This window comes from Mycolicibacterium arenosum (genome assembly GCF_024320865.1).
Lineage (GTDB): Bacteria > Actinomycetota > Actinomycetes > Mycobacteriales > Mycobacteriaceae > Mycobacterium > Mycobacterium arenosum.
Genome location: NZ_JANDBD010000021.1, coordinates 1 through 53,468 on the forward strand (window position 1 = coordinate 1; position 53,468 = coordinate 53,468).

Annotated in this window: 54 protein-coding genes; 26 read left to right on the top strand and 28 right to left on the bottom strand. The window is 68.3% G+C overall.

Annotated elements, in window-relative coordinates:
- Positions 1-156 precede the first annotated feature (156 nt).
- On the bottom strand, positions 157-906 hold the full coding sequence (locus NM203_RS32235; protein ID WP_255065105.1) for an enoyl-CoA hydratase-related protein: 750 nt from the start codon (positions 904-906) through the stop codon (positions 157-159).
- 44 nt (positions 907-950) lie between these two features.
- Here NM203_RS32235 and NM203_RS32240 point away from each other — a divergent pair, with 44 nt between their 5' ends.
- Complete coding sequence (locus tag NM203_RS32240; RefSeq protein WP_255065106.1) at positions 951-1,931, top strand: DUF2889 domain-containing protein; 981 nt, start codon at positions 951-953, stop codon at positions 1,929-1,931.
- Here NM203_RS32240 and NM203_RS32245 read toward each other — a convergent pair.
- Positions 1,888-3,324, bottom strand: coding sequence for a WS/DGAT/MGAT family O-acyltransferase (locus NM203_RS32245; RefSeq protein WP_255065107.1), 1,437 nt, complete (start codon positions 3,322-3,324; stop codon positions 1,888-1,890). The two genes, NM203_RS32240 and NM203_RS32245, sit on opposite strands and share 44 nt — an antisense overlap.
- Positions 3,325-3,532: 208 nt before the next feature.
- Here NM203_RS32245 and NM203_RS32250 point away from each other — a divergent pair, with 208 nt between their 5' ends.
- Complete coding sequence (locus NM203_RS32250; RefSeq protein ID WP_255065168.1) at positions 3,533-4,246, top strand: acyl-CoA thioesterase domain-containing protein; 714 nt, start codon at positions 3,533-3,535, stop codon at positions 4,244-4,246.
- Here NM203_RS32250 and NM203_RS32255 read toward each other — a convergent pair.
- From NM203_RS32255 to NM203_RS32295, 9 genes are read right to left on the bottom strand one after another with little or no spacing between them, the layout of a single operon-like run.
- The gene (locus tag NM203_RS32255) at positions 4,243-5,403 is read right to left on the bottom strand and encodes an NDMA-dependent alcohol dehydrogenase (RefSeq protein ID WP_255065108.1); all 1,161 of its coding nucleotides are present in this window, start codon (positions 5,401-5,403) and stop codon (positions 4,243-4,245) included. The genes NM203_RS32250 and NM203_RS32255 overlap by 4 nt on opposite strands.
- On the bottom strand, positions 5,400-6,002 hold the full coding sequence (locus NM203_RS32260; protein ID WP_255065110.1) for a TetR/AcrR family transcriptional regulator: 603 nt from the start codon (positions 6,000-6,002) through the stop codon (positions 5,400-5,402). Before NM203_RS32260 ends, NM203_RS32255 begins: the two co-directional genes overlap by 4 nt.
- A 1-nt stretch (position 6,003) precedes the next feature.
- Positions 6,004-7,173, bottom strand: a complete 1,170-nt coding sequence (locus NM203_RS32265) for a lipid-transfer protein (protein ID WP_255065112.1) — start codon at positions 7,171-7,173, stop codon at positions 6,004-6,006.
- Positions 7,170-7,616, bottom strand: coding sequence for a MaoC/PaaZ C-terminal domain-containing protein (locus NM203_RS32270; RefSeq protein ID WP_255065113.1), 447 nt, complete (start codon positions 7,614-7,616; stop codon positions 7,170-7,172). The genes NM203_RS32265 and NM203_RS32270 overlap by 4 nt, the downstream gene beginning before the upstream one ends.
- Positions 7,613-8,731: an acyl-CoA dehydrogenase family protein gene (locus NM203_RS32275; RefSeq protein WP_255065115.1), complete on the bottom strand. Its 1,119-nt coding sequence runs from the start codon at positions 8,729-8,731 to the stop codon at positions 7,613-7,615. The genes NM203_RS32270 and NM203_RS32275 overlap by 4 nt, the downstream gene beginning before the upstream one ends.
- Before the next feature lie 10 nt (positions 8,732-8,741).
- Positions 8,742-9,173 (bottom strand): Zn-ribbon domain-containing OB-fold protein, encoded by a 432-nt coding sequence (locus tag NM203_RS32280; RefSeq protein ID WP_255065117.1) that lies wholly within the window; start codon positions 9,171-9,173, stop codon positions 8,742-8,744.
- Positions 9,173-9,712: an FAS1-like dehydratase domain-containing protein gene (locus tag NM203_RS32285; RefSeq protein WP_255065118.1), complete on the bottom strand. Its 540-nt coding sequence runs from the start codon at positions 9,710-9,712 to the stop codon at positions 9,173-9,175. Before NM203_RS32285 ends, NM203_RS32280 begins: the two co-directional genes overlap by 1 nt.
- Entirely contained in the window at positions 9,709-10,896 is a 1,188-nt protein-coding gene (locus NM203_RS32290) for an acyl-CoA dehydrogenase family protein (protein WP_255065120.1), read from the bottom strand. Before NM203_RS32290 ends, NM203_RS32285 begins: the two co-directional genes overlap by 4 nt.
- Before the next feature lie 2 nt (positions 10,897-10,898).
- Positions 10,899-12,059, bottom strand: a complete 1,161-nt coding sequence (locus tag NM203_RS32295) for a cytochrome P450 (RefSeq protein ID WP_255065173.1) — start codon at positions 12,057-12,059, stop codon at positions 10,899-10,901.
- A gap of 168 nt (positions 12,060-12,227) precedes the next feature.
- Between NM203_RS32295 and NM203_RS32300 the strand changes: the two genes are divergently transcribed.
- From NM203_RS32300 to NM203_RS32315, 4 genes are all read left to right on the top strand, one after another.
- The gene (locus tag NM203_RS32300) at positions 12,228-13,685 is read left to right on the top strand and encodes an aldehyde dehydrogenase family protein (protein ID WP_255065121.1); all 1,458 of its coding nucleotides are present in this window, start codon (positions 12,228-12,230) and stop codon (positions 13,683-13,685) included.
- Entirely contained in the window at positions 13,682-15,982 is a 2,301-nt protein-coding gene (locus NM203_RS32305; RefSeq protein WP_255065122.1) for a CaiB/BaiF CoA transferase family protein, read from the top strand. Before NM203_RS32300 ends, NM203_RS32305 begins: the two co-directional genes overlap by 4 nt.
- A 67-nt stretch (positions 15,983-16,049) precedes the next feature.
- Positions 16,050-17,006 carry an LLM class flavin-dependent oxidoreductase gene (locus tag NM203_RS32310; RefSeq protein WP_255065124.1) on the top strand — a complete coding sequence of 319 codons (957 nt, stop codon included), beginning with the start codon at positions 16,050-16,052 and terminating at the stop codon, positions 17,004-17,006.
- A gap of 12 nt (positions 17,007-17,018) precedes the next feature.
- The gene (locus NM203_RS32315; RefSeq protein WP_408633450.1) at positions 17,019-17,945 is read left to right on the top strand and encodes a TIGR03619 family F420-dependent LLM class oxidoreductase; all 927 of its coding nucleotides are present in this window, start codon (positions 17,019-17,021) and stop codon (positions 17,943-17,945) included.
- On the opposite strand, the gene NM203_RS32320 is transcribed toward NM203_RS32315, so the two are convergent.
- Both NM203_RS32320 and NM203_RS32325 read right to left on the bottom strand, forming a co-directional pair.
- On the bottom strand, positions 17,942-19,198 hold the full coding sequence (locus NM203_RS32320; RefSeq protein WP_255065126.1) for an HNH endonuclease signature motif containing protein: 1,257 nt from the start codon (positions 19,196-19,198) through the stop codon (positions 17,942-17,944). The two genes, NM203_RS32315 and NM203_RS32320, sit on opposite strands and share 4 nt — an antisense overlap.
- A 94-nt stretch (positions 19,199-19,292) precedes the next feature.
- Complete coding sequence (locus tag NM203_RS32325; protein WP_255065128.1) at positions 19,293-19,460, bottom strand: hypothetical protein; 168 nt, start codon at positions 19,458-19,460, stop codon at positions 19,293-19,295.
- A gap of 279 nt (positions 19,461-19,739) precedes the next feature.
- Here NM203_RS32325 and NM203_RS32330 point away from each other — a divergent pair, with 279 nt between their 5' ends.
- Genes NM203_RS32330 through NM203_RS32340 form a run of 3 tightly spaced genes read left to right on the top strand, consistent with a single transcriptional unit; the run spans position 19,740 to position 22,223 of the window.
- Positions 19,740-20,321 carry a TetR/AcrR family transcriptional regulator gene (locus NM203_RS32330; RefSeq protein WP_255065129.1) on the top strand — a complete coding sequence of 194 codons (582 nt, stop codon included), beginning with the start codon at positions 19,740-19,742 and terminating at the stop codon, positions 20,319-20,321.
- Positions 20,318-21,142 carry an enoyl-CoA hydratase/isomerase family protein gene (locus NM203_RS32335; RefSeq protein ID WP_255065132.1) on the top strand — a complete coding sequence of 275 codons (825 nt, stop codon included), beginning with the start codon at positions 20,318-20,320 and terminating at the stop codon, positions 21,140-21,142. The genes NM203_RS32330 and NM203_RS32335 overlap by 4 nt, the downstream gene beginning before the upstream one ends.
- A gap of 31 nt (positions 21,143-21,173) precedes the next feature.
- Positions 21,174-22,223, top strand: coding sequence for an NAD(P)H-dependent amine dehydrogenase family protein (locus NM203_RS32340; RefSeq protein ID WP_255065134.1), 1,050 nt, complete (start codon positions 21,174-21,176; stop codon positions 22,221-22,223).
- Between the two features lie 5 nt (positions 22,224-22,228).
- On the opposite strand, the gene NM203_RS32345 is transcribed toward NM203_RS32340, so the two are convergent.
- The 5 genes from NM203_RS32345 to NM203_RS32365 form a co-directional block, all read right to left on the bottom strand.
- A complete protein-coding gene (locus NM203_RS32345; RefSeq protein ID WP_255065136.1) occupies positions 22,229-22,531 on the bottom strand; it encodes a hypothetical protein in 303 nt (100 codons plus the stop codon).
- Between the two features lie 82 nt (positions 22,532-22,613).
- A complete protein-coding gene (locus NM203_RS32350; protein ID WP_408633451.1) occupies positions 22,614-22,850 on the bottom strand; it encodes an anti-sigma factor family protein in 237 nt (78 codons plus the stop codon).
- The gene (locus NM203_RS32355) at positions 22,847-23,485 is read right to left on the bottom strand and encodes an RNA polymerase sigma factor (RefSeq protein WP_255065137.1); all 639 of its coding nucleotides are present in this window, start codon (positions 23,483-23,485) and stop codon (positions 22,847-22,849) included. The genes NM203_RS32350 and NM203_RS32355 overlap by 4 nt, the downstream gene beginning before the upstream one ends.
- Before the next feature lie 63 nt (positions 23,486-23,548).
- The gene (locus NM203_RS32360) at positions 23,549-24,052 is read right to left on the bottom strand and encodes a YkgB family protein (RefSeq protein WP_255065138.1); all 504 of its coding nucleotides are present in this window, start codon (positions 24,050-24,052) and stop codon (positions 23,549-23,551) included.
- A 76-nt stretch (positions 24,053-24,128) separates the two neighbouring features.
- A complete protein-coding gene (locus NM203_RS32365; RefSeq protein ID WP_255065139.1) occupies positions 24,129-26,174 on the bottom strand; it encodes a prolyl oligopeptidase family serine peptidase in 2,046 nt (681 codons plus the stop codon).
- 125 nt (positions 26,175-26,299) lie between these two features.
- On the opposite strand from NM203_RS32365, the gene adh reads away from it, so the two are divergent.
- The 5 genes from adh (at position 26,300) to NM203_RS32390 (ending at position 33,270) form a co-directional block, all read left to right on the top strand.
- Positions 26,300-27,823 carry an aldehyde dehydrogenase gene (adh, locus tag NM203_RS32370; protein WP_255065140.1) on the top strand — a complete coding sequence of 508 codons (1,524 nt, stop codon included), beginning with the start codon at positions 26,300-26,302 and terminating at the stop codon, positions 27,821-27,823.
- Between the two features lie 93 nt (positions 27,824-27,916).
- The gene (locus tag NM203_RS32375) at positions 27,917-28,411 is read left to right on the top strand and encodes a DUF779 domain-containing protein (RefSeq protein ID WP_255065142.1); all 495 of its coding nucleotides are present in this window, start codon (positions 27,917-27,919) and stop codon (positions 28,409-28,411) included.
- Positions 28,412-28,602: 191 nt separating this feature from the next.
- The gene (locus NM203_RS32380) at positions 28,603-31,554 is read left to right on the top strand and encodes a protein kinase domain-containing protein (RefSeq protein ID WP_255065143.1); all 2,952 of its coding nucleotides are present in this window, start codon (positions 28,603-28,605) and stop codon (positions 31,552-31,554) included.
- Between the two features lie 37 nt (positions 31,555-31,591).
- Positions 31,592-32,986 (top strand): dihydrolipoyl dehydrogenase, encoded by a 1,395-nt coding sequence (lpdA, locus tag NM203_RS32385; RefSeq protein ID WP_255065144.1) that lies wholly within the window; start codon positions 31,592-31,594, stop codon positions 32,984-32,986.
- Between the two features lie 14 nt (positions 32,987-33,000).
- Entirely contained in the window at positions 33,001-33,270 is a 270-nt protein-coding gene (locus tag NM203_RS32390) for a hypothetical protein (protein WP_255065145.1), read from the top strand.
- Here NM203_RS32390 and NM203_RS32395 read toward each other — a convergent pair.
- On the bottom strand, positions 33,267-33,827 hold the full coding sequence (locus NM203_RS32395; protein WP_255065147.1) for a carboxymuconolactone decarboxylase family protein: 561 nt from the start codon (positions 33,825-33,827) through the stop codon (positions 33,267-33,269). The two genes, NM203_RS32390 and NM203_RS32395, sit on opposite strands and share 4 nt — an antisense overlap.
- A gap of 37 nt (positions 33,828-33,864) precedes the next feature.
- Positions 33,865-35,277: an acetate metabolism transcriptional regulator RamB gene (ramB, locus tag NM203_RS32400; RefSeq protein ID WP_255065149.1), complete on the bottom strand. Its 1,413-nt coding sequence runs from the start codon at positions 35,275-35,277 to the stop codon at positions 33,865-33,867.
- Between the two features lie 119 nt (positions 35,278-35,396).
- Here ramB and NM203_RS32405 point away from each other — a divergent pair, with 119 nt between their 5' ends.
- The 3 genes from NM203_RS32405 (at position 35,397) to NM203_RS32415 (ending at position 38,636) form a co-directional block, all read left to right on the top strand.
- The gene (locus NM203_RS32405) at positions 35,397-36,173 is read left to right on the top strand and encodes an acyl-[acyl-carrier-protein] thioesterase (protein ID WP_255065178.1); all 777 of its coding nucleotides are present in this window, start codon (positions 35,397-35,399) and stop codon (positions 36,171-36,173) included.
- Between the two features lie 256 nt (positions 36,174-36,429).
- Positions 36,430-37,716, top strand: coding sequence for an isocitrate lyase (aceA, locus tag NM203_RS32410; protein ID WP_255065150.1), 1,287 nt, complete (start codon positions 36,430-36,432; stop codon positions 37,714-37,716).
- Positions 37,717-37,781: 65 nt separating this feature from the next.
- Positions 37,782-38,636, top strand: coding sequence for a 3-hydroxybutyryl-CoA dehydrogenase (locus NM203_RS32415; RefSeq protein WP_255065151.1), 855 nt, complete (start codon positions 37,782-37,784; stop codon positions 38,634-38,636).
- Between the two features lie 26 nt (positions 38,637-38,662).
- On the opposite strand, the gene NM203_RS32420 is transcribed toward NM203_RS32415, so the two are convergent.
- Entirely contained in the window at positions 38,663-39,532 is an 870-nt protein-coding gene (locus tag NM203_RS32420; protein WP_255065152.1) for a polyphosphate kinase 2 family protein, read from the bottom strand.
- On the bottom strand, positions 39,525-40,241 hold the full coding sequence (locus NM203_RS32425; protein WP_255065153.1) for a TetR/AcrR family transcriptional regulator: 717 nt from the start codon (positions 40,239-40,241) through the stop codon (positions 39,525-39,527). Before NM203_RS32425 ends, NM203_RS32420 begins: the two co-directional genes overlap by 8 nt.
- 97 nt (positions 40,242-40,338) lie before the next feature.
- Here NM203_RS32425 and NM203_RS32430 point away from each other — a divergent pair, with 97 nt between their 5' ends.
- The 3 genes from NM203_RS32430 to NM203_RS32440 all read left to right on the top strand — a co-directional run bounded on the left by NM203_RS32430 (position 40,339) and on the right by NM203_RS32440 (position 42,874).
- Positions 40,339-41,661, top strand: coding sequence for a DUF445 domain-containing protein (locus tag NM203_RS32430; RefSeq protein ID WP_408633452.1), 1,323 nt, complete (start codon positions 40,339-40,341; stop codon positions 41,659-41,661).
- A gap of 93 nt (positions 41,662-41,754) precedes the next feature.
- A complete protein-coding gene (locus NM203_RS32435) occupies positions 41,755-42,201 on the top strand; it encodes a helix-turn-helix domain-containing protein (protein ID WP_255065156.1) in 447 nt (148 codons plus the stop codon).
- Positions 42,202-42,262: 61 nt separating this feature from the next.
- Complete coding sequence (locus NM203_RS32440) at positions 42,263-42,874, top strand: heparin-binding hemagglutinin (protein ID WP_255065157.1); 612 nt, start codon at positions 42,263-42,265, stop codon at positions 42,872-42,874.
- A 54-nt stretch (positions 42,875-42,928) separates the two neighbouring features.
- Here NM203_RS32440 and NM203_RS32445 read toward each other — a convergent pair whose 3' ends face one another.
- Positions 42,929-43,948: an LmeA family phospholipid-binding protein gene (locus NM203_RS32445; protein WP_255065158.1), complete on the bottom strand. Its 1,020-nt coding sequence runs from the start codon at positions 43,946-43,948 to the stop codon at positions 42,929-42,931.
- 27 nt (positions 43,949-43,975) lie between these two features.
- Here NM203_RS32445 and NM203_RS32450 point away from each other — a divergent pair, with 27 nt between their 5' ends.
- Genes NM203_RS32450 through deoC form a run of 3 tightly spaced genes read left to right on the top strand, consistent with a single transcriptional unit; the run spans position 43,976 to position 45,393 of the window.
- Positions 43,976-44,278 (top strand): DUF2516 family protein, encoded by a 303-nt coding sequence (locus tag NM203_RS32450; RefSeq protein WP_255065159.1) that lies wholly within the window; start codon positions 43,976-43,978, stop codon positions 44,276-44,278.
- 3 nt (positions 44,279-44,281) lie between these two features.
- Positions 44,282-44,686 (top strand): DUF2599 domain-containing protein, encoded by a 405-nt coding sequence (locus NM203_RS32455; protein WP_255065160.1) that lies wholly within the window; start codon positions 44,282-44,284, stop codon positions 44,684-44,686.
- On the top strand, positions 44,686-45,393 hold the full coding sequence (deoC, locus tag NM203_RS32460) for a deoxyribose-phosphate aldolase (RefSeq protein ID WP_255065161.1): 708 nt from the start codon (positions 44,686-44,688) through the stop codon (positions 45,391-45,393). Before NM203_RS32455 ends, deoC begins: the two co-directional genes overlap by 1 nt.
- Positions 45,394-45,397: 4 nt before the next feature.
- On the opposite strand, the gene NM203_RS32465 is transcribed toward deoC, so the two are convergent.
- The 4 genes from NM203_RS32465 to NM203_RS32480 all read right to left on the bottom strand — a co-directional run bounded on the left by NM203_RS32465 (position 45,398) and on the right by NM203_RS32480 (position 48,579).
- Positions 45,398-46,366 carry an LmeA family phospholipid-binding protein gene (locus tag NM203_RS32465; protein ID WP_255065162.1) on the bottom strand — a complete coding sequence of 323 codons (969 nt, stop codon included), beginning with the start codon at positions 46,364-46,366 and terminating at the stop codon, positions 45,398-45,400.
- A complete protein-coding gene (locus NM203_RS32470; RefSeq protein ID WP_255065163.1) occupies positions 46,363-47,199 on the bottom strand; it encodes a carbon-nitrogen hydrolase family protein in 837 nt (278 codons plus the stop codon). The genes NM203_RS32465 and NM203_RS32470 overlap by 4 nt, the downstream gene beginning before the upstream one ends.
- A gap of 10 nt (positions 47,200-47,209) precedes the next feature.
- The gene (locus NM203_RS32475) at positions 47,210-48,001 is read right to left on the bottom strand and encodes a class I SAM-dependent methyltransferase (protein ID WP_255065164.1); all 792 of its coding nucleotides are present in this window, start codon (positions 47,999-48,001) and stop codon (positions 47,210-47,212) included.
- Between the two features lie 68 nt (positions 48,002-48,069).
- Positions 48,070-48,579, bottom strand: coding sequence for a DUF2505 domain-containing protein (locus tag NM203_RS32480; RefSeq protein ID WP_255065165.1), 510 nt, complete (start codon positions 48,577-48,579; stop codon positions 48,070-48,072).
- 26 nt (positions 48,580-48,605) lie between these two features.
- Here NM203_RS32480 and NM203_RS32485 point away from each other — a divergent pair, with 26 nt between their 5' ends.
- Together NM203_RS32485 and NM203_RS32490 are read left to right on the top strand one after the other, a co-directional pair.
- Entirely contained in the window at positions 48,606-49,655 is a 1,050-nt protein-coding gene (locus tag NM203_RS32485; RefSeq protein WP_255065166.1) for a UDP-N-acetylmuramate dehydrogenase, read from the top strand.
- Positions 49,656-49,755: 100 nt separating this feature from the next.
- On the top strand, positions 49,756-51,069 hold the full coding sequence (locus NM203_RS32490; protein ID WP_408633453.1) for a L,D-transpeptidase: 1,314 nt from the start codon (positions 49,756-49,758) through the stop codon (positions 51,067-51,069).
- Here NM203_RS32490 and NM203_RS32495 read toward each other — a convergent pair.
- Positions 51,066-51,818, bottom strand: coding sequence for an SDR family NAD(P)-dependent oxidoreductase (locus tag NM203_RS32495; RefSeq protein WP_255065167.1), 753 nt, complete (start codon positions 51,816-51,818; stop codon positions 51,066-51,068). The two genes, NM203_RS32490 and NM203_RS32495, sit on opposite strands and share 4 nt — an antisense overlap.
- Positions 51,819-52,009: 191 nt before the next feature.
- On the opposite strand from NM203_RS32495, the gene NM203_RS32500 reads away from it, so the two are divergent.
- Positions 52,010-53,317 (top strand): ROK family protein, encoded by a 1,308-nt coding sequence (locus tag NM203_RS32500; protein WP_408633454.1) that lies wholly within the window; start codon positions 52,010-52,012, stop codon positions 53,315-53,317.
- Positions 53,318-53,468 lie beyond the last annotated feature (151 nt).

Below are 53,468 nucleotides of genomic sequence, written 5' to 3' on the forward strand. Positions count from 1 at the left end.
CGCACGCGTATCCATCGCCGTCACCTTCTGGGCCATGAACCACTCTGGATCCACCCAGCCCGATCAGGTGTACGCGATGTCCCGAGACATACCCCTGTACGCGATGTCCTGAGACTTCACAGTGCGCGAGCGCACGGTTATCACGCCGAAATCGCACTAGCGGCCGGTCCACTCCGGTGGTCGCCGCCCGAAGAACGCGTCGATGCCCTCCTGCAGATCGGCCGAACTCATCACTTTGTCGACGGCGTCAGACGTGGCGGCCCACCCCGCCGCGTCGGCCGGCTCGAGTTGGGCGGCGACGCCCGCGAGAATCGCCTGCACGGCGACGGGTGAGGACAGGCAGACGTCCTCGGCCAGCGCGATCGCCGCGTCGAGTGCGGCACCCGGCGGGGTGACCTCGTTGACGACGCCGAGGTCCTGCGCCCGCTCGGCCGTCAGCTCCGCGCCGGTGATCATCAACTGCTTGGCGACGTGCAGCGGCAGCGCTCGGATGGCCCGGAACAACGCGCCCGACGACGGGATCAGCCCGCGCCGGGATTCGGGCAGGGCGAACCGCGCGGTCGTCGACGCCACCACCATGTCGCAGGCCAGCGCGATCTCGAATCCGCCGCCGAACGCCGGTCCCTCGACCGCGGCGATCAGCGGCTTGCGGCGTTGCCGCCGGATCAGCCCGTACTCGCCGCCGCGCTCGGTCGTCGCGTCGGCGCCGCCGCTGAGGTCGGTGCCCGCGCTGAACACGTCGGGCGTGCCGGTCAGAACGCCGACCCAGAGCTCGTCGTCGTCATCGAGGGTGTCGAACGCCTCGCTCAGCGCGACGGCCAGTTCGCGGTTCACGGCGTTGCGTTTCTCGGGCCGCTGCATCGCGATCACCAGGATTCGGCCACGCCGCTGCACGTCGACGATCATCAGCTCTCCTTGCCATTGCCGTACCGGAGTGTAAAGGTCCAGGTATGCCGTTCGTTTCGGACATCGTCGGCCCGCAGCGCCCGGTGCAGCGATGGCCGATGCCCGCTCCCGGAACGATGCGTCGAACCAGCTCCATCGACACTCAGCCGGACGGCCCCGTGCACCAGGACACCGACCTGCGTGCTCGCGACGTGCACATCGGCCCGGCCGGGTCCGTCGAGGTGGTCGACGACGTCGTGGTGCGGGCCCGGCTGGCGGACCGGGTGATCGACGACATCGCCGGCGCCGACGCTCGGCTGGCGGAACTACGCGGCGTACGGGTGGGCCAGGGCTTCCGGGCGAAGGCCGGCGCGCTGCTGGGGTCCGATGTCGACCGCGCGACGCTGCTCAACCTGCTGCTCGACGACTGGGTGGGGGCCTCGCTGGTGACGGGCTACGGCGTGCAGCACGCCAACATCGTCGCCGGTGAGGAGGAGGAGATGGCCGACGTCGTCGCCGACCACCTCGCGGGGATCTGCTCCGGCTTCGCACCCGACGCGGCCGCGGTCGACTTCACCAGGCGCACCCTGCTGATGCCGTGCGCACAGGGGCCGGCCGCGCCGCGACTGGACGGGCTGCATCCCACGGAAGTGCTTCGCGCACACGGGATGCGACGGCTACGACGGATCGATCTCACTCCGGACGGGGCGTTCGACGCGCACTTCCGCGACTCCCACGTCGACGGCGACGGGCGGGAGACGATCGTGCACGAGTACACCGTCGTCGGCGAGGTCGACGGCGACACGCGGACCGTCGCGCGGATCGACGTCGAGGCCAGGGTGTTGCCGTGGCGGGAGTGCCCTGGCGCACTGGGCAGCGCGTCGCGCGTGGTCGGCATGCCGGTCGGGCAGTTACGCAACCGGATTCGGACGGAGTTCGTCGGAATCACCACGTGCACTCACCTCAACGACACGCTGCGCTGCCTGGGCGACATCGACGCCCTTATGGACGGCCGCGAGGCGCGGTCTTCCGTGCTGTCGCCTTAGCGGGCTTCGCCAGACCGCCGGCCACCTCGAGTTCGACGAGGGCGGGCTCGATCAGGTCGGCGAGTTGATAGATGTCCGAGGCGATCTCGGGCGTGGTGATGAACCCGAAATCGACCGAGTCGCAGTAGCTGAAGCACGTGACGTTGAGTGCGACGTCGAACAGCAGCGGGCCCACCGGCATCAAGCTGACCACCTTGGCGCCGCCGAGGTAGAGCGGGAAGTTCGGGCCGGGCACGTTGGAGATGACGACGTTCATCGGTGCGATCGAACTGCCGATCCCGCTGGCCGCGTAGGCGCGGGATGCCAGCGAGAGCAGCCCCGGCGGAGTGGTCTCGGTGTAGCCCATGATCTGGTGGGCGGTAAGCGCTTTGGCCATCTCCTTGGCGCCCTGGGTGTAGGCGTAGATCGCCTTGATGCGCTCGGCGGGATCGGCGACGTCGCTGGCGAGCACCACCGTCATGGCCGACACCTGGTTGCCGACGCCGTTGTCGGACTCGGACCGCGTGGACACCGGCACCTGCGACACGAGGGACTTCTCGGGGAGTTCCTTGCGCTCCCTCAGGTACTCGCGCAGGGCGCCGGACACCAGCGCCAGCACGACGTCGTTGAGCTTGACGCCGAAGGCCTCCTTGACCGCCTTGACGCGGTCCAGCGGCACGCGTGTCCCGGCAACGGCGCGATGCGGTGAGATCGGCGCGTTGAAGCGCACTTTCGGCGCATCGAAGTAGCGGGGCGGCTTGTTGGCGATCCCGCGGACCGCGATCTGCTGACGCACGGTCTGCTCGAGCAGTCGGGCGATGCGGTAGGGGGTCTTCACGCCGACGTTGATCAGGCCGTTGACGAACTGCACTTCGCGGCGTGGCACGCCCACGCCCACCAGTGATCGGTCCACGTCGACCGCGGGTGGGCGCGGCTCGGGCGTGACGTCGAACAGGATCTCGCTGAGCCCCGCACCCGATACCCCGTCCACGACCGAATGGTGCATCTTCGTGACGATCCCGACGTTCCTACCGCCGTCGAGGCCCTCGATGAACCAGAGCTCCCACAGCGGCTTGGACCTGTCGAGCTTGTACGACATCAGGCGCCCGACCAGTTCGGCGTACTCCTTGCGTCCGCCGGGTGACGGCACCGCGATGCGGCGGATGTGGAAGTCGATGTCGAGGTCCTCGTCCTCGACGAACCACGGCCGGTCCAACCCCATCGGCGAACCGGCGACGCGCCACCGAAGCTGGGGGAGTTCGGGCAGCCGGCTGGCGACGAGGTCGCGAACGAGGTCGAAGCTGAAGTTCGGGGCGTCGGACGGGTCGATGATGGCTGACGCCCCGATGTGCATGTGCCAGCTGTCGGTTTCAGCGAACCAGAACGCTGCGTCAACACTGGAGAGCCGGCTCATGAGGGGGAAGCGTACGGAAAACCTCCGTCATAAGGCACGTTATGCAGCAAGGCGTGCAGCGTCAGCGAATACCACCGCGATGACGTCCGGGCTGCGCTCGGATCCGTGGCGGGTGTCGGGTAGGAACATTGAGGTGACCAATGCTCTGTTCGCCCGCGACGGCGCAACCCTGACCCCGCGACGCTCGGCGAAGGGTGGCTGGGGCGAGATGGTCAGCGGCCACGCCGTCGGCGGCCTGCTGGGCTGGGCGGTCGAACGTGAAGTCGACGATGCCGACATGCAACCGGCGCGCTTCACCGTCGACCTGCCGAGGCCCACTGCGCTGGCGCCGATCGAGGTGCAGACGCGAGTGCTGCGCGACGGTAAGCGACTGAAGCTCGTCGAGGCGTCGCTCGAGCAGCAGGGCGTCGAGGTGGCCCGCGCGTCGGCGCTGTTCCTGCGGCGCTGCGAGCAGCCGCCGGGTGAGGTCTGGACGGAGCCCGTGGACATGCCGCCGGTGCCGCCGGACGACGAGATCGCGAACGCGTCGCTGTTCGTGCGCACCTACGGCTGGGGCGTGCCCGTCCAGCGGCCGGATCCCGACTGGGCGGCCACCGGCACCAAGTACACGTGGCTCAATCTGGAGCAACCCGTCGTCGACGGAGACCCGCTGACCCCCTTCACGCGCGCGGCGATGGCCGGCGATATCACTGCCTCCCTGGCGAATTGGGGTTCGGCGGGCCTGCAGTACATCAACGCCGACTACACCATCACGTTGGCTCGGCTACCCGAGGGTGCGGTGCTCGGGATGGCGTCGCACAGCCACCTAAGCCATGACGGGGTGGCAACGGGAACGGCCACGCTGGTGGACCTGCAGGGTGCCGTCGGGTCGTGTGTCGCCGTCGCGGTGGCGCACTCGGGGTTCAACCCGCCGCCGGCCTAGAATTCGAGCACACCGCGAATGTTCCTGCCGGCACGCAGATCCCGCATCGCCTCGTTGATGTCGTTCAACGGATACCTCCTCGTCACCAACTCGTCCAGTTTGAGGGTGCCCGCCTCGTACATCGACAGCAACCGCGGCATGGCCTCCCGCGGGTTCATCTCGCCGTAGAGCACGCCCTTCAGCGTCTTGCAGGAACTGACCATGTCGGTCAGCATCAGCGGGACCATCACGTCGGTGATCTTCGCCATGCCGGTGAGCACACAGACGCCGCCCTTGCGCAGCAGCATCATCGCGACCATCACCATGTCGGCGGGTACCACACCCGGCGTGATGACCACCCGGTCGGCCATCACACCCCAGGTGAGTTTCCTGACCAATCCCAGTGCGGCCTCCGCGTCCACCGCGGTGTGCGTGGCACCGAAGTTCGGTGCCGCTTCGCGCTTGAACTCGTTCGGGTCGACCGCGACGACGTGTTTAGCCCCGGCGGCCTTCGCGCCCTGGACGGCGTTCATGCCGATGCCGCCCACCCCGATGACGACGACAGTGTCGCCGATCTCGGTGCCCGCGGCGACGGATCCGGAGCCGAAACCCGTTGTCACACCGCAGGACACCAGCGACGCCGCCTCCAGCGGAATCCAGTCGTGCACCTTCACCAGCGAACGTTCGGAGGCGACGACGTACTCGGCGAACGTGCCGACCTGCATCATGGCCATCAGGTCCTCGTCACCGAGATGGCGGCGACACGTCCCGTCCGTGGTCATGGCCTTGCTGTAGATGTGAGCGCCGACGTCGCACAGGTACGTGTGCCCGGTGACGCAGAATCGACAACTGCCGCACGCCGGGAAGAACGAGACGGCCACGTGGTCACCGGGTTCGAGCGAGGTGACGCCGGGTCCCACCTCTTCGACGGCGCCGGCGCCCTCATGCCCCCCGAGAAGCGGAAACCACTCGGGCACCGGCACTCCGGACGCCCGCATCATCTCCTCCATGTCGGCGGTGGGCACACTGTCGCCGGTGTGGAAGTGCTCGTCGGAATGGCAGACGCCCGCGTACGCCATCTTGACCAGTACCTCGCCCGCCCGCGGCGGGTCCAGGTCGATCTCGGTGACCTCCCAGTCGATGCCGACTCCGCGCAACACCGCCGCTGAGCACTTCATCGGCGTCGCGGCTTGTCGCCGACGAAACCGCGAACCACGAAGGGCCGCACGAACTCCGCCACCGCCTGGTCGCTGTTCGCCTCCAGCCGCGGCGACGGGGTGGTGAACAGGGAGAAGAGCATTCGCGCGAACCACTCGCCGGCCGCGGCGACATCGAGGTCGCCGCGCACCTCACCGGTCAAGCGCGCGGCGGCCAGATACGGTGCGAAGAAGTCGGCGCACTCCTGCAGCAGCGTCGCGGCGTTCTTCGTCATCATGACGCTGACCTCGTCACTGTCGAAGTACGGTTCGGGTGCGACCACTTGGCGCGCCTGGGTGACGAAGACGGCGGCCCGCACCAACTTGTCCTCGAGCGTGCTGCCGCCTTCGCGGTCGATGGCCTTCACCATGTTGCGGTAGAAGCGCTGCGACGCCGACTCCGCGCACGCTTCGACGACGGACTCCTTATCGCGGAAGTACTCGTAGACCGTGCTGCGGGAAACCGAGGCGGCTCTGGCGATGTCGACCATGGTGGTCTTGCGCAAGCCCATGGTGCGGAAGCACGTGAAGGCGGCCGAGATGATGATCTCTCGGGTGTCTGTCTCGGCGATCTGTGTCATGTCAGTCGGGGGTGGACAGTATCAGGGCGCTGGTCGGGACGCCGGTCCCCGACGTCACCAGCACGTTGGTGACGTCCTCGACCTGGTTGTAGGAGGTCCCGCGCACCTGTCGAACGCCCTCCGTGATGCCGTTCATGCCGTGGATGTACGCCTCGCCCAGTAGGCCCCCGTTGGTGTTGATCGGCAGTCCGCCTCCGAGCGAGAGGTTCTCGACCGTGGCGTAGTCCTTCGCCTCACCCCGGCCGCAGAACCCGAGTTCCTCCAGCTGGGAGAAGACGAAGGGGGTGAAGTGGTCGTACAGGAACGCGGTCTGGATGTCCTCGGGCCCCAGACCCGAATCGCGCCAGAGCTTTCGGGCGACGACGCCCATTTCGGGAAGGCCGGTGATGTCGGCGCGGTAGTAGCTGGTCATCATCTCGCCGTCCGGTGCGGCGCCCTGTGCCGCCGCGGTGATGACGGCGGGGCGCTGGGCCAGATCGCGAGCCCGCTCGGTGCTGGTGACGACGAGGGCGACGCCGCCGTCGCTCTCCTGACAGCAGTCCAGCAGCCGCAGGACGGGTTCGACGATCCAGCGCGAGTTCTGGTGCTCCTCGAGCGTGATGGGACGCTCGTAGAACCAGGCGTCGGGATTGCGTGCGGCGTGGGCGCGATCCACCACCGAGATGCGGCCGAAGTCGGCGTTCGTCACGCCGTACGTCGACATGTACCGCTGGGCGTGCAGCGCCACCCAGCCCGCGGGTGTCAGCAGCCCGAACGGCGCGTAGGGAGCCAGCCACAGCGGCGTCGTGCTACCGGTGCGAGAGGCGCCGCCGAAGCGAAAGCCGGAGCGCTCGTTGAACGCGCGGTAGCAGACCACCGTCGAGGCCATCCCCGTCGCGACGGCCATCGCGGCCTGGACCACCGTGCCCGCCGCCGCACCGCCGCCATGCGGCACCCTGGAGAAGAACGTGAGCTCGCCGATCCCGACGTTTCGGGCGACCTCGATCTCCTCGTTGGCGTCGATGGTGAACGTGACCATGCCGTCCACTTCGGCGGGCGACACCCCGGCGTCGCGGAGTGCCGCCTTCACGGCCTCGCACGCCAGTTGCAGTTCGGTGCGCCCGGACTCCTTGGAGAACTCGGTCTGGCCGATCCCGACGATCGCGGCGGCGCCGGACAGCGTCCTGCTCATCCGCCCACTCGATCGTCGAGCAGGCTGATCACCGCGGTACCCGAGACATGCTCTCCGATCGAGGTTTTCGCGGAGAACGACACGCTGACCAGGCCCTCGCCGTCGACGCCTGCCGTGACGTCGGTGACCGCTCCGGTGAACACCAGCGGATCGTCGGGGAACGACGGGGTGCCGAGTCGGATCGCGAGGTTCGTCACCATCGCCTCCGGACCCGCCCAGTCGGTGAGGAACCGCACGCACAGTCCGTTGGTGGACAGGATGTTCATGAAGATGTTCGGTGACCCCTGGCGCTTCGCGAACGCCGGATCGTGGTGCACGGGCATGTAATCACGGGAGGCGATGGCACCGGCGACGATCACGGTCGCGGTCACCGGTACCTCGAGCGGCGTCACCTCGTCACCGACCCGGATGGTGCGCCAGTCGAGCGTGGTGAGTGTGGTCATGGTCGGTCCCCTTCGCCGGACGGGTAGGAGTGTGCGAGGGCGGCGAGATGTGCACTGGCCGAGCCGAATGCGAGCTCGTTGTGCTTGGCGGCGAGGAAGTACCGGAACAGCGGGTAGCTGACGTCGATGCCGATTCCGCCGTGTACTTGCTGGGCGGTGGCGACGACGCGCTGGCCGGCTTCGGCCGCCCAGAACTTCGCGATGTGGGCCGCGCGATCGGCGGACCGGCCCTCAGACAGCAGCCACGCAGCGTGCCAGGTGGTCCAGCGGATGGCCTCGACGTCGATGAAGGCGTCGGCCATCCGCTGCTGCACCGCCTGGAAGCTGCCGATCGGCCTGCCGAACTGCTCACGGCCCGTCGTGTAGGCCGCGGCGATCCGCAGCGCTCGCTCGGCGACGCCGAGTTGCAGCGCGCACACGCCGACAAGCGCGCGTTCGTGCAGTGCGGTGAGCATCCCCGCGCCGTCGCCCTCGATCCGATCCGCCGCCGTCGCCCCGTCGAACTCGATATCGGCGTGCGGCTCCCCGCCGGTCACGGGGGCCGGCCGAACCTCGACACCGCGGGCGTGGAGATCGACGAGGAACAGGCCGGGACCGTCATCGGTGCGCGCCGAAACCACTGCGGTGTCGGCGATCCGCGCAGCAGGCACCAGATCCTTGACGCCGTCGATCCGCCACCCGGAGCCGTCGCGGCGTGCGATGCTGACGGGGACCGTCGGATTCGACCGCCCCGGCTCCGAGAGCGCGGCGGTCAGCAGGCGATCACCGGTGGTGACGTCGGTCAGGTAGCGCACCTGCTGCTCGGTGGTGCCGTGCCGGGTGATGGCGTCGGCGCCGAGCAGGAGTGTGGCGTACACGGGCACGGGCGCGACGCTCCAGCCGACTTCGGCGAGGAGCAGTCCGAGCTCGAGGAATCCGCCGCCGCTGCCGCCGACGGATTCGGGCAGCGCGATGCCGAGCAGGTCCGCACTCGCCAGGTCCTTCCACAGGGCCGCGTCGTAGCGGACGTCGCCCGCTTCGAGCTCGGTCAGCCGCTCCGGGGTGGCGTGTCGCTCGAACAGTCCGCGTGCGACCTCGGCGAGGGTCTGCTGATCGTCGGTGAAGGTGAAGTCCATGGGGGAGTGCCTAACTCGCGGGGTGGAACTGGTGGAGAACGAGGCCTTCGCCCTGGGCGAGCGAAGCGACGGGGGATACAACACTGAACGTCACGTAGCAGACCTCGACGGGCATACCGACCTCGACGGCATCCGGCGCGATGTCGATGAGGTTCGACACCAGACGCACGCCCTCCTCGAGGTCCACCAGGGCGACGATGTAGGGGTACTCCATGAAGGGCATGGGCGGGTACTGCGGCATCACGTAGCTGTGCACGGTGCCGCGCCCGGATGCGGCAACGGTGTCCCACTGCAGCGACGTGCAGTGCGGGCACATGGGCCGCGGCGGCTGTCTGAGCTGCCCGCAGTCGACGCAGCGCTGGATGAGAAGCGTGTGGTTCCGCAAGCCGTTCCAGAAGAACTCGGTGTCGGGGCTGACCGTGGGTGGCAGTCGCATGACCATCAGCGCTCCGCCCTGAACCGCAGTACGCGGAAGCGCTGCTTGCCGAGCACCTCGCCGTCCTGGTCGACGTACGTGGTCACCCAGGTGACGAAATGCCCTGTGCCGATGGCGGTCTTCTTCTCCGCAGACACCTGCTCGATGACCGTCGTCGAGCTGATCTCGTCGCCGAGCCTGGGATAGCGGGCGATCTCGAACTCCGAGTTGGTGGCGATGGTGCCGGTGAACCCGGCCTCCTCGATGAACTTCATCGGGTTGTGCTTGATCTCGATGGGCACGCCGTCGCGTTCTGCGATTCCGGCGATCTTGGGCGGCGGGAACGTCCAGGTCTGCAGCATCACCGGGGAGGACACGATCGAGCCGAACCGCGACTTGGCGGCGAACTCGGGATCGAGGTAGGCGGGGTTCATGTCGTCGAGCGCGTAGCACCAGTGCCGGATCATCGGCTGGTTCACCGGATCCGGTGCCACCGAGGGCTTTCCGGTACCACCGGTCGGCTGACCGACCAGATCGTCGAGCCGCTGCTGAAAGTCGTCGGTCATGCCGCCCCCGTCTGAGTCGGCTTCGGCTCTCTGGGCATCCCGAGACCCGCCATGGCGATGATGGTGCGTTGAATCTCGTTGGCGCCGCCGCCGAAGGTGTTGATCACGGCGGTGCGGATCGCCGACTCGAGCACTCCACGCAACGGTGCCTCCCGTCCGGTCCGAGAGCCTGCGCGGTCCAGGATCTCGAGCAACTGCCGGGCGACGGTCTGAGTGAGTTCGGTGCCGAACACCTTCGCCGCCGAGGCCTCGCCCATGCCGAGCACACCCTGCGTCATCGCGGCGTTTACCCGCAGATTCATCAGCCGGTAGGCGGACACCTGGGCCTCGACCCTGGCCAGCGACTGCCGTACCCAGGGCTGGTCGATCACCCGACCGTCATCCCACTCCGTCTCCCTAGCCCACTTCAGGGTCTTCTCGAAGAGCGGCTCGACCGAACCGAGGGTGCCGAGTGCCGCGCGTTCGAAGTTGAGCTGCGTGGTGATCAGCTTCCAGCCCTCGTGCTCCTCGCCGACGAGCGCGCTGACCGGCACCCTGACGTCGTCGTAGAACGTGTAGGTGGTGGTGACGCCCGGCATGGTGTGCAGGGGCTTGCAGGAGAAGCCCGGACTCGACGTGGGCACGATCAGAAGCGACAAACCCTTGTGCCGCTTGGCGTTCGGATCGGTGCGGGCGGCCAGCCAGATGTAGTCGGCGTTCGCGGCGCCGCTGGTGAACATCTTCGCGCCGTTGATCACGTACTCGTCGCCGTCGCGCACCGCAGTGGTCCGCAACGCAGCGAGGTCGCTGCCCGCGTCGGGCTCGGAGTAGCCGATCGCGAACTCCACGGTGCCCGCCAGTATCGCGGGGAGGAACTGCTCCTTCTGCTCATCGGTGCCGAAGGCCATCAGAGTGGGGCCGACGGTGTTGAGCGTGACGATCGGAAGCGGGGCGCTCACCCGCTTGGCCTCTTCGAAGAAGATGTACTGCTCGATCGCCGAATAGCCCTGCCCACCGTACTGTTTCGGCCATCCGACCCCGAGCAGCCCGGCGTCGGCGAGCGCTCGGACGCACTCCTTGGCCTCGGCGCCGCCCTCCATCTTGCCCGCGACGGCTGTGGAGCGCTCCGGCGTCATCACCGCTTCGAGTTGCGCGCGGAGCTTGGCGCGCAATTCCTCTTGTTCGTCGGTGTACTCCAGGCGCATGGTCAGTTCCCTCCCAGCCGCAGCGGCATGGTCTTGACGCCGGGAACCATCGTGGCGTAGATCCGCTCGATGTCCCCGGTTAGTTCGAATCCGGTGTAGCGCTTGAGTAGTTCGTCGAACATGATCGTCGCTTCGATCCGCGCTAGCTGTGCGCCGATGCAGGCGTGTTCACCGCATCCGAAGGCGATGTGCGGGTTGGGATTACGGGTGATCCGGAAGTCTTCGGCGTCTGGTCCGAAAATCTCCTCGTCGCGATTGGCCGACCCGTAGAACATGACGACGACCTCGCCCTTTCGGATGAGTCGACCGCGGATTTCGACGTCCTCGGTGGCGGTCCGAGCCATGTGCGTGACGGGGCTGGTCCAGCGGAGCATCTCCTCGACCGCGCCGGGGATCAGCGTCGGGTCGGCGCGCAACTGGTCGCACTGTTCGGGGTGCGAGATCAGCGCAAGCGTGCCGAGTGCGATGAGGTTGCGCGTCGTCTCGTTGCCCGCGACGAGGAGCAGGAACGCGAACTGGAGCAGTTCGTCGTCGGTCAGCTTGGCACCGTCGACCTCGGCGCGCGCGAGGATCGACAACACATCGTCGAACTCGTCGGCGCGTCTGGCGGCGATGAGCTCCTGAAAGTACTGGAACAGTTCACCGATGGCGACCATCGCGTCCAGCTCGATCGACGGATCGGCATTGCCGACGCAGGCGTCCGACCATCGCCGGAACCGCTCCCAGTCGGAAGGGGGTGCGCCGAGAATCTCGGCGATCAACCGCGTCGGCAGCGGGGCCGCGACGCCCTCGGCGAACTCCAGAGTGGCACCGGGCTCGATGTCGTTCAGGATGCCGTCGACAAGGTCGCGGATCTTGACGGCGAGAAGGCTCACCTGACGTTTGGTGAAGCCCGCGCTGATGAGCTTGCGCAGCTGCCGGTGCCGCGGCGGATCGGTGAAGATGAGGTTCCCCGGCACCGCGGGCGACGGCAGGTTCGGGTCGGGCAGCGTGATGCCGGCCGCCGACGAGAACCTCGCCGGATTGCTCGACACCCAGCGGATGTCCTCGTATTTCAGCAGCGCCCAGAACTTCGTCACGTCGTTCCAGCACACCGGGTCCGTCGCGCGGAGTTCCCGGTAGGTGGGGTAGGGGTCGCCGACGAAGAACTCGGGTGAGTGCAGTTGGTCCTTCAGATGCACGTACGCACTCCAGTACTCCGAGTCGGACACTTGGTACCGATATGTTTGATAGACGTTGTCTACGCCCCACGCTGAATGCTGTCAAGGTCTGGTATTCGCCACAACATCGGAGTACAGATCAAGAGCAGTTGTCCGACAGTGGGGAGCCTGATGTCCGACCAGTGCGCGCTTGTTCGCGACTACGACCTGTACATCGACGGCCGCTGGGTGGCACCGGACGCCGGCCGCTACGTCGATGCGTCACCGGTCACCGGGAGGGTCATCGCGTCGGCGCCCGACGCGGGTACCGGTCAGGTGGATCAGGCGATCGCCGCGGCCCGGCGAGCATTCGACGCGGGGGAGTGGGCGGCGCAGCCGCAGGAACGGGCGCGCTGCCTGCGTCAGCTGTCCGACGCACTGATGACGCTGGGTGACGAGTTCTTCGCGCTATCGCAGACCGAGTGGGGGTGCATCGCCAACGAGCGGCTCTTCCAGATCGACGGACCGCCGTTCATGGTGATGCGCGCGGCGGACCTGGCCGACGAACCCGTCGAGCAACCGATGGACGCGTTCGGAGCCGTCGGCACCACCCTGCTGCGTCACGAACCCCTCGGCGTGGTTTCCGTGCTGACACCGTGGAACTTCCCGCACACCATCAACCTGATGAAGCTCGGCGCCGCCCTCGCTGCGGGGAACACGGTGGTGCTGAAGCCCAGCCCGCTGACCCCGCTGGCCGGCCTCGCGCTCGCCGCCCTCATCGACCGGCACACCGACATCCCGGCGGGCGTCGTCAACGTGGTGACGCCGAGCGGCCTCGAGGGCAGCCAACTGCTGACCAGTGACCCGCGCGTGGACATGGTCAGCTTCACCGGCAGCTCGGCGGTCGGCAGCCGGGTGATGGCCGCCGCGAGCGCCACGATGAAGCGGCTGCTGCTCGAATGCGGCGGCAAGTCCGCCAGCATCCTCGTCGACGACGTCGAGGTCACCGACGAACTGCTGCAACGGATTCTGTTCGAGTGCTGCACGCTGCACGCCGGCCAGGCCTGCATCCTGAACAGCAGACTGCTGCTGCCGGACGCGATCCACGACGACGTCGTCGCGCGGTTGGTCGAGTTGGCCCGCGCGGTCGTGGTCGGCGACCCGGCCGACCCGGCGACGGAGATGGGGCCGCTGATCACCGAGGCGCATCTCGCAACGGTGAGCGGCCACGTCGAGCGTGCGGTTGCCGCCGGCGCCACGATCGCGGCCGGGGGACGACGGCCCGAGCACCTCGACGCCGGGCACTACTTCGAGCCGACGGTGCTGGTGGACGTCACGCCGGACTCGGCGATCGCCCAGGAGGAGGTGTTCGGCCCCGTCCTGTCGGTGCTGCGCTACTCCACCGACGACGAGGCGGTGGCGATTGCGAACAACTCGCCGTACGGACTGTCCGGTGGGGTGTGGGGCACCGATGTCGACCGCGCACTCGCCGTGGCACGCCGAATGCGCACCGGGCAGGTGACGATCAACGGCTGTGGGCCCGGGGACGCGCCGTTCGGCGGTTTCAAGCTGAGCGGTTACGGCCGTGAGGGTGGGGTGATCGGACTGCACCACTACATGGAGCCGAAGGCGATCGGCCTGCCCACGTGAGCGAAGCTTGCGAGCGAACCATCGAAGTAGGTACGGGAGCCCTCGACGGGGCGCGCGTCGTCGAGCTGGCCGACGGCATCTCGGGACCGTACGCCGGCAAGCTGCTCGTCGATCTCGGCGCCACGGTGACGAAGGTCGAATCGCCGCAGGGTGATTCGCTCAGGGGGTGGGGTCCGTTCCCCGGTGCCGTCGCCGATCCCGAGCGCAGCGGCCTGTTCGAGTACCTCAACGCCGGCAAGCGTGGCGCCGCGTTGGACGACGCGCCGGAGCTGATCGCCGGTGCCGACGTCCTGATCGCCGACGGTGGCACGGAGCGGTGGCGCGACGTGAACCCGAACGTCGTCGCCGTGCACATCTCGGACTACGGCCGAACCGGGCCGCTGCGCGATCGGCCTGCGACACCGCTGACCGTGCAGGCGCTATCGGGCTGGGTCAACGTGCGGGAGCCGGGCAGGCCGCCGGTTCAGGCGGGAGCCCGCATCGCCGAGTACGTCGCGGGAGCCTATGCGGCGATGGGTGCGCTAACGGCATTGCGTTGCCGCACAGGAGGAGTGGATGTCGACGTCTCGCTGTTCGAGACGTTGGTCGCGACGCTGCCCTATCCCATGGTCGGCTACGAGAAGCTGCGCCGCCTCGGCATCACGCCGAAACCCGGTGGCGGTCTGATGCTGGGCATCGTGCGGGCCGCCGACGGGTGGCTCGGGATCAACTGCCTGACGGGTCAGCACTGGCTCGACGTGTGTGCCATGGTCGGCCTGCCCGAATACGGAGAGCTCCAGTTCGAGGTGATGGCGGGCGGGCCCGAGCGCACCGAGTTCTTCGAGAAGGCGGGGCGTTGGCTCGCCGATCAGTCCGTGGCCGACCTCGTCGAACTCTGCCAGGCGATGCGCATTCCGGCGGCGCCGGTCACCGACGGCGTGACGGTGCGGCGGTGTCCGCAGTACGCCGCCCGCGGATTCTTCGTCGAGGCGGGCGGTGAGGAGTGGACGTTCACCCGGCCCGGTGCGCCGTTCCGGCTGACTCGGACGCCGGTGCCACCGCCCCGCCCCGCGCCGCGGCTCGGGGCGCGGTGTCCCCCCGAGAGCCGTGCTGCGGCAGCGCAATCGAACGCGGTTGATCCGAGTGCGCCGTTCGCCGATCTGACCGTACTCGACCTCAGCACCTTCTGGGCCGGAGCGTACCTGACGTGCTACCTCGGGGCCTTCGGTGCCGACGTCGTCAAGGTGGAGTCCATCCAGCGCCCGGACGGCCACCGTTACTCCGGCGCCTTCCCCTTCGAGGGCGACGACTGGTACGAGCGCAGCGTCATCTGGCAGGGCACCAACTTCAACAAGCGCGATATCACCCTGAACCTGACCACCGAGGAGGGCCGCGAGATCGCGCGCACGCTGGTCGCGAAAGCCGATGTCGTGGTGGAGAACTTCTCCCCGCGAGTGGTCGAGCACTTCGGGCTGGACTACGCCTCCGTCGCCGCGATCAAGCCCGACGTCATCATGGTGCGGATGCCGGGCTTCGGGCTCGACGGGCCGTGGCGGGACTACGTCGGCTGGGCTCTCAACATCGAACAGCTGGCCGGAATGGCCGCGGTCACCGGGTATCCGGACGGGCCGCCGACGAACCTCCAGGGTCCAGCCGATCCCATCATCGGGGTGCACGCCACGGTCGCACTGCTTGCCGCACTGGAGCATCGGCGGCGGACCGGCGAGGGGCAGTTGATCGAGGTGGCGCAGATCGAGACCGGTGCAGCGGTGACGGCCGAGCCGGTGATCGCGGCGTCGATGACGGGCACGGCGCCCGAGCGGGAGGGCAACCGTCGCCGCGACATGCGGCAGGGGGTCTACCCGACCGCCGACGACTCCTGGGTAGCGCTGTCAGCGCGCGACGACGTGGACGCCGCGGCGCTGGCGGACGTGGTGCCGGGTCTGCCCGCTGCCTGGCACCGCGAGTTCGACCTCGCCGTGACCGAGTGGACCGCCCTGCGCACGGCAGCCGAGGTGGTGGACGAGTTGCAGCGCCGCGGAGTGCCCGCCGAACAGGTCATGACGGCCGACCGGATGTACGGTGTCGCCCAGCTCGCAGAGCGCGGGTTCTATCAGGACATGGATCATCCGGTGCTCGGCCGAATGCGCTTTCCCGGCTGGCCCTTTCGCATCGCTCCGGGCCCGGCGCAGCACCACCGGATGCCGGCGCCGACCCTCGGTCAGCACAACGACGAGGTGCTGCGCGAACTCGGGTTGACCACCGCGCGCATCGCTGACCTCCGCGAGCGGGGTGTCATCGGTGAGCGTCTGCCCTAGGCGGTGGCTGCGCTCTTGACTCCGCTCGACGGCGGCCCCTACGGTCGGTCGACAGGACGGGGAGCCGATGTTCACGCTGCGCTTCGACATGCGCTCACAATCGCCCGGCATTGCGACGAGCGATCTCTACGCTGCCGCGAGCGAGATGTCGGAGTGGGCCGAGACCCGTGGGTGCATCGCCGCGGTGCTCTGCGAACACCACTGCGCGGACGACGGGTACCTGCCGTCGCCGCTGCTGCTGGCATCGGCGATCGCTGCGCGCACGCGGACGTTGATGCTGAATCTGACGATCATCCTGCCGTTCTACGACCCCGCCCGGTTGGCGGAGGACATAGCCGTGCTGGACCACATCAGCCGTGGTCGGGCGACGTACATCTTCGGAATCGGTTATCGCCGAGAGGAGTACGACCACTTCGGGTTGTCGCTGTCGGCCCGCGGCAAGCTGGCCGACGAGAAGCTGGGCATCCTGCGTCGGCTACTCCGCGGTGAAACCGTCGAACACGACGGTCGGCGGATGGTGGTGACACCCCAGCCGCGCACTCCCGACGGTCCCATGATGGCGTGGGGTGGCGCGAGCCTGGCGGCAGCGAGGCGCGCGGGCCGCAATGGGCTCGGCCTGCTGGCCAACGGCGTCGTGCCGGGAATGCGGGAAGCGTATGAGACCGCGTGCCGTGAGTACGGCCATGAACCGGGGTTCGTGATGCTGCCTGACCGGGAGACCGTCACCAATTGCTTCGTCGCCGACGACGTCGACGCGGCCTGGGACGAGATCGGCGAGTTTCTGCTCCACGACGCGCTGTCCTACTCCGAGTGGAATCCCGACAACGAGGTGTCGGCGAACATCACCACCGCCAAGACGGTCGACGAGCTGCGCGCCACGTCGCGCACGCACGTGATCCTCTCGACCGACGAGGCGGCTCGCCGGTCGGCCGACGGTGAGGTCTTCAACCTGTCGCCGCTGTGTGGCGGCATCCCGCCGGACATCGCCTGGCCGTATCTGGAACGGGCCGCGGCACTCGGCTGACACAATCGCATCGTGCGCCGACCCGAGATTTCGCTGTATCTGACGACGTTCACCGACGGCCCCGAGCACGATTGGCCGGCAACGGTCGCGTTGGCGCGTGCCATGGATGCGGCCGGCGCCGACCGGCTGGTGGTGTCGGACCACGTGGTGTTCGGTGAGAACTTCGACGCCTACGCGGACCCGTCGGTGGGCGGCACCAGGGGCGGCAGGCAGCCGACCGGTCCGGACGGGGCGTGGTTGGAACCGCTGACGGCGCTGACGGCGATCGCAGCCAGCACGACCCGGATCCGGCTCGGCACCTCGATTCTGCTTGCGGCGCTGCGTCGTCCGGCGGTGCTGGCGAAGGTCCTGGCGACGCTCGACGTGATCTCCGCCGGGCGCGTGGACATCGGCGTCGGGGTGGGTTGGCAGCGCGAGGAGTACGAGGCGTGTGGGCTGCCCTTCGAGGGTCGCGGTCGACTGCTCGACCACACGCTCGAGGTGTGCCAGGCACTCTGGACGCAGCAGCGCGTCGCCTACTCCTCGTCCGAGCTGGAGTTCAACGCGATCCACCAGATGCCGAAACCCGTTCAGCAGGGCGGTGTTCCGCTGTGGATCAGTGGAACGGTCAACCGGGCGGTGGCGCGCCGGATCGCGCGATTCGGCACCGGCTGGATTCCGTGGGGGCCGGCGATCGTCGACCTTCCCGGCTCGATCGCGGCGATGCGGGAGGCGATCCGTGACGTCGGCGGCGACCCCACCGATCTGCAGGTCCAGGGCACGGCACGCATCGTGAAGGGGGACGACGGCGCGTCCGACTACGAAGCCTCGATGGCGGTCGTGCCGGACCTGGTAGCCGCGGGCGTGACCGATTTCCGCATCGCGGCGCCGCTGCCGAAGGTCGGGGTTGACGAGTCGCTGACCCGGCTGGTCGACGCGTTCCGCGCGGTGACGACCTAGTTGGTCGTCGGTGGTGGGTTCGGCTTGTACGGGTCGTACCACCACCAGTGGGCGCGTTCGCCGGTCGGCCCTTTGTAGGGGGCGACCGCGGGTGGGGGTGTCGTGGGTGGCCTGGCGAGGGAGGCGTTCGTCAGTGTTCGGCCGCGACGGTCGGTGACGGTGAGGTGGTAAGCGTCACCGCCGATCGTGATGACACCCCGGTGATGCAGGCGGTGGTGGTACGGGCAGACCAGGACCAGATTCCACAGTTCGGTGGGTCCGCCGTCCTCCCAGTGCACGATGTGGTGCGCGTGCAACCTGCGGGTGGCGTGGCAGCCCGGCACCACGCAGGTGCCGCGGTCGCGGTGCTCCAGCGCGCGGCGCAGGCGCCGGTTCACGGTGCGGGCGGCCCGCCCGGTGCCGATCACCCGGCCCGCGCGTTCGAACCACACCTCACAGGTCGCGTCGCAGAGCAGGTAGCGGCGCTCCTCGTCGGACAGCAGCGGCCCGAGATGCAGCGATGCGAGACGCTGGTCGAGGTCGAGGTGGACCGCGACGGTGGTGCGCTGGCCGTGCGGGCGACGCTCCACGTCGGCGTCCCAGCCGGCGTCGACCAGGCTCATGAACGCGTCCAACGTGGTCGGCATGGGCGGGGTCTGCGCGGTTTCGCGGTCGGCGTGATCGCGTTTCCAGTCGGCGATCAGCGCGTCGCGGTGCGAGCCCAGGGCGGCGTCGAACCGGGCGGCATCCAGCTTCGGCAGGGTGATCTTCCAGGTGGTGTGGTCCCCGTGCTCGGACTTGGTGATCGACCGCTTCGGTTCGGGCTTGGGTGCCGGGTCGGGTGTCGATTCCAGGCTGATGGCCGTGCGCAGTTGGGTGACGGTCGCACTCCGGGCGAGGTGGGCGTAGTGGGCGTCGGAACCGTCGCCGGCGTTCTCCGCGATCGCGCCGACCTGATCGAGTGACAACCGGCCCTCGCGCAGCCCGTCGGTGCACTGCGGGAACTCGGAGGCACGTTTGGCGATGGCGACGACGGTCTCGGCGTTGCGCGGCGAGCATCCGGTCTTCCAGGCGACCAGTGCGGCGATCGAGCGGCAGCCGGTGTTGCCCCAGAGGCCGTAGACGCCGTCGCCGTCGATCTCGGCGACGATGTCGACGATCCGGCCGTCCAGCGCGTTGCGCTGCCCGGTGATCTCGGCGAGTTCGGCGAACAACGCGTCGAGGCGCTCGCCGCGACTGAGGTCGGGCCCGTAAGACGCTGCCGCCGTGGACATGACCCCATATTGGCACGCGGGTACGACAATTTTTCGTCGCAGAAAACGAAGGAGGGGCACCCGATTCCGGGTGCCCCTCCTGTCGTGCTGTGGATCAGCGGCCGTTGCCCACGGTCGCCTGCGCGGAGCCGACGGTGGCCTGCTGCTGGATGTCCTGCACCCACTGGTGATGGCCCACATCCGCGCTGGCCGGGGCGGCCAGGCCGAACAGTGCTGCGGCGAATCCGGTGGCGATCGCGCTGGAGATTGCGAACTTCTTCATGATCTTCCCTCTTCCTTCTCGACTTGTCGTCGTGGTCTGATGGGTAGAACCAGCAGGTCAGGCCACATATTCCAGTGGCTGTATTTGAACGACGACTGGCAGTAATGCGTGCGTCTGGGGGCCGATCACGTGTGACCGATTGGGCCTGCGTTCGGGCGGAGCCGGTGGCGCCGCCGCCGACGCACCAGCCGTGCGTGGAATCAGGAGACTTTGCGTCTGCTCGGCGGGATGGGTACGCACCGGTTGGCTAGAACGATATTCTAGAATACTGTTCTAGACATGGCATCGGATGAGAGGACTCAGGCCATCCTCGACGCCGCGTTGGCGGTGTTCCTGGAAGCCGGGGTGCCCGCCGCGTCGATCGAGGAGATCCGCCGACGATCGGGCGCCAGCGTCGGCTCGCTCTACCACCGGTTCGGCAGCAAGGAGGGCATCGCCGCGGCGGTGTACCTCGCTGCGCTGCGCGATTATCAGCGCGATTTCGTCGCTGCGCTAGACCGCTCCCGAACCGCCGCGGACGGTGTGAGATCCGCGGTGCGCGCCCACCTCCGCTGGGTGGTGCGCAATCCGCAGCGGGCCCGATTCCTCCTGCTGATCGCCGGGACCGACGTCCGCCGCGCGGCACGGGACGACCTGCGCGCGCTCAACGAGGCGTTCTTCTCGGCGGTCACCGACTGGCTGCACCGGCACAGCGACGAGATCCGCACCGGGTCGACCGACGTGGTCTACGCGCTGTGGCTCGGACCGAGCCAGGAACTGGCCAGGCTGTGGCTGGCCCGCGGTCAGCACGGGTCGTTGCGCACCGAAACCACCCACCTGGCGGAGGCCGCCTGGCGGGCACTACGAAGGGACGACGAATGAGCGTGTACGCCGAACTGCTCCGTCAGGGTCGCGAGGCCGATGAGCGCTACGTCGAAGTGCAACGACGAGCGGACTCCGCCGTCGTGACCTTCAACGAACCCGACCGGCTCAACGTGCTCAGCGCGCCGCTAGTGGCCCAGGCCAAGGAGGCGATCGTCGACCTCGTTGGCGACCCGGCCATACGAACCGTCGTGCTGACCGGGGCCGGTCGCGGCTTCAGCGCGGGCGGGGATCTCGCGATGATGCGACTCGCCGAAGACCACCTCGCCGACGAGGCGGGCACCACGGACATCTGGCGCTGGATCCGATACGAATTCGGCGGCGTCGCAAGGCTCATCGCGCGCAGCGACACCGCTTTCGTCGCGGCGATCAACGGCCCGGCCGCGGGTGTCGGACTCGCGTGGGCGCTCACCTGCGACGTCATCATCGCGTCGGAGGACGCCCTGATCGTGCCCGCATTCGGAAAGCTGGGCCTGATCCCCGAGGTGGGCACCTCGTGGGCGCTGACGCGGCGGCTGGGTTACCAGGGCGCGTTCGCGTTCTTCGCGGGCGGCACGCCACTGGCCGCCCGTCGAGCGCTGGAACTCGGACTCGTACAGGAGGTCGTGACCGCCGCCGAGTTAAGTGTCGCCGCGGACGCTTGGTGCCGACGCATCGCACTGCTGCCGCCGCACGCGCTGGCGATGGCGAAACCCCTTCTGCGCCAGGCTGCCGACATCACCTGGGACGCCAGCATCACGATGGAGGAGTTCGCCGAGCCGAACTGCTTCACCACCGGGGTGTTCCAGCGGACGGTGCGTGGGCTGACCGAACCGGGCTGACAACAACGGGCCTTACCGTAAGCTTCACGGCATGTTGCGCGTCGTCCAGTGGGCGACGGGGACCGTGGGCAGGCACGCGGTCGCCGCCGTCGCCGAGCACCCCGACCTCGAACTCGTCGGCGCGTACGTCTACCACCCCGACAAGGTGGGCCGCGATATCGGGGACCTGTGCGGCGTCGGCCCTCTCGGCGTGACGGCGACGGCCGAGCGCACGGACATCGAGGCGCTCGACGCCGACTGCGTGCTCTACATGCCGCAGGGCGAGATGAATCCGATGGGAGCGCTCGACGACATCTGCGCGCTGCTGCAATCGGGCAAGAACGTGGTGTCGACGGCGGTCACCGCGCTGATCTACCCGGCCAGCATAGGGGCGCAGGTCGTCGAGCGACTGAACGCGGCATGTGCCAAGGGCAGCAGCTCGTTTCACGCAACGGGTATCGAGCCGGGTTGGGCAGCCGAGGTGCTGCCGCTTACCATGTCGGGGCTCTTCCGCCGGATCGACACGCTCGTCGTGCAGGAGCTGCTCGACTACAGCACCTACGACAGCGCCGACATGCTGTTCGACATCATGGGATTCGGCAGGGGACCGGACGAGCCGGTGCCGCTGGCGGATCCGGTGCTGGCCGGGTCGACGTTCAAGGCGTCGCTGATGCTCGTCGCCGACGGGCTGGGCGCCACCATCGACGACTTCTCCTACGACCGGCGCGTCGCGGTCGCCGCCGCGGCCTTCGACGTGAAGGCCGGCCGCATCGAGGCGGGAACCGTTTCAGCGCAACGGTTCAGCTGCACCGCGATCATCGGCGGACGGCCCGCGCTGACCATCGAGCACATCACCCGCTTGAGTGACGACGAGGCGCCGGACTGGCCGCGGGGTCGCGGCTGGAAGGTCACCGTTGAGGGGACTCCGTCGATGGTGCTGGAGAGCCGTATCGCCACCCACGGCGAGGACGAGACCGACCAGGGGTGCCTCGGGACGGCGATGCACGCCGTGCACGCGATCGCGCCGGTATGCGCTGCGGCGCCGGGTATCAGGACGTTCCTCGACCTGCCCACGATCGTCGGTCGCGGCGTACTGCGCTGAATGTCCTAGCAGCTGGCGTCGACGAACACGGTCATCGACGTCACCTGCGTCATCGGATCCATCTGCGCGCCCGGATACCCGGAGTCGTATCGGCTGTAGGACTGGCCGGCCCGCACGCTCGTCACCGTGCACTGCGAAAGCGGCTGCGAGCCCGTGCGGTTGACGATCACGGTGTTGCCCCTGGCCTGCAGCTGCATCACCAGGTCTTCGGCGTTGCCACCGCCGACGGGTGCGGCGTGGGCTGCGCCCGCGAAGGCGATCCCGCCGGCTGCGAGAGCGGCTAAGGCGACGTTGATGAGGAACTTCATTGTTCGATCCTTCTGTCGGAGCTACCGCGACACCTGCCGGTGCGCGCTGACAGATCGGTAGTGCTACGACAATCGGAAAGCGTTACACCCGCCAGTCCTTGAAGGCGTCCAGGAGCCGCGTGCGGAACTCGGGTGCGATCTCGTCGTCCGGGATCCTGCCCACCGTTCCGATGGTGGAACGGAACTGCTGCAGGTAGTTGTCGCACCCGTCGCAGTCGAGCAGGTGCTCGTCGAACCGCGCGCGGGTATCGAGGTCGAGCGACTCGTCGAGGTACGCGGTGACCAGTTCGACGATTTCGTTGCAGTCCAATGGCTTCACGACGCATCCCTCAGATAGTCCTCGAGCACCTGGCGGATCGCCGCCCGACCGCGGTGCAACAGCACCCGCTGATTCGCGATGCTGATGTCCAACAGTTCGCACACCTCGGCGGAGTCGAGGCCGAGCATGTCCCGAAGGGTCACGACGACCCGTTGCCGCTCGGGCAGTGTCGCGAGTCCGCGCTGTGCGACGGCTGTCAGTTCGTGGCTCAGCACCGAGCCCTCCGGGGTGTCGGGGAACGGGGCGGGCGCTTCGGCGTCCTTCCAGTGGCCGGCCCATTCGTCGCCCTCCGCCCGGAACCGCTCGGGATCCACCGTGCCGCCGGTGAACGCCTTGATCTGAGCGTCGACGTGCTTGCGCTCCTTGAGGCCCCTGGCTTTCGCGATGTTGATGAGCACGGTGAAAAGCCAAGTGCGCAGGGACGATCGGCCTTCGAATCCGTCGATCCCCTTGAGCAGCGCGATCCAGGTCTCCTGTACGACGTCTTCGGCGTGTTCCCGACTCGGCACGTATCCGCGCGCCACCCGGAGCATGGCCGGGGTGTGGCGATCGATCAGACGGGCGAAGGCGCCCTGGTCGCCGGCGCGAAGCGCGGCGACGAGGGCACCCTCGTCGTCCGACAGGGTGGTGGTCATCGCGGCATCGGGGTGATTCTCGCCCCGAGCCGGACGGTCCCGGAGCGAAATCGGCACGACGGATCAGGCACGACGTCCGGAGCGTGCGCTGCTGAGAGCGTCGCCCAGGGTCCAGACTGCGATTCCCAGCAGGGCGACGTCCTTGATCAGGAACTGCCCGGTCGTGCCGAGCCACGGGAAGCCGCCCTCGGCCGCCTCCACGACACCGGGTGTCGTGAACAGGAAGCTGATGGTCGCGAGGAACAGGCCGATCGAGATGACGCTGCCGACCGCGGACACCTTCGGCAGCCAGGGTTTGACGGCGAGCAGCACGGCTGCACTGACCTCGACGACGCCGAGCAGTGACGAGAACGTCGTCACCGAGAAGATCTCGTACAGCCAGCTCATGAAAGGGCTGTTGGCGACGAGCGGTTGGATGCCCTGTGCCTCGTACGCGGTGAACTTCAGCACGCCGATCCAGCCGATCACCAGGACCAGCCCGTAGCGGGCGATAGTGCCGCCGATGCGGGTGATTCGGGCGTCCAGCGCGGATGCGTCGACGTGCACGGTGTCGGTGATCGCGGTCATGATGCACTCCTGAAGGTCTCGGGCCGACGCTTCGTCGACCGGTTACCGAGTGCAGTGCCGCCGGGACGCCGAAGCGTTACACGCTGCCGATGGTCTGCCAGAGGAACTCGTAGGTCAGGGCGGACTTGAACGCCGCCTGGGCGTTGTCGGCGGCGCCGCCGTGCCCTCCCTCGATGTTCTCGTAGTAGCGCACCGGATAGCCGAGTTCCTCCAGTGCCGCGGCCATCTTCCTGGCGTGGCCGGGATGTACCCGGTCGTCACGCGTCGACGTGGTGAAGAGCACTGGGGGATAAGGCCTGTCGGCTGCCACGTTCTGATACGGCGAGAACGGCTCCATGAACGCCCAGTCGTCGGGATTGTCCGGATCGCCGTACTCGGCGACCCAGGACGCGCCCGCGAGCAGCAGGTGGAAGCGCTTCATGTCGAGCAGCGGCACACTGCACACCAGCGCGCCGAAGAGCTCCGGGTACCGCGTCAACATGACGCCCATGAGCAGGCCGCCGTTGCTGCCGCCCATGGCTGCGAGCCGATCGACCGTCGTGATGCCGCGGGTGACGAGATCGGCTGCGACAGCGGCGAAGTCCTCGTAGACCAGGTGCCTGCCCTCACGAAGTGTCTGGGTGTGCCAGGTCGGTCCGTACTCGCCGCCGCCACGGATGTTGGCCAGCACGTAGGTGCCGCCGCGCGTCAGCCACACCCGGCCTACCGCGCCCGCATAGCCGGGCATCATCGCATGCTCGAATCCGCCGTAGCCGTACAGAAGCGTCGGCCCCGGTTCCGCGTCCGGCGCGGGCGACTTTCCCACCACGAAGTAGGGGATGGCGGTGCCGTCGGCCGACGTCGCGAAGTACTGGTCGACGTCGATGCCCTCGGGGTCGAAGAACTCGGGTGCGGACTTGAGCACCTCCAGTGGACCGCCCGCGGTTCCGCGCAACAGTCGCGACGGGGTGATGAATCCGCTGGAGTCGTAGAACACCTCGTCGCCGTCGTCGTCGATGTCGACGATCACGGTGTTGGTGGCCGGCGGGATGTCAGCGGCTGGTTCGGCCGTCCACGTTCCCGGCGTCACGATGGACACCCTGGTGGCCACGTCGTGCAGCGTGACGAGCACCAGCTTGTCGAGCGTCCAGGCGAACTGGCTCAGCGACGTGCGCGCGTCCGGTTCGAAGACGACGTCGAATTCCCTTGCGCCCGCAAGGAACTCCTCGAACCCAGTGGCGATTAGGGCGCCGGCGGGATAGGTCGTGTCACCGATGGTCCACTCCGTGCGCAGCTCGATGAGCAGCCACTCGCGGTGCACGGTTATCGAGGCGTCCTCCGGAGCCTCCAGGAGGATCAGCTCGCCGTCGCGGACCTCGTAGCGCACCCGATGGTAGAAGTCCGTCGACCGGCCCAGGACGAGGTGTTCGAAACCGGGGGTTCGGTCGACCCTGGCGATGATGCTCACGTCGGTGGGCTCGGCTTCGTAGACCGTCTCGGCGGACTCGAGCGGCCGCCCTCGGTGCCAGCGCTTCGCGATGCGCGGGTAGCCCGACTCCGTCATCGACCCGTCGCCGAAGTCGGTGCACACCAGCAGGGTGTCCTCGCCCTCCCAGTCCACCGAGGACTTCGCCTCCGCCAGCTGGAATCCATCGGCGACGAACTCCTTTGTCGCCATGTCGAATTCGCGTACAACGGCGGCGTCCGCCCCGCCGCGGGACAGCGTGATGAGCGCCCTGGTGCGTTCCGGGTAGATGACGTCGGCACCGCCCCACACCCAGTTCTCCTCCTCGGCGGCCGCGAGCGCGTCGACGTCGATGACGACTTCCCAGTCCGGTGTGTCGGTGCGGTAGCTCTCCAGCGAGGTGCGCCGCCACAGCCCACGCGGGTTCTCGGCGTCACGCCAGAAGTCGTAGAGGTACTCGCCGCGGCGCCGCGGGTAGGGGATCCGGCTGTCGGTGTCGAGCACCTCCAGGATCGACGCGCGCATCTCGTCGAAACGAGGCCCGCTGAGCGCGGCCGTCGTCTCGTCGTTGTGGCGGCGGACCCAGGCCAGGGCGTCGTCGCCGGTGACGTCCTCGAGCCAGAGGTGGGGATCGTCGTTTGCCGTCGGCTCCGCGCGCGAGCGCTCGTCGGTGGTCATACGGGCCATGCTCTCACTCGGGCGGATTCGGGGCCGGAGTGGCGGTTCGGATCGCGGGCTTTGCCGGGATCGCCCGAGCGTAGTGTGAGCTGGGTAACACGACCACCGAATCAGGGAGTTGTCCCATGACCGTATTCGCGCGCCCGGGCTCCACCGACGCCTTGATGACCTTCGAATCCCGCTACGCCAACTTCATCGGCGGCGAGTGGGTCGCGCCTGCGGGCGGCGAGTACTTCGAGAACCCGACGCCGGTCACCGGTCAGGTGTTCTGCGAGATCCCGCGCTCCACCGAGGCCGACATCGAGAAGGCCCTCGACGCCGCGCACGCCGCCGCCCCCGCCTGGGGTAAGACGGCCGCCGCCGAACGCGCGGCGATCCTGAACAGGATCGCCGACCGGATCGAGGCCAACCTCGATTCGATCGCGCTCGCCGAGGCGTGGGACAACGGCAAGCCGATTCGCGAGACGCTGGCCGCGGACATCCCGCTGGCGGTCGACCACTTCCGTTACTTCGCGGGTGCCATTCGCGCACAAGAGGGTTCGCTGTCCCAGATCGACGAGGACACCGTCGCCTACCACTTCCACGAGCCGCTCGGCGTCGTCGGGCAGATCATCCCGTGGAACTTCCCGATCCTGATGGCGACGTGGAAGCTGGCCCCGGCGCTCGCCGCGGGCAACTGCGTCGTGCTCAAGCCCGCCGAGCAGACCCCGGCGTCGATCCTCTACCTGATGTCGCTGATCGCCGACCTGCTGCCCGCGGGGGTGGTGAACGTCGTCAACGGCTTCGGTGCCGAGGCGGGCAAGCCGCTGGCCTCCAGCAACCGCATCGCGAAGATCGCCTTCACCGGCGAGACGACGACCGGCCGGCTGATCATGCAGTACGCCTCGCAGAACCTGATCCCGGTGACGCTGGAACTCGGCGGCAAGAGCCCCAACATCTTCTTCTCCGACGTGCTCGCCGCCAACGACGACTACCAGGACAAGGCGCTCGAGGGCTTCACGATGTTCGCCCTCAACCAGGGCGAGGTCTGCACCTGCCCGTCACGCTCGCTGATCCAGGCCGACATCTACGACGAGTTCCTGGCGATGGCCGCGGTGCGCACCAAGGCCGTGCGGCAGGGCGACCCGCTGGACACCGAGACGATGATCGGGTCGCAGGCGTCCAACGATCAGCTCGAGAAGGTGTTGTCCTACATCGAGATCGGCAAGGACGAGGGCGCTCGCGTCGTCACCGGCGGCGAGCGCGCCGAGCTCGGCGGCGACCTCAACGGAGGGTTCTACGTCCAGCCGACGATCTTCGAGGGCAACAACAAGATGCGGATCTTCCAGGAGGAGATCTTCGGTCCGGTCGTGGCGGTGACGTCGTTCAAGGACTACGACGACGCGATCTCGATCGCCAACAACACGCTCTACGGGTTGGGTGCCGGGGTGTGGAGCCGCGACGGCAACACCGCATACCGGGCCGGGCGTGACATCAAGGCCGGCCGGGTGTGGACCAACTGCTACCACGTCTACCCCGCGCACGCGGCGTTCGGCGGCTACAAGCAGTCGGGCATCGGCCGCGAGAACCACAAGATGATGCTGGACCACTACCAGCAGACGAAGAACCTGCTGGTGAGCTACTCGAACAAGGCGCAGGGCTTCTTCTAGGCCCTCACACTCGCGCGAACGTTGGTTACCGACACGCAGAATCGCGGTTTCGCGTGGCGGTAACCAACGTTCGGCGGAAAGGAACGCACACGCATGACGACCGAGGCACCCAGCCGTGCACTCATCACCGAGGCGGCCGCCGAGTTGCTGCGCACGATCCAGAAGCGCCACGGCGCGTTGATGTTCCATCAATCGGGCGGCTGCTGCGACGGCTCGTCGCCGATGTGCTACCCGGACGGCGACTTCATCGTGGGCGACCGCGACATCCTCCTGTCGATCCTCGACGTCGGCGACGGCGGCGTGCCGGTGTGGATCTCCGGGCCTCAGTTCGACGCGTGGAAGCACACCCAACTGGTGATCGACGTGGTGCCCGGCCGGGGCGGCGGCTTCAGCCTCGAAGCGCCGGAGGGTATGCGATTCCTCTCCCGCGGAAGGGCGTTCACCCCCGACGAGCTGACCGCGCTGGACGGCAATCCACCGATCACGGGATCGGCCTACGAACGCGGCGACCGACCGGCGGACGCCGGGACGCACATCGTGGCCCAGGCGTCGGACGCGTGCCCGATCCCGGCGGCCCGCCTCACCTAACCGGCGATGCGCACCCGCAGTAGCTGACACCGGCGCCTCCCCGGCATCGGAAAACCCCTCGCAACGTCCTCCGCGGACCGCGTTCACGCCGCGTGGCGAGGCCGCGACGGAGCATCGGCGGGTCCGACAATTCGGCCTTACCCCCGCGTTATCGCCGGTAGGCGAGTATTTTCCGTAGGGAAAGGGGGACCGTGGAGCCAACGAAGTTCGGTCATTACGACCTCTTGGAACTTCTCGGACGCGGCGGCATGGGAGAGGTCTGGCGCGCCCACGACACCGCGACCGACCGCGTCGTCGCGGTGAAAGTGCTGCTACCGCACTTCGCCGACGACGCCACCTTCCAGCAGCGCTTCCAACGGGAAGCCCACGCGGCCGCGGCACTCCAGGACCCGCACGTCGTCCCCATCCACAACTACGGGGTGATCGACGGCCGACTCTACGTCGACATGAGGTTCATCGAGGGGCGCGACCTGCACTCGCTGATCCTCGACGACGAGCTCGACCCCACCCGCGCCGTGCACATCATCGAGCAGGTGGCGATGGCACTGGAGTCGGCGCACGCGATCGGCCTCATCCACCGCGACATCAAACCGGCGAACATCCTGGTCGGGAAGTACGACTTCGCCTACCTCATCGACTTCGGCATCGCGGTCGTCACCGGACAGACCGCGTTGACGAACGCGGGGATGGCCGTCGGCACCTGGGCCTACATGGCACCGGAAAGGTTCGGCACCGGGCAGTCCGACGCCCGCACCGACATCTACGCGTTGGCCTGCGTCCTCTTCGAATGCCTGACCAGACGTTCGCCGTTCCCGGGCACCGACGCCCAGCAGGTGATCGTCGCGCACCTCACCTCGGACCCGCCGCGGGTCACCGCGATGCGGCCGGACCTGCCCACCGCCCTCGACGCCGTCATCGCCAAGGGAATGGCCAAGGAGCCCGACGACCGCTTCCAGAGTGCGATCGAGCTGGCCGAGGCGGCCCGAGCAGCGGTGATCCCGCGTGCCACACCTGCGCCGGCGTCGCCCGCACCGGTCGCGGGACCGCCGCCCAGCTCGCCGCCCGTCGGGGCGCCGACCATCGGCCCTCCGCCGCACAGCGTCCCGCCGCAGAGCCGGAGTCCCTCGCGACCACCCGGTCCGCCGCCGCGTCCGAGGGCGGGTGCGCCGACGGCGGGGCCTCGCAGTCCGGGGATGATCCGATACCCGTCGGCCCCCGGCCCGCGCATCGCGCGGCCGAATCCGGCTGTGGGTAGCCGACCGCCGCTGGAGCCGCAGCTGGCGACGCCGAGCGTGAACCTCGGGACCTCCGCGCTGGGGTTGGGCGTGGGGACCACGAATCTGGTGGCGATGCGAGACGGCCGCCCCGCGGCGACCCGCAGGGCCGTCGTCACCCTCTACCCCAACCGGTCCCCGGAAGTCGGGGTTCCCGGCGAGAATCCGAACCTGCAGCAACCGGGATTGGTGCTCACGTCGTTCGTCGAACGGGTCGGTGACCCGGTGGCGCTGGTCGCCGCCGACGGCAGCTCGCACCGCGGGGAAGCGGTCCTCGTCGACGCGCTGGACGCGATGACCCGCACGGTCGGCGGCGGGGCTCCCGTCACGATCACGGTGCCCTCGCACTGGAGCCCGACCGCGGTGGAATCGCTTCGAGCGGCGCTGCGCGGGCGTGCCGGGCTGTCCCCCGAACGCGCACCCGCGATGATCATCCCGGACGCCGGCGCCGCACTCGCATGCCTGAGCGCCGATCCGGGACTCCCGCCCACGGGCGTCGTGGTGCTGTGCGATATCGGCGGAACCGGCACCAACATCACCCTCGCCGACGCGAGTGCGGGATTCTCCATCATCGGAGAGACGGTGCGGCACAACGACTTCTCCGGCGACGCGGTCGACCAGGCCGTGCTGAGCCACGTCGTGGACGCCATCGCGCGGGAACGCGGCGCCGACCCGGCCAGCACGGCAGCGGTCGCGGCGCTCTCCCGGTTGCGGGACGACTGCCGCAGAGCCAAGGAGAGGCTGTCGACGGAGACCTCGGCCGTGGTGTCCGCCGACCTGCGCGGCCGCACCACCGAGGTGCGGATCACGCGATCGGACCTCGAGCGGCTGATCGACAAGTCCGTGCATCGGCTCGTCGATGCCGTCGACGACGTGCTGCTCAGGCACCGGGTGCCGGTGTCCAGCGTCTCGGTGCTCGCCGCGGTCGGTGGCGGGGCCGCGATTCCGCTTGTCGCGCAGCGGCTTTCGGAGCAGCTGGGCGTGTCGGTGGTGACCACGCCCGCGCCGCAGTTCGCGAACGTCACCGGGGCCGTGATCGCGGCCGCACGCGGACCGGCCTCCGATGCGGCCACTGGACTCAGTTCGGCAGCCGACGACGCCACGGCGCTCGCGGCGACGATGGGCTGGGCGGGCAACACCCCGTACGTGACGGACGCGCCCGCCACCAGGAAGGCGCCGCCCGCGCAGCTCGCCGAAGGCGCGCCCGCCACTAGGAAGGCGCCGCCCGCGCAGCTCGCCGCGTTGGCGTGGTCCCAGGACGACCACGCTCCGGCGGTCGACGAGTACACCCCCGCGTACGACGCGCACCACCCGTCGCTCGATGAGGAAACCGAGACCCGCGAGCCCCTGGATCTCACCAGCCAACCCGCCGAGGACGCCGCGGAGGGCGCGCCCTCCCGCTGGTACGCGCGCACCCCGATGGTGTTGGGGGCGGCCGCGGCGGCGGTGCTGCTCACCGCGGGCGGCATCGCGGCGGTCACCCTGACCGGCGACTCGGCGCCGATCGAGCCGGCGCCCCCGCCGCCGAGAACCTCGACGGGCAACCCGTTGAAGACGGTCTCGGCGCCGCCGCCGAAACCCAAGACCACGCCGCCACCGACGACGACACCGCCACCGCCGAAGACGACGCCCCCGCCGACCAGGGCACCGGTCACCACGAAGGCGCCGCCGCCGGTGTACACGACACCGAAAACCACGTGGACACCACCGCCGACGACCGAGCCCGAGCCGACTGTGGAACCGACCGAGGAGCCGACGGTCGAGACCCCGCCGTCGACGTTCCCCACGGTGCCGACGGTCCCTACACTGCCTCCGCTGTTCCCCGAACTGACACTGCCGCCGCTGTTCCCCGAAGCACCCCAACCGTGACCGCAGGGACCCGCGGCGCGACCACTAGGCTGGCACCGTGACTCACTATGACGTCGTCGTAATCGGAGCAGGCCCCGGCGGCTACGTCGCGGCCATTCGCGCAGCCCAGCTGGGCCTCAACACCGCCATCGTCGAACCCAAGTACTGGGGTGGCGTCTGCCTCAACGTCGGTTGCATCCCGTCGAAGGCGCTGCTGCGCAACGCGGAGCTGGCCCACGTGTTCACCAAGGAAGCCAAGACGTTCGGCATCAGCGGGGAGGCGACGTTCGACTACGGCGTGGCGTTCGACCGCAGCCGCAAGGTCGCCGACGGCCGCGTCGCGGGCGTGCACTTCCTGATGAAGAAGAACAAGATCACCGAGATCCACGGCACCGGCAAGTTCACCGGACCCAATGAACTCGAGGTCGATCTCAACGAGGGCGGCACCGAGAAGGTGGAGTTCGACAACGCGATCATCGCGACCGGCGCTCGCACCCGGCTGATCCCCGGTACCGAGCTGTCGGACAACGTCGTCACCTACGAGACGCAGATCATGGAGCGTGACCTGCCCGGCTCGATCATCATCGCCGGCGCTGGCGCCATCGGCATGGAGTTCGCCTACGTCCTGAAGAACTACGGCGTGGATGTGACGATCGTCGAGTTCCTGCCCCGCGCGCTGCCCAACGAGGACGCCGAGGTCTCCAAGGAGATCGAGAAGCAGTACAAGAAGCTCGGCGTCAAGATTCTGACCGGCACCAAGGTCGAGAAGATCACCGACGAGGGCTCGTCGGTCACGGTGACGGTGTCGAAGGACGACAAGACCGAGGAACTCAAGGCCGACAAGGTGATGCAGGCCATCGGCTTCATGACCAACGTCGAGGACCTGGGCCTCGACACCGTCGGGGTCGAGACCGACGAGCGCAACCTCATCGGCATCGACGACTACATGCGCACCAACGTGCCGCACGTCTACGCGATCGGTGACGTCACCGGAAAGCTGATGCTCGCGCACGTCGCTGAGGCGATGGGAGTCGTGGCCGCCGAGACGATTGCGGGCGCGGACACGCTGGCGCTCGGCGACTACCGGATGATGCCGCGTGCGACGTTCTGCCAGCCGCAGGTGGCCAGCTTCGGGCTCACCGAGGAGCAGGCGAAGGACGAGGGCTACGACGTCGTCGTCTCGAAGTTCCCGTTCACCGCCAACGGCAAGGCGCACGGGCTCGGCGACCCGACCGGCTTCGTCAAGCTCATCGCCGATAAGAAGCACCTCGAACTGCTCGGCGGACACCTCATCGGACCCGACGTCGCCGAGCTGTTGCCCGAGCTCACGCTGGCGCAGAAGTGGGACCTGACCGCGAACGAGCTGGCGCGCAACGTACACACTCATCCGACGCTGTCGGAGGCGTTGCAGGAGTGCTTCCACGGGCTGGCCGGCCACATGATCAACTTCTAGCTGGCACGGCGCCTGTGAGATCAGCAGTAGTCGCCGGGCTCGGCGGGCTGGTGATCGGCCACGTCCTGTGGCTGGTCGGGATCAAGCTCGCCACCATGTCGGGGTCCGTCGCGTTCTGGGTGCTGATCGTGGCGGGCGTCAGCCTCGTCGCGGGAGTCGTCGGTGGTCTGCTCGGCTACCTGGCCTACCAGCGCAGGGCGACCGCGAAGGCGGCGTTCCTCTGGGCTTTGCCGATGCTGCCCGTGCTGTTCTCGATCAGCGTGCTCGGAGTGACCTACCTCTAGTCGGGGAAGTCCAGCGGCACCTTGAGCGTCGCCAACGTCGCGGCGAGGCCGTCGTATTGTGCCGTGAGCAAGCAGAATTCGATGAGCTGCTTGCGATCGAGGTGAGTGGACAGCGCACTCCACGTCTCATCGGACATGGATCTGGTGACGACGAACTCGTCGGTCGCGGTGATCAGCACGCGCTGGCGCTCGGTGAGGCCCTCGGCGTCGGGGCCCTCGAAGATGAGCGCCTGGGTGGCGTCGTCCAGTCCGCGCGAGCGCGCGAGTCGCTTGTGCTGCTGCAGTTCGTACTCGCTGTTGCGGAGATGGCCCACCCGCAGGATCACCAGCTCCTTGTCCCGCTTCGACATCTTGCCCCAGTTCAACAGCACTCCGGCGTACGGCATGAACGTCAGGAACAGCAGCTTGTTCTGACCGATCGTGTCGAAGAGGTGAAAGCGCTTAGCCCGTACCGTGCGTGCACCCGCGCGAGCGGCAACCCAGCCGATCGGGCCGAGTTCGCGGAGGCTGCGTGTGGCGGGGATTCGGGCGGGCTCGGGTCGATCGTCGGGGGTCACGTGCGTGAGTCTAGGGAATGACCGGCGGCGGGGCGTTTCACGTCCGCTTCACCAGGTACGGGGACACGGTGCTGCGGTGCTCGTCGAGGTCGAGGGCGCGGCCCAGCGTGGGAAAGGCGCGCTGCGGGCAGTTGTCGCGCTCGCACACCCGGCAGCCGGCGCCGATGGGCGTCGCGACCTCACTCGACAGGTCGAGGCCCTCCGAGTAGACGAGGCGGTGGGCGTGCCGCAGCTCGCAGCCGAGCCCGATCGCGAACGTCTTACCGGGCTGGCCGTAACGCGATGCCCGTCGCTCGACGGTGCGCGCCACCCACATGTACAGCCGACCGTCGGGCATCTGCGCGACCTGCACCAGGATCTTGCCGGGGTTGGCGAACGTCTCGTAGACGTTCCACAGCGGGCACGTGCCACCCGCCGACGAGAAGTGGAAACCCGTGGCGGACTGGCGTTTCGACATGTTGCCCGCGCGGTCGACGCGGACGAAGGACAGCGGCACGCCGCGCATCGACGGCCGCTGCAGCGTCGACAGCCGGTGGGCGATCGTCTCGTAGCTCACCGCGTAGAACGCCGACAGCCGCTCGACGTCGTAGCGGAAGTTCTCGGCGACGTCGTGGAACTGCCGGTACGGCAACACCGTCGCGGCGGCGAAGTAGTTGGCCAGGCCGAGCCGGGCCAGCGTGCGCGACTCGTCGCTGGTGAAGTTGCCCTCGTCGACCAGACCGTCGATCAGCGCCCCGTGCTCCAGATAGGCCAACTCCGCGGCGAGCTTGAACGCGTACTGCCCCGACGGCAGGTGCCCACCGATCTCGAGGGTCCGCGTCTCGGTGTCGTAGCGGTGAAGAACGTTGGCGCCCAGATCGATTCGCTTGATACGCACGTTGTGTACGGCCGTCAGCCGGTCGGACAGGTCGCGCACCAGATCGGCGCGGTGCATGCGCATCCGGACGGTGAGCTCCTCGGCGGCGGTGTCCAGTTCGTGGAGGTAGTTCTGCCGCTCGTAGAAGTAGTCGCGGACCTCCTCGTGCGGCATCGTGATCGCACCCGTTCCGCTGCCGTCCGAGAAGCGGTCCTCGGTGGCGGCGGCGAGCTGCGTCGTCGTCAGTCGGTAGCGCCGGTGCAGGTTGACCAGTGCGCGCGCCAGCGCCGGGTGCGCGCTCACGACGTCGGCCAACTCCGTCTGGTCCACCTCGACGCCGAGATCGTGGTCGAGCGTCACCTCACGCAACTCGGCGAGCAACCGGGTGTCGTCCTGCGAGGCGAAGAACGTCGCGTCGACCCCGAACACCTCGGTGATCCGGAGCAGCACCGCGACGGTCAGCGGCCGCACGTCGTGCTCGATCTGGTTGAGGTAACTGGGCGAGATCTCGAGCATCTGGGCGAGCGCCGCCTGGCTGAAACCGCGTTCACTGCGAAGCTGGCGAACCCGCGATCCGACGAACGTTTTTGCCATGTCAACCAGGATAACGACGGTGTGAAGGATCGCTTAGCAGTCTTGGCAGATCGGGGTGCTGTGGCAATATCCAGCAGGTGAGTACCCAGGGTGGACCCGGAACCGGCCTCGCCAAGCAGATGATGCCCGTCCCCGACCCGCACCCCGACGTCTTCGACACGCAGTGGCCGCTGCGCGTGGCCGACGTCGACCGCGAGGGCAGGCTGAAGTTCGACGCCGCCACCCGCCACATCCAGGACGTCGGCTCCGACCAACTGCGTGAGATGGGCTTCGAGGAGACCCATCCGCTGTGGATCGTCCGGCGCACGATGATCGACCTGATCGCGCCCATCGAGTTCAAGGACATGCTGCGGCTGCGCCGCTGGTGTTCGGGCACGTCGAACCGCTGGTGCGAGATGCGCGTCCGGATAGACGGCCGCAAGGGCGGCCGGATCGAATCCGAGGCGTTCTGGATCAACATCAACCGGGAGACGCAGGGGCCCGCCCGCATCTCCGACGACTTCCTCTCCGGTCTGCGAAGGACGACCGACGTCGACCGGTTGCGGTGGAAGGCGTATCTGAAAGCGGGCGGTCGTGACGACGCCGACGAGATCCGCGCCTACCCGGTGCGGGTCAGCGATATCGACATCTTCGACCACATGAACAACTCGGTGTACTGGAGCGTCGTCGAGGACTTCCTCGGCACGCAGCCGGACCTGTTGAAGGCGCCGTTGCGCGTCACCATCGAGCACGACCTGCCCGTCGCGCTGGGGGACTCGCTGGAGATCATCCGGCACACCCATCCGGCCGGGTCGACGGACAGGTTCGGCGAGGAGCTCGCCGACCGGACTGTTACAACGCTCACATACTCCGTCGGCGACGAGACGAAAGCCGTCGCGAGCATCTTCCCGCTCTGAACCGGTACACCTAACAGTACGACCGTACTGACCTGCGACTTTCGCTTACTGGACGGTAACTTCTGAACCGGTTCAGCTATCGACCACCTTCGCAATCTTCACAAGATGCTTGTACTGGTTGGCAAAACATGGCAGCTGAAACGGGTGGACCTGCATGTATGCGCTATGTCAAGCTCGATTTAGCACAGCAGTGAAGCTGCGGCGGCGTTAGCAAGAGCAGCCTGCAACGACCGTCCGAAAAAGTGAAGGAGTCACGATGTCCACCGTTGGCACGCCGAAGAGCCCCGAGCAGATCCAGCACGACTGGGACCACAACCCCCGCTGGAAGGGCATCACCCGTACCTACACCCCGGCCGACGTCGTCGCGCTGCAGGGTCACGTCGTCGAGGAGAACACCCTCGCCCGCCGCGGTGCCGAGGTGCTGTGGGACCAGCTCCACGACATGGACTTCGTCAACGCCCTCGGCGCGCTGACCGGTAACCAGGCCGTCCAGCAGGTCCGCGCCGGCCTCAAGGCCATTTACCTGTCGGGTTGGCAGGTCGCCGGCGACGCGAACCTCTCCGGCCACACCTACCCCGACCAGAGCCTCTACCCGGCCAACTCGGTGCCGCAGGTCGTCCGCCGCATCAACAACGCGCTGCTGCGCGCCGACCAGATCGCCAAGGTCGAGGGCGACACCTCGGTCGAGAACTGGCTCGCCCCGATCGTCGCCGACGGCGAGGCCGGCTTCGGTGGCGCGCTGAACGTCTACGAACTGCAGAAGGCGATGATCGCCGCCGGTGTCGCGGGCTCGCACTGGGAGGACCAGCTGGCGTCGGAGAAGAAGTGCGGCCACCTCGGTGGCAAGGTGCTGATCCCGACCCAGCAGCACATCCGCACCCTGACGTCGGCCCGCCTGGCCGCCGACGTCGCCGACGTGCCCACCCTGGTCATCGCGCGCACCGACGCCGAGGCCGCCACGCTGATCACCTCCGATGTGGACGAGCGCGACCGCCCGTTCATCACCGGTGAGCGCACCAACGAGGGCTTCTACCGGGTGCAGAACGGCCTCGAGCCGTGCATCGCCCGCGCCAAGGCCTACGCGCCGTACGCGGACCTGATCTGGATGGAGACCGGCACCCCGGACCTCGAGCTCGCCAAGAAGTTCGCCGAGGGCGTCAAGAGCGAGTTCCCGGACCAGATGCTGTCCTACAACTGCTCGCCGTCGTTCAACTGGAAGCAGCACCTGGACGACTCGACGATCGCGAAGTTCCAGAAGGAGCTCGGCGCGATGGGCTTCAAGTTCCAGTTCATCACGCTGGCCGGCTTCCACGCCCTGAACTACTCGATGTTCGATCTGGCCCACGGCTACGCCCGCAACCAGATGAGCGCCTACGTCGAGCTGCAGGAGCGCGAGTTCGCCGCCGAGGAGCGTGGTTACACCGCGACGAAGCACCAGCGCGAGGTCGGCGCCGGCTACTTCGACCGGATCGCCACCACGGTCGACCCGACCTCGTCGACCACCGCGCTCGCGGGCTCGACCGAAGAGGGCCAGTTCCACTAAGGGTTGATAGCGTCAGGCCCCGTCCGTGTCATGCGGGCGGGGCCTGACTGCTGTGAGGAGTACTTGTGACTATCGAACGAGTGGGCGTCGTCGGCGCCGGACAGATGGGCGGCGGTATCGCGGAGGTGTGCGCCAAGGCGGGCGCCGACGTGCTGGTGTTCGAGCCCACGCAGGAGCTGATCGACGCGGGGAAGGCGCGCATCACGGCGTCGCTCGAGCGGGCGAAGGCGAAGGGCAAGCTCGCGGCCGACGACTTCGAGGTGGCCGTCGGGAACCTGCGCTACACCACGAACCTCGCCGACCTGGCCGACCGTCAGCTCACCATCGAGGCGATCATCGAGGACGAGGCCGTGAAGGCCAAGGTCTTCGCGCAGCTCGATGAGATCGTCACCGATCCCGACGCCGTGCTCGCGTCCAACACCTCCAGCATCCCGATCATGAAAATCGCTGCGGCGACCAAGAATCCGGGCCGAGTACTGGGGCTGCACTTCTTCAATCCGGTGCCGGTGCTGCCGCTCGTCGAACTCGTCAGCACGCTCGTCACCACCGACGAGGCGGCCGCCCGCGTCGAGCAGTTCGCGGGGGAGACGCTCGGCAAGCAGGTGGTGCGCTGCAAGGACCAGTCCGGCTTCGTCGTCAACGCGCTGCTGGTGCCGTATCTGCTGTCGGCGGTCCGCATGGTCGAATCCGGCGTGGCGACCGTCGAGGACGTCGACCGCGCGATCGTCGCCGGGCTGTCGCATCCGATGGGCCCGCTGCGGTTGTCGGATCTGATCGGGCTGGACACCATGAAGCTCATCGCCGACGCGATGTACGACGAGCTCAAGGACGCCCACTACGCCGCGCCGCCGCTGCTGCAGCGCATGGTCGAGGCGGGTCAGCTGGGCAAGAAGTCGGGTAAGGGCTTCTACACCTACTGACGCCGAGCGCGCGCACTCGGCACAGATCAGGCCTGCGCCAGCCGGACCTTCTCCGCTTCGACGTCGAAATCGGCTGGTGGCCAGGCTAAGTCGAGTCCCTTCAACGCTTCGATCAGCAGCTCGAGAATCGCCAGGCGCGAGTACCACTTGCGATCACACGGGATGACGTGCCACGGCGCGTAGTCGGTCGACGTGCGCTCCAGCATCGCCTGATAGGCCTCCTGATACTTGGGCCACAGCAACCGCTCGTCGATGTCGGCCGGGTTGTACTTCCAGTACTTGTCCGGCCTGTCGAGTCGCTCGGACAGGCGCTTCTTCTGCTCGTCGAGTGACACGAACATCGCGACCTTGACGATCGTGGTGCCGTCGTCGACGAGTCGTTTCTCGAAATCGTTGATGAGTTCGTATCGCCCGCCCCAGACGTCCGGCGGCACCAGGTCGTGCACGCGGACGATCAGCACGTCCTCGTAGTGCGAGCGGTCGAACACGCCGATGTGGCCGGCGGCGGGCAGCTTCTTCTCGATGCGCCACAGGAAGTCGTGCGCCAACTCCTCCTCGGTCGGCTTTCCGAAGCTGGCGTACTGGATGCCCTGCGGATTGGCCGATCCGACAACGTGTTTGACGATGCCGCCCTTGCCCGCGGTGTCCATGCCCTGTAGCACCAGCAGGATCCTGCGGTGGTCACCAGCGCGGCTGCTGGCGTACAGCATCTCCTGCAACTCCGCGTACCGCGCGTTGCGTTCCTCCTGAAGCGCCGGCGCGTCGCTCTTGGAGCCCCTGAACCCCGGAGTGGCGTTGGTGTCGATCGCGGCGACGGAGTCGCCTGGCTTGAACTCGAGGTGGATGTGCGGCTCGTGAGTCCACAACTCGGGGAGGTCGGAGGAGGAGTCAGTCACGCGCTAAGTCAAGCAGCTGCGGCGGGAGCACAGGAGACGGATGCGCCATCGAGTTGAACTTCTCCAGCGATCCGCCGACCTCGACGATTCCGCACAGCGCATTCCACGACAGCATCGTCAGGTAGTCGATGAGCTCGTCGGACGTCATGCGCGGATTGGACATCCACGAGTGCGTTGCGAGCTGGACGCCGCCGACGGTGTGGAACGCCCACGGCGCGGCGCCGCTGGTGTCCATGCCGAACTCCGCCATCCGCCTGCGCAGCATCACCGCGAGCATGCGCGCGATGATCTGCTCGGAATCCGCGACGGCTTTGCTCTTGCTCGCCGAGCTGTTCGCCATGACGAACGGGTAGATCTCCGGTTCGGCGGCGACGGTGTCGACGTACACGCGGATGATCTCGCGGGTGAGCGCGAACCCGTCGAGATTGGCCTTCAACGCGGAGGCCATGTTAGGGATCAGCGTGGTCTGCGCGAAGCGCATCATGACGGCGGTCGTGAGGTCGTTCTTGTCGACGAAGTATCTGTACAGCACGGTCTTCGAGACACCAATCTCGGCGGCGATCTCGTCCATGCTGACGTTGCTGCCGCGGCTGCGGATGGCGTCGAGTGTGCCGTCGACCAGTTCGTTGCGCCGGTCGACTTTGTGCTGGTGCCAGCGTCGCTTGCGTCCATCCGTCTTGACGGGTTTAGCCGGAGTCTGTGATGCCACTTCTGTGCTGTTCTCTCCCCTGGGTGGCTTTCATGATAGCCGCGGTTACATGTAACCGCTGTCACGGTTGGGTGGCTTCAGCGCGCGATGGGGGAACATGTACGACGTGACCCACCGAACGGCCGACGGCACGCGCCGAGGCTTCGCTGAATCGTTCGCGGGAGCGGACTCCGCAGCCGACGCCGAGCGGGCGCGTGCGCTGCGCCGGATGAAGCTCGTCGCGCTGAGCTTTTTGCTCGGCGCCACCGTGATCTTCCTGCTGTGCTCGTGGGCCCAGCGCAACGACGACGCGGCCGCCTGGGTCGGCTACGTGCGGGCAGCGGCCGAAGCAGGCATGGTCGGCGCGCTCGCCGACTGGTTCGCGGTGACGGCGCTGTTCAAGCACCCGCTGGGCATCCCCATTCCGCACACCGCGATCATCAAGCGCAAGAAGGACCAGCTCGGCGAGGGTCTCGGTGATTTCGTCCGGGAGAACTTCATGTCGCCCGAGGTGATCGGCACCAAGGTGCGCGATGCGGACGTCGCCGCCCGGACGGGCAAGTGGCTCGCGGATCAGCGCAACGCCGAGCGGGTCGCCGGTGAGGTGTCCACGGTGCTGCGCGTGCTGGTCGAGATGCTGCGCGACGAGGACGTCCAGCAGGTGCTCGACCGGATGATCGTCAAGCGCGTCGCCCAACCGCAGTGGGGCCCGCCGATCGGCCGGGTGCTGAACTCGCTGCTGGAGGAGGGCCGCCAGGAGGCGCTGCTGCAGTTGCTCGCCGACCGGGCGTTCCAGTGGTCCCTCAACGCGGGCGAGACGATCGAGCGGGTCATCGAGCGCGACTCCCCGACGTGGTCGCCGCGCTGGGTCGACAGCCTCATCGGCGACCGCATCCACCGCGAGCTCATGGACTTCACCGATAAGGTGCGCCGCAACCCCGACCACGAACTGCGCCGCTCGGCGACCAAGTTCCTGTTCGAGTTCGCCAACGACCTGCAGCACGACGACGCCACGGTCGAGCGCGCGGAGCGGGTCAAGGAGCAGATCCTGGCGCGTGACGAGATCACCCGCGCCGCGGAGACCGCGTGGACGACGGCCAAGCGCATCATCCTGGAATCCGTCGAGGATCCGTCGTCGACGCTGCGGGCCCGGATCGAAGACTCCGTCGTGCACATCGGGGAGTCGCTACGCGACGACTCGGAACTGCGCGACAAGGTCGACAACTGGATCGTCCGGGCCGCTCAGCACCTGGTCAGCCAGTATGGGACGGAGATCACAGCGATCATCACGGAGACCATCGAGCGGTGGGACGCCGAGGAGGCGAGTCGGCGCATCGAACTTCACGTGGGTCGTGACCTGCAGTTCATCCGCATCAACGGCACCGTGGTGGGCTCGCTGGCGGGCTTGGTGATCTACTCCGTAGCCCAACTAATGTTCTGACCTGCGCTAGCAGGCGCTTGCAATTGTTAGCACCCGGTCGTACGGTGGTGTACGTAAGCACACCGATTACCGACGACGAAGGGGGCAGACGCGATGTCTCAGGACGAGAACCTCGCAGCTGTCGTCAGCAACGCGGCGCAGGACATCGGGAGCTTCATCCGAGCCAAGCGCGAAGCCGCGCAGGTCTCGGTGCGTCAACTGGCTCAACAGGCCGGCGTCAGCAACCCCTACCTCAGCCAGATCGAGCGGGGCCTGCGTAAGCCGTCCGCCGACGTGTTGAGCCAGATCGCGAAGGCGCTGAGGCTGTCCGCCGAGGTGCTCTACGTCCAGGCGGGCATGCTCGAACCCAGCGAGCCCAGTGAGGTTCGGGACGCCATCGTCGGCGACATCGCGATCACCGAGCGTCAGAAGCAGGTACTGCTCGACATCTACCTGTCCTTTGTCGAGCAGAACGCCGCGCTGACGCCGGGCACCGAGGCCATCGAGGCCGGAGTGCTCGACGTCGAAGTAGCGACTGATGAGGGGACTGCCTCTGACTGACGACTGTTGTTCCCCGCATTGATCACCAAACACCTGAATCACCCGTAGGAGAGGAATCACCATGGCCGAGAAGACCACCCAGCCGACAATCGAAGACCTGAAGGCTCCGCTGCTCGCCGCCGTCGGCGCCGCGGACCTGGCGCTCGCCACGGTCAACGAGATCGTCGCCGCTCTGCGTGAGCGTGCCGAGGAGGCCCGCACCGACGCCAACACGCGCGTCGAAGAGGTCCGCACCAACATCACCAAGCTCCAGGAGGAGCTGCCCGGTCAGGTCGACGAGATCCGTGGCCGTCTGAACGCCGACGAGCTGCGCAAGGCGGCCGAGGGCTACGCCGAGAACGCGACCGCGACGTACAACAAGCTCGTCGAGCGTGGCGAGGAGGCGCTCGCGCGCCTGCGCAGCCAGCCGGCGCTCGAGGAGGCCGCGAGCCGCGTCGAGAGCGTCACCGATCAGGCCGTCGAGCTGACCCAGGACGCCCTGGGCACCGTGGCCACCCAGACCCGCGCGGTCGGCGAGCGCGCCGCCAAGCTGGTCGGCGTCGAGCTGCCCAAGAAGGCCGAGAAGGCCGCTGCGCCGGTCAAGAAGGCCGCCGCCAAGGCGCCTGCCAAGAAGGCGCCGGCCAAGAAGGCCCCCGCCAAGAAGGCGCCGGCCAAGAAGGTCACCCAGAAGTAAGACGCATTTCCACGATCAGGACGGTAGCCACCCGGCTACCGTCCTGATCGCTGTCTAGATGCCCTGGTAGCACTCGTTGTTCTGGCCCTTCGGAATCTCCGTGTTGGTCGACGAGAGCACCGCGGTGATCCCGGTATCGGTCACCGTCACGCTCTGCGGGCGGATGCCGAGCGGCAGATCGTCCTCCATCCCGTCGGAGAACCTGTCCACCAGCAGCTGGAACGACTCGGTCGGCAGCGGCTGGTCGCCGAGCAGCGGCAGTGAGAAACCGGCGTCGGTCGGGGTGAGCTTCAGCTTCCCGTTCTCGACGGTCGGCTTGACGCTCAGGTGCCCCAGCGTCCCCGAGAGCTCGATGACACCGGCCGACGGATCGGTCTTCACCTCGGAGACCAGGTTCTTGCTGGCGCTCTCGATCAGGGGCTGCGCGAAGGCGATCAGCCCTGTGGGGAGACCGCCGTACTGGGCGAACGCCTCCTGCAGCGCGGTGACGAGAGCGGGCCCCTGATCCTGCACCGTCTGCGTGATGCCCGCGGACGTCCACGTGATCGTGACCGTCATGGCACCGATGGTGCCCCTGGAGTCGGTGCTGTCGGCCAGTCGCACGTCGTCGAGGCCGATGTCGGCCTTCATCCCCCTCATGTCGCGAATCCGATCGCCCCCGGTGGAGATCGAGATGTTCCCGTAGTGCTTGTTCAGGTGCTGCCACAGGAACGGCGTGGCGCCGCCGAACGACGCGGTGGCGGAGTCCTGGACGACGCAGGCCGCGATCCCCGCCACCACGTTGCCCGCCTTATGGCGTGCATACAGTTCCACGCCGACGACGCCGGCGATCGCCAGGGCGACGACGATGACCACGGCGAGGACGATCGACACTGGATCGCGAAACAGCCGCGTGAACCGGCCACCGCGATCCGCCGGCGGTGGCGGGGGCGGTGGCGGCGGTTCGGGTGGCAGCTGCGTCGTCGGGGCGGCCTCCGTCGGCGGTTCCGGTGGCAAATGCTGCGTCGGCGGGTCGCCGGCCGGCGGCTGCGGAGCGGACGGCTGGTCCGGCGGCGGGGCCCAAGGATCGGTCACGCCGCGATTCTGCCTTAGGCTGAGAGTGTGCAGCTTGAATCCCTGACGGTGTACGTCCTCCTCGCCGTCTATCTCCTGGTGCTCGTGCTGTCGGTGTACTCGCTGGTGCACGGGGGCATGCAGCGCGCCGACGCGTACACCGCGGCGGGCAAGCTGACCAAGAACGCCTGGATGGGGATCCTGGGCGGCGCGGTCCTTCTCACGGTGCTCGCGCTGCTCGGGTTCAGCGGCCTCGACATCCTCTTCGTCTCCGCGGCGGCGGTCGCCTCGGGGGTCTACCTCACCGATGTGCGACCCAAGCTGCTCGACGTCCAGGGAAAGTCGCGATAAGCCATGCGGCGCATCCTGTTCGCGGCCGTCTTGGCCGTCGGCTTCGTCCTGAGCTCTGCGGGCACCGCGGCTGCCGACGCCGGTCCGCCCTACATCGCGCACGCCGAGTGGGCCAAGTGGGGTGACCTGTCCAGCCTGCGCGTCTACCCGACCGCCGCCGGGCGCGCGGCGTCCGCGCAGCCGGGTTCGCAACCGGCGGCCGACGAGGCGTGGGCCGAGGTGCTCGCACTGGCGCCCGACGCCGCGATACCGGGCATGAAGGAGCAGTTCGACTGCCACTGGTGGGTGGCCGAGCTCGCCCAGCCGGGCAAGACGAGCTGGAACCTCGAACCGTGGCGCCCCGAGGTCGGCTCCGCGCAGATGGCCGCCGCGCACTGCAATCCGGGTGGCACGGAGGAACCGTTTTAGTGGGCGGTACCGGGGCGAGCGAAGCGACGGGGAGACGATGGAGTCGCGCGCACGTCGCGGCGCTCGTCGACCACACGCTGTTGAAACCCGAAGCCACCCTGCTCGACGTCGCGAACACGACGCGGGAGGGCCGCGCGCTCGGGGTGTACGCGGTGTGCGTCTCGCCGTCGATGGTGACGGCCGCCCGCGACGTGGCCGGCACCGGCCCCCTCATCGCCGCCGTCGCGGGTTTCCCTTCGGGCAAACACCTTTCGGCGATCAAGGCGCGTGAGGCACAGCTCGCGGTCGCCGACGGTGCGGTCGAGATCGACATGGTGATCGACGTCGGCGCCGCAGTGCTCGGCGACGTCGACGCCGTGCACGCCGACATCGCCGCCGTCCGCGCCGCGGTGCCCGACGCCGTGCTCAAGGTGATCGTCGAGTCCGCGGCTCTGCTCGACCTGGCCGGCGAGAAGCGGTTGATCGACGTGTGCCGCGCAGCGGTCGACGCCGACGCCGACTTCGTCAAGACGTCGACGGGTTTCCACCCCGCGGGTGGTGCGTCGGTGCGCGCGGTGGAACTCATGCGGGAGACCGTCGGGCCGACAATCGGCGTGAAGGCGAGCGGCGGCATCAGGACCGCCGCCGACGCCGTGGCGATGCTGGACGCCGGCGCGTCCCGGCTCGGGTTGTCCGGGACGCGCGCGGTACTCGACGGGCTGGGGTGAGCGGTTAGAGGTCTGCCAGGCACTCGTTGCTGTTGCCGTCATTCGAGATCGTCGCGTTCTGCGTCGAGAACTTCGCGACGATGCCGGCCTCGGTGACCTCGATGCTGTCGGCCTTGATGTCCAACGGGTAGTTCTTGTTCAGATCGTCGGTGAAGGAGTCGAGCTCCTCCTGAATGTCGTCGCGCGGCAGCGCGAAGCCGAGCCCGGTCAGATCCTCGATCTCCAGCGCGATGCCGTCGTCCCTGGTGATCGGTTTGATGGTGACGCCCGCGAGTCCGCCGCCCACCTCCACGGTGCCGTTGGACGGGTTGAGCTTGACGTCCGACACGACGCTGCCGATCACCGGGATGAAGCTCTCGATCGTCTGGCTGATCCCGTCACCGGTCCAGGTGATGGTGGCGTTGAGCGCTCCGATGGTGCCCTTCGAGTCGCCGCCGTCGGTCAGCTTCAGGTCCTCGATCTCGATCTCGGCCTTCATGCCCTTCGCCTGCCGGATGTTGTTGCCGGCGGTCTCGATCGAGATGCTGCTGTACTCGTCGTTGAGGTACTGCCACAGGAACGGTGGAAAGGTTCCGAACGACGCCGTCGCGCCGTCCTCGACGATGCACGCGGCGGCCGTCGCGATCTTGCTGTTGCCCTTGTTCCGGGCGTAGAGCTCGGCGCCGATGACCCCCGCGATGAGCAACGCGAACACGATGACGAGGATCAGGACGATCGAGAGGCCGCGCTTCTTCTTGGGCGCGGCAGGAGGAGTCGCCTCGCCCTCGACCGGGGGTTGTTGCGGAGGCGGCGGGTACGACGACGGGGGCGGCGGCGGGTACGACCCCGGCGGCTGCTGGTACTGCGGAGGGAACTGCTGCGTGGCGGGGTCCGGGTACTGGCCTCGCTGGGGGTACTGCTGCGGCGGAGGTTGCCCCTGGCCATAGGGATTCGGCTGCGGCTGCTGTGGTGGACGCCCCCATTGATCACTCATGTTCGGGATTCTGCCCTACCGGACTTGGCGTTATCTTGCGATGCGAAGACAGCTCGGTTACGCAGGACGGCGATGCTGTCGCGGGCGGCGTCTACCGCCGCGAGGTCCAGGTCGGTCACCACCAGATCCGGGTCGGCGCCGGCCTGCACCAGCACCTCGCCCGTCGGGGAAGCCACGACGCTGCCGCCGACGCCCGTCGGGCCGACCGCGGCGATCTCGTCGCCGGGGTAGGCCTGATCGACGGCGGCCACGATGCTGGTGGTGTCCAGCGCCCGCGCTCGAGCGAGCAGCGTCCACTGTTCGAGCTTGCCGGGCCCGGAACCCCACGACGCGTGCACGGTGATCAGCTGCGCGCCGCGCCGCGCCAGCTCCACGTACAGCTCGGGGAAGCGGACGTCGTAACAGGTGGTCAAGCCGACGCCGACGCCGTCGACACTGATGACGACTGGCTCGGAACCCGGTGCGACAGTGTGTGATTCGGTGAAGCCGAACGCATCGTAGAGATGGATCTTGTGGTAGTGCACGTCGAGGTCGGCGTGGGATCCGGTGGCGATGAGGGTGTTGGTGACGCGGCCGTCGGTGCTCGGGCAGAACATGCCCGCGACGACCGTGATGTCGTTGCGGGCGGCGATGGCGCGCACCCCCTGCGCCCACGGCCCGTCGACCGGTTCGGCCACGGGTCCGAGCGGAACGCCGAACCGGCACATGGTCGCTTCGGGGAACAACACCAGGCGGGCGCCGGCCTCGGCGGCGCGGCGTGTGCAGTCCTCGACGAGTTCGAGGTTGGCCCGCGGCTCAGCGCTGGATTGAACCTGAGCCAGGGCGATACGCATGTTCGCGAGCCTACGTCTGCAGGTACGTCCACGGCACCGTCAGCACCCCGTCGCGCATCCGACGCCGCGGTGGGTCCACCGGCACGCCGTCCGCGGCCAGCAGGTCGAGCATGGCCCGCCAGCGCACCCGTGGGCCGAACACCCCGTGCCCGGCCGCGGTGGCCCACGCGCGGTCCGCGGCGAGCAGCAGCGCGTGGATGGGCTCACCCGGCACGTTGCGGTGGATCAGCACCTTGGGCAGCCGCTCGGCGAGGTCCGACGGCCGGTCGATCGAGAACGGGTCGCACGCCAGCGTGAGGCTCAGCGGTCGCCGCTGGTCGAGCAGAACCCATGCGCAGTGCCTGCCGAGCTCGTCGCAGGTGCCGTCGACGATGAGACCGCCCGGCGCGAGCTGCCGCTGCATCGTGGCCCACGCATCGGCCACGGCGTCGACGTGGTACTGCCGCAGCACGTTGAACGCCCGCACCAGAACGGGGTGCAGACCCGCGAGTTCGAAACCGCCGAGCCCGAATTCGACGTCCGGCGTCGACCCCGCGAGGTCGCGCGCGGTGCGTACGCGATCGGGGTGGATTTCCAGGCCGACGACTCGCAGATCGGGGCGGACGGCGCGCAGCCGGGCGGACAGCTCGAGCGTCGTGACCGGCAGGGCACCGTATCCGAGGTCGACGACGACGGGGTCGCTTGCCGACAGCAGGGCGGCGCGTACGCCAGGCGCGTGGATGAGCCAGCGATCGCTGCGGCGCAGCCTGTTGTAGCCGGTGGTCCCGCGCGTCAGCTGCCCGACGACCACCGGACCACTCATGGCCAGCGATTTTAGTGCGGGAGCAGGGATTTCGCGGGACCCACGCCGGACAGCGAAACGGCCGGCCCTCAGATGCCGTTGATCCAGTCCGTGGTGAAGCGCTGCTCGGCGATCAGCAGTTCGGCCAGTTGGTTGCCGACGAACTTCTCCACCTTGCCGCCGACCAGGGGGATGCGTACCTCCACCGTCGCCGAGAACTCGAGGCGCGCGCCCGCCCCGTCGTCGGTGGGCCGCAGTTCCGCCGTACCCGAAAGCCTCGCGGGCGCACCCGGAATCGACCCCTTGACGATCGCGCTCGCCCGGCCGTCGACGAACGGCCCCCAGGTTTCCTCGCGCACGAAACTGAGGTCCCCGTGGTGGAATTGGCTCACCACGCCGGGGAGCCGGTCCGCCCGCAGCGTCTGCGTCGTCACGATGTCGATGCCACCGTCGGCGGTCCGGTCCATGGCGTCGAGCGTGGCCTTGTCGGCCCCGGAGCCTGCCAGCCGCGCCAGCCAGTACCGCTCATCGCCGAACGTCCGGTAGACCAGTTCGACGGAATCCCCGTACTCGGTTGCCATGTCGAAGGAACGCGGCATAGGTAGTCACGCTACCGTTACCGCCCGTGGACGGTTCGCAAACGGGGGGCGCGGCGGTCCAACGGTACGTTCCGCTGGCACCGCTGACCACGTTGCGCGTCGGCCCCGTCGCCGAGCGGTTGATCACCTGCGAGAGCACCGAGCAGGCGGTCCAAGTCCTGCGCGAAACGGCCGACGAGAAGGTGCTCGTCCTGGCGGGCGGCTCCAACGTCGTGCTGGCCGACGATCTGGCCGGACTGACCGTCGTCCTGCTCGCCAACACCGAGATCACCGTGGCCGGGAATCTGGTCCGCGCCGAAGCGGGCGCGCAGTGGGACGACGTCGTCGTCACCTCGCTGGCGTACGGCCTCGGCGGGCTCGAATGCCTGTCGGGAATTCCGGGGTCCGCGGGCGCCACCCCGGTGCAGAACGTCGGCGCGTACGGTGCCGAGGTCGCCGACACCATCTCGCGCGTGCGGCTTTTCGATCGGCGCACCGGATCCGACGCCTGGGTCGCACCCGGCGAGCTCGGATTCGGCTACCGGCACAGCGTCCTGAAGAACTCCGATCACGCCGTCGTGCTTGAGGTCGAGTTCACCCTCGACGCCTCGGGTGCGAGCGCACCGATTCGGTACGGGGAGCTGAGCCGCGTGCTCGACGTCGAACCGGGGGAGCGGGCCGACCCGCACCGCGTCCGCGAGGCCGTGCTGGCGCTGCGCGCGGGTAAGGGCATGGTGCTCGACGCCGCCGACCACGACACCTGGAGCGTTGGCTCGTTCTTCACCAACCCGGTCGTCGACCCCGAGGTGCTGGTCGGGTTGCAGGCCGAGCACGGCGACGTGCCCCACTACCCGGCGCCGAACGGAGTCAAGCTGGCTGCGGGCTGGCTGGTCGAACACGCCGGATTCGGCAGGGGCTATCCGGGTGAGGACGCGCCCGCCCGGCTGTCGACGAAACACGCGCTGGCCATCACCAACCGCGGCCAGGCCACGTCGGCCGACGTTCTCGCACTGGCCAGGACGGTGCGGGACGGGGTGCGGGCCGCGTTCGGCATCGATCTCATCCCCGAGCCGGTTCTCATCGGCGCCGACCTTTAGGTGGAACTCGACACACCGGGGCGGTGTATCCCCTGTTAGGGGTCATTGCGGGGGAGAACCGGTTCGGTCGTCGGCGGTTCGCTCGGTAGCCTTGGTCCACGTGAGCATCAACCGGCGACAGGCCCTGACCGCGTTCGCGGTCGGCGCGTCCGGATTCCTGGCCGCGTGCAGCGACAAATCGGCGACGTCGTCGAACCCCACGCAGACGACCGACGCCGCGAAATCCCCGGTCATCACCTTCAATCCCGCGAACGCCACCACCGATGCGGTGCCGACCGGCAAGGTGGGCGTCGAGGTCGACAACGGCTGGCTGCAGAAGGTCACGCTGACCAACCCGGACGGCAAGGTGGTCGCGGGCGCGGTGAACCGCGAGCGCACGGCCTACACCGCCACCGAGCCGCTCGGCTACGGCGTCGAGTACACCTGGGGCGGCTCAGCGGTCGGCGAGGACGGCAAGGCCGTGCAGCTCACCGGCAGCTTCACCACGGTCGCGCCGCAGGTGAAGGTCAGCGGTCAGTTCCAGCTCGCCGACGGCCAGGTGGTCGGCGTCGCGGCACCCGTCATCCTGCAGTTCGACGCGTCGATCAGCGACGAGAACAAGGCGACCGTCGAGAAGGCGCTCGTCGTCACCACCACACCTCCCGTCGAAGGCAGCTGGGCGTGGCTGCCCGACGAGGTCGGCGGATCCAGGGCGCACTGGCGTACCCGCGACTACTACCCGACCGGGACCAAGGTCCACGTGGCCGCCAACCTCTACGGCGTCCCCTTCGGCGACGGCGCGTACGGCGACCAGGACGTCACGCTGGACTTCGAGATCGGCCGCAGGCAGGTCGTCATCGCCGATGCGAACAGCCACCGCATCCAGGTGCTCGACGGCGCGGGCGCGGTGATCATGGACTTCCCGTGCAGCTACGGCGAGGGCGACCTGGACCGCAACGTCACCCGCAGCGGCATCCACGTGGTCACCGAGAAGTATGAGGACTTCTACATGACCAACCCCGCCGCCGGCTACGCCAACGTGCACGAGCGCTTCGCGGTGCGGATCTCCAACAACGGCGAGTTCATCCACTGCAACCCGAACAGCATCGGCTCGCAGGGCAACACCAACGTCACCAACGGCTGCATCAACCTGAACCTGGAGAACTCGGAGCAGTACTTCAACAGCGCGGTGTACGGAGACCCCGTCGAGGTCACCGGCACCCGGATCAACCTCTCGTACGCCGACGGTGACATCTGGGACTGGGCGGTGTCGTGGGACGAGTGGACGGCGATGTCGGCGCTGACGTCGCAGAACCCGCCGCCGAACATCCCGGTATCGGCACCCGCGACGCCCACCGACGCGCCCTCCTACTCCGGCACGCCGACCACCGAGCCGCCGAGTGCGAACACGCCGCAGCCGGCGCCGGGCGGCTAGTCCGCCCTGCGGTTCCAACGGCCCCACGGCGCCTGGTCGCGCGGCCTCATCACGATGACGTCGAGGTCGACGTGCGACGGACGTGACGCGACGAATCCGATGACCTCGGCGACGTCCTGCGCCACCAGCGGTGTGATGCCCCGGTAGACGTTGTCGGCGCGCTCCTGATCGCCGTCGAAGCGCACCAGGGAGAACTCCGTTTCCACCGCGCCGGGCGCAACCTCGGTGAGCCGCACCGGTTTTCCGAGCAGTTCGCCGCGCAGCGTGCGGTGCAGCGCGCCCTGGCCGTGCTTGGCGGCGGTGTAGCCCGAGCCGCCGTCGTAGGTTTCGAAGGCGGCGATCGACGTCAGCGTGACGATGAGTCCGTCGCCCGATGCGATCAGCTTCGGCAGCAGGGCGCGCGTCACCCGCAGGGTGCCGAGCACGTTCGTCTCGAACATCCAGCGCCAGTTGTCGAGGTCGGCGTCGGCCACCGGCTCGAGTCCCTTGGCCCCGCCCGCGTTGTTCACCAGCACGTCGACGCGGTCCAGCTGATCGGCGAGCGCTTCCACCGCCGCGTCGTCGGTGACGTCGGCCACAATGGCGGTGCCGCCGAGCTCGCGCGCGACCGCTTCGATCCGGTCCGCCCGACGGGCCACGCAGACCACGTGAAAGCCGAGTCCGGCAAGGGTTTTGGCGGTTGCTTCACCGATGCCTGAACTGGCGCCGGTGACCACCGCCACGCGTTGCTGAGCTGCTGGAGTCGCCATTCACACGACTCTAGTAGTCGTGCTACCTTCTCTTCGTGTCCACCAGTCAGGCTGCCCGCATCGCCGTTCGGCGTGCGTGTTGTTGTCGCGCTTCTCGTCGCGCCTGACTGATCGCGGACTACATGTCGTCCTTCTGAGTCGTCGGGTGCGAGGCCAAGACCCCGCCGACAACTCCCCCGAAGGACACCCCCGTGAGCACTCCCACCACCGCTCGTCAGACCCCGATCGGCATCGCTTCCAAGCGTGGGCGGGCCGGCCAGACCTCGCCTATCACCTCGAGGCGTCAGCCTCAGAACCGCAGGCACCACCAGGTGGTGGCGCCGTCGCTGCGTGTGCCCGACGCCGCCGCCGGTTCCGTCTTCGGCGCCGCGCGGCTGCGCGGACCCATCGCCCGCGACAGCATCGCCAACGTCACCGGGCTGTCCATCGCCACGGTGAACCGCCAGGTCACCGCGCTGCTGGAGTCAGGGGTGCTGCGTGAGCGCGCCGACCTCGCCGTCTCCGGCGCCATCGGCAGGCCCCGCGTGCCCGTCGAGGTCAACCACGAGCCGTACCTGACGCTCGGCGTCCACATCGGCGCGCGCACCACCAGCATCGTCGCCACCGACCTGCTCGGTCGCACCCTCGACGTCGTCGAGACGGCGACCCCGCAGGGCCCGCAGCGCGCGGCGTTGCAGACGCTCGCCGACAGCGCCCGGCGCTACCTGAGCCGTTGGCACCGCCGTAAGGCGCTGTGGGTCGGCGTCGCTTCCGGCGGGGTCATCGACACCTCGACCGGCTACCTCAGCCACTCCCGACTCGGCTGGACCGACGCTCCGGTGGGTCCGGTGCTCGCCGAGGCGATCGGCCTGCCCGTGTCCGTGGCGTCGCACGTCGACGCGATGGCCGGCGCCGAACTGCTGCTAGGCGTGCGCCGCTCGAACACGCCGACCGCCACCAGCCTCTACGTGTACGCCCGCGAGACCGTCGGCTACGCCCTGTCGATCGGCGGCCGCGTGCACTCGCCTGCGAGCGGCCCCGGCACCATCGCGGCGCTGCCCGCGCAGTCCGAACTGCTCGGCAACTCGGGCCGCCTGGAGTCGACGGTCAGCGACGAGGCGGTGCTGGGTGCGGCGCGCAAGCGGCGCATCGTGCCCGCCGATGGCCCGTCGTCGACCATCGGCGGCGTGCTGCGCGCCGCCCGCCAGGGCAACGAGGGCGCCGTCGAGCTGCTGTCCGAACGCGCCCGCGTGCTCGGGGAGTCGGTGGCCATGCTGCGCGACATGCTCAACCCGGACGACCTCGTCGTGGGTGGGCAGGCGTTCACCGAGTACCCCGAGGGCATGGAGCGCGTCGAGGCCGCATTCGCCGAGCGCTCGGTGCTCGCGCCTCGTGACATAAGGGTGACGGCGTTCGGCAACCGCGTGCAGGAGGCGGGCGCGGGCGTGGTGGCGCTCGGGGGCATCTACGCCGACCCGGTAGGTGCCATGCGCAGGGCGCAGCGCGCCGAAAGCGCGTGATTTCGGCGCGCTTTTCCGGACTGAGATCCGTGTGGTGTCTCGGGACATCGCGTACACATATGTCTCAGGACATCGCGTACACCGATGATGCCGGTTGAGGCTCGCGGGTGCGGTAGGTCCGGGTGGATTTGTCGCCGCGCTGGTAGTTGCA

Coding starts and splice junctions, on each gene's coding strand:
- NM203_RS32235 (WP_255065105.1), bottom strand. CDS start 906: ATGATCGTCGACGTGCAGCGGCGTGGCCGAATCCTGGTGATCGCGATG.
- NM203_RS32240 (WP_255065106.1), top strand. CDS start 951: ATGCCGTTCGTTTCGGACATCGTCGGCCCGCAGCGCCCGGTGCAGCGA.
- NM203_RS32245 (WP_255065107.1), bottom strand. CDS start 3,324: ATGAGCCGGCTCTCCAGTGTTGACGCAGCGTTCTGGTTCGCTGAAACC.
- NM203_RS32250 (WP_255065168.1), top strand. CDS start 3,533: ATGGTCAGCGGCCACGCCGTCGGCGGCCTGCTGGGCTGGGCGGTCGAA.
- NM203_RS32255 (WP_255065108.1), bottom strand. CDS start 5,403: ATGAAGTGCTCAGCGGCGGTGTTGCGCGGAGTCGGCATCGACTGGGAG.
- NM203_RS32260 (WP_255065110.1), bottom strand. CDS start 6,002: ATGACACAGATCGCCGAGACAGACACCCGAGAGATCATCATCTCGGCC.
- NM203_RS32265 (WP_255065112.1), bottom strand. CDS start 7,173: ATGAGCAGGACGCTGTCCGGCGCCGCCGCGATCGTCGGGATCGGCCAG.
- NM203_RS32270 (WP_255065113.1), bottom strand. CDS start 7,616: ATGACCACACTCACCACGCTCGACTGGCGCACCATCCGGGTCGGTGAC.
- NM203_RS32275 (WP_255065115.1), bottom strand. CDS start 8,731: ATGGACTTCACCTTCACCGACGATCAGCAGACCCTCGCCGAGGTCGCA.
- NM203_RS32280 (WP_255065117.1), bottom strand. CDS start 9,173: ATGGTCATGCGACTGCCACCCACGGTCAGCCCCGACACCGAGTTCTTC.
- NM203_RS32285 (WP_255065118.1), bottom strand. CDS start 9,712: ATGACCGACGACTTTCAGCAGCGGCTCGACGATCTGGTCGGTCAGCCG.
- NM203_RS32290 (WP_255065120.1), bottom strand. CDS start 10,896: ATGCGCCTGGAGTACACCGACGAACAAGAGGAATTGCGCGCCAAGCTC.
- NM203_RS32300 (WP_255065121.1), top strand. CDS start 12,228: ATGTCCGACCAGTGCGCGCTTGTTCGCGACTACGACCTGTACATCGAC.
- NM203_RS32310 (WP_255065124.1), top strand. CDS start 16,050: ATGTTCACGCTGCGCTTCGACATGCGCTCACAATCGCCCGGCATTGCG.
- NM203_RS32320 (WP_255065126.1), bottom strand. CDS start 19,198: ATGTCCACGGCGGCAGCGTCTTACGGGCCCGACCTCAGTCGCGGCGAG.
- NM203_RS32325 (WP_255065128.1), bottom strand. CDS start 19,460: ATGAAGAAGTTCGCAATCTCCAGCGCGATCGCCACCGGATTCGCCGCA.
- NM203_RS32330 (WP_255065129.1), top strand. CDS start 19,740: ATGGCATCGGATGAGAGGACTCAGGCCATCCTCGACGCCGCGTTGGCG.
- NM203_RS32335 (WP_255065132.1), top strand. CDS start 20,318: ATGAGCGTGTACGCCGAACTGCTCCGTCAGGGTCGCGAGGCCGATGAG.
- NM203_RS32340 (WP_255065134.1), top strand. CDS start 21,174: ATGTTGCGCGTCGTCCAGTGGGCGACGGGGACCGTGGGCAGGCACGCG.
- NM203_RS32345 (WP_255065136.1), bottom strand. CDS start 22,531: ATGAAGTTCCTCATCAACGTCGCCTTAGCCGCTCTCGCAGCCGGCGGG.
- NM203_RS32355 (WP_255065137.1), bottom strand. CDS start 23,485: ATGACCACCACCCTGTCGGACGACGAGGGTGCCCTCGTCGCCGCGCTT.
- NM203_RS32360 (WP_255065138.1), bottom strand. CDS start 24,052: ATGACCGCGATCACCGACACCGTGCACGTCGACGCATCCGCGCTGGAC.
- NM203_RS32365 (WP_255065139.1), bottom strand. CDS start 26,174: ATGACCACCGACGAGCGCTCGCGCGCGGAGCCGACGGCAAACGACGAT.
- adh (WP_255065140.1), top strand. CDS start 26,300: ATGACCGTATTCGCGCGCCCGGGCTCCACCGACGCCTTGATGACCTTC.
- NM203_RS32375 (WP_255065142.1), top strand. CDS start 27,917: ATGACGACCGAGGCACCCAGCCGTGCACTCATCACCGAGGCGGCCGCC.
- ramB (WP_255065149.1), bottom strand. CDS start 35,277: ATGGCAAAAACGTTCGTCGGATCGCGGGTTCGCCAGCTTCGCAGTGAA.
- NM203_RS32405 (WP_255065178.1), top strand. CDS start 35,397: ATGATGCCCGTCCCCGACCCGCACCCCGACGTCTTCGACACGCAGTGG.
- aceA (WP_255065150.1), top strand. CDS start 36,430: ATGTCCACCGTTGGCACGCCGAAGAGCCCCGAGCAGATCCAGCACGAC.
- NM203_RS32430 (WP_408633452.1), top strand. CDS start 40,339: ATGTACGACGTGACCCACCGAACGGCCGACGGCACGCGCCGAGGCTTC.
- NM203_RS32435 (WP_255065156.1), top strand. CDS start 41,755: ATGTCTCAGGACGAGAACCTCGCAGCTGTCGTCAGCAACGCGGCGCAG.
- NM203_RS32440 (WP_255065157.1), top strand. CDS start 42,263: ATGGCCGAGAAGACCACCCAGCCGACAATCGAAGACCTGAAGGCTCCG.
- NM203_RS32455 (WP_255065160.1), top strand. CDS start 44,282: ATGCGGCGCATCCTGTTCGCGGCCGTCTTGGCCGTCGGCTTCGTCCTG.
- NM203_RS32465 (WP_255065162.1), bottom strand. CDS start 46,366: ATGAGTGATCAATGGGGGCGTCCACCACAGCAGCCGCAGCCGAATCCC.
- NM203_RS32470 (WP_255065163.1), bottom strand. CDS start 47,199: ATGCGTATCGCCCTGGCTCAGGTTCAATCCAGCGCTGAGCCGCGGGCC.
- NM203_RS32475 (WP_255065164.1), bottom strand. CDS start 48,001: ATGAGTGGTCCGGTGGTCGTCGGGCAGCTGACGCGCGGGACCACCGGC.
- NM203_RS32480 (WP_255065165.1), bottom strand. CDS start 48,579: ATGCCGCGTTCCTTCGACATGGCAACCGAGTACGGGGATTCCGTCGAA.
- NM203_RS32495 (WP_255065167.1), bottom strand. CDS start 51,818: ATGGCGACTCCAGCAGCTCAGCAACGCGTGGCGGTGGTCACCGGCGCC.